The organism is Citrobacter sp. RHBSTW-01044, from assembly GCF_013781945.1.
In the GTDB taxonomy this organism is placed as follows: domain Bacteria; phylum Pseudomonadota; class Gammaproteobacteria; order Enterobacterales; family Enterobacteriaceae; genus Citrobacter; species Citrobacter braakii.
The window spans coordinates 4,133,780-4,191,450 of the sequence record NZ_CP056180.1; the positions used below are offsets into that span (position 1 = coordinate 4,133,780).

General features: G+C 53.2%; 53 protein-coding genes, 1 pseudogene and 1 other annotated feature (2 of these 55 running past the window's edge). Of the genes and pseudogenes, 14 read left to right on the plus strand and 40 right to left on the minus strand.

Features of this window, described 5'->3' with window-relative positions; translation table 11 throughout:
* Together HV352_RS19825 and HV352_RS19830 are read left to right on the plus strand one after the other, a co-directional pair.
* Positions 1–397: the end of a PTS sugar transporter subunit IIC gene (locus HV352_RS19825; RefSeq protein WP_016151644.1), read on the plus strand. 404 nt of this gene lie to the left of the window's left edge; 397 of the gene's 801 nt are visible here — the last part of the coding sequence; its start codon lies off the left edge, out of view; the stop codon is at positions 395–397.
* Positions 397–1,215, plus strand: coding sequence for a PTS system mannose/fructose/sorbose family transporter subunit IID (locus tag HV352_RS19830; protein WP_016151643.1), 819 nt, complete (start codon positions 397–399; stop codon positions 1,213–1,215). Before HV352_RS19825 ends, HV352_RS19830 begins: the two co-directional genes overlap by 1 nt.
* A 41-nt stretch (positions 1,216–1,256) precedes the next feature.
* Here HV352_RS19830 and HV352_RS19835 read toward each other — a convergent pair whose 3' ends face one another.
* The 9 genes and pseudogenes from HV352_RS19835 to HV352_RS23775 form a co-directional block, all read right to left on the minus strand.
* Complete coding sequence (locus HV352_RS19835; RefSeq protein ID WP_047414458.1) at positions 1,257–2,039, minus strand: glucose-6-phosphate isomerase family protein; 783 nt, start codon at positions 2,037–2,039, stop codon at positions 1,257–1,259.
* Positions 2,032–2,595, minus strand: coding sequence for a glucose-6-phosphate isomerase family protein (locus HV352_RS19840; protein WP_016151641.1), 564 nt, complete (start codon positions 2,593–2,595; stop codon positions 2,032–2,034). Before HV352_RS19840 ends, HV352_RS19835 begins: the two co-directional genes overlap by 8 nt.
* A gap of 97 nt (positions 2,596–2,692) precedes the next feature.
* A complete protein-coding gene (rihC, locus tag HV352_RS19845) occupies positions 2,693–3,607 on the minus strand; it encodes a ribonucleoside hydrolase RihC (protein WP_047358352.1) in 915 nt (304 codons plus the stop codon).
* 66 nt (positions 3,608–3,673) lie between these two features.
* Positions 3,674–4,624 (minus strand): 4-hydroxy-3-methylbut-2-enyl diphosphate reductase, encoded by a 951-nt coding sequence (gene ispH / locus HV352_RS19850; protein WP_016155658.1) that lies wholly within the window; start codon positions 4,622–4,624, stop codon positions 3,674–3,676.
* Position 4,625: 1 nt separating this feature from the next.
* Positions 4,626–5,075 (minus strand): FKBP-type peptidyl-prolyl cis-trans isomerase, encoded by a 450-nt coding sequence (gene fkpB, locus HV352_RS19855; RefSeq protein WP_003018929.1) that lies wholly within the window; start codon positions 5,073–5,075, stop codon positions 4,626–4,628.
* Positions 5,076–5,192: 117 nt separating this feature from the next.
* The gene (gene lspA, locus HV352_RS19860) at positions 5,193–5,690 is read right to left on the minus strand and encodes a signal peptidase II (RefSeq protein WP_003018932.1); all 498 of its coding nucleotides are present in this window, start codon (positions 5,688–5,690) and stop codon (positions 5,193–5,195) included.
* Positions 5,690–8,506, minus strand: coding sequence for an isoleucine--tRNA ligase (ileS, locus tag HV352_RS19865; RefSeq protein WP_016151638.1), 2,817 nt, complete (start codon positions 8,504–8,506; stop codon positions 5,690–5,692). The genes lspA and ileS overlap by 1 nt, the downstream gene beginning before the upstream one ends.
* A gap of 37 nt (positions 8,507–8,543) precedes the next feature.
* Positions 8,544–9,482 (minus strand): bifunctional riboflavin kinase/FAD synthetase, encoded by a 939-nt coding sequence (gene ribF, locus HV352_RS19870; protein WP_016155656.1) that lies wholly within the window; start codon positions 9,480–9,482, stop codon positions 8,544–8,546.
* A 7-nt stretch (positions 9,483–9,489) separates the two neighbouring features.
* Positions 9,490–9,705 (minus strand): annotated as a pseudogene (locus HV352_RS23775) (DUF2575 domain-containing protein).
* Positions 9,706–9,810: 105 nt separating this feature from the next.
* Between HV352_RS23775 and rpsT the strand changes: the two are divergent.
* Entirely contained in the window at positions 9,811–10,074 is a 264-nt protein-coding gene (gene rpsT, locus HV352_RS19875) for a 30S ribosomal protein S20 (RefSeq protein ID WP_003018940.1), read from the plus strand.
* A gap of 520 nt (positions 10,075–10,594) precedes the next feature.
* On the opposite strand, the gene HV352_RS19885 is transcribed toward rpsT, so the two are convergent.
* The 6 genes from HV352_RS19885 to dnaK form a co-directional block, all read right to left on the minus strand.
* Complete coding sequence (locus tag HV352_RS19885) at positions 10,595–11,320, minus strand: winged helix-turn-helix domain-containing protein (RefSeq protein WP_049268607.1); 726 nt, start codon at positions 11,318–11,320, stop codon at positions 10,595–10,597.
* Positions 11,321–11,558: 238 nt separating this feature from the next.
* A complete protein-coding gene (locus HV352_RS19890) occupies positions 11,559–13,055 on the minus strand; it encodes a glycosyl hydrolase family 18 protein (RefSeq protein WP_181635009.1) in 1,497 nt (498 codons plus the stop codon).
* A 352-nt stretch (positions 13,056–13,407) separates the two neighbouring features.
* On the minus strand, positions 13,408–14,307 hold the full coding sequence (nhaR, locus tag HV352_RS19895) for a transcriptional activator NhaR (RefSeq protein WP_016155652.1): 900 nt from the start codon (positions 14,305–14,307) through the stop codon (positions 13,408–13,410).
* A 38-nt stretch (positions 14,308–14,345) separates the two neighbouring features.
* Complete coding sequence (gene nhaA, locus HV352_RS19900) at positions 14,346–15,512, minus strand: Na+/H+ antiporter NhaA (RefSeq protein ID WP_016151635.1); 1,167 nt, start codon at positions 15,510–15,512, stop codon at positions 14,346–14,348.
* A gap of 209 nt (positions 15,513–15,721) precedes the next feature.
* Positions 15,722–16,855: a molecular chaperone DnaJ gene (dnaJ, locus tag HV352_RS19905; protein WP_008786151.1), complete on the minus strand. Its 1,134-nt coding sequence runs from the start codon at positions 16,853–16,855 to the stop codon at positions 15,722–15,724.
* Between the two features lie 85 nt (positions 16,856–16,940).
* A complete protein-coding gene (gene dnaK, locus HV352_RS19910; RefSeq protein ID WP_181635010.1) occupies positions 16,941–18,863 on the minus strand; it encodes a molecular chaperone DnaK in 1,923 nt (640 codons plus the stop codon).
* Positions 18,864–19,474: 611 nt separating this feature from the next.
* Here dnaK and satP point away from each other — a divergent pair.
* Positions 19,475–20,041 (plus strand): acetate uptake transporter, encoded by a 567-nt coding sequence (gene satP, locus HV352_RS19915; RefSeq protein WP_181635011.1) that lies wholly within the window; start codon positions 19,475–19,477, stop codon positions 20,039–20,041.
* 35 nt (positions 20,042–20,076) lie between these two features.
* Here the strand turns inward: satP and HV352_RS19920 are convergent, their stop codons facing one another.
* The 3 genes from HV352_RS19920 to tal all read right to left on the minus strand — a co-directional run bounded on the left by HV352_RS19920 (position 20,077) and on the right by tal (position 23,160).
* Positions 20,077–21,384 (minus strand): MFS transporter, encoded by a 1,308-nt coding sequence (locus HV352_RS19920; RefSeq protein WP_016151633.1) that lies wholly within the window; start codon positions 21,382–21,384, stop codon positions 20,077–20,079.
* Positions 21,385–21,508: 124 nt separating this feature from the next.
* The gene (gene mog / locus HV352_RS19925; RefSeq protein ID WP_181635012.1) at positions 21,509–22,096 is read right to left on the minus strand and encodes a molybdopterin adenylyltransferase; all 588 of its coding nucleotides are present in this window, start codon (positions 22,094–22,096) and stop codon (positions 21,509–21,511) included.
* Positions 22,097–22,206: 110 nt separating this feature from the next.
* Positions 22,207–23,160: a transaldolase gene (gene tal, locus HV352_RS19930; RefSeq protein ID WP_016151631.1), complete on the minus strand. Its 954-nt coding sequence runs from the start codon at positions 23,158–23,160 to the stop codon at positions 22,207–22,209.
* Between the two features lie 274 nt (positions 23,161–23,434).
* Here tal and HV352_RS19935 point away from each other — a divergent pair, with 274 nt between their 5' ends.
* Together HV352_RS19935 and yaaA are read left to right on the plus strand one after the other, a co-directional pair.
* A complete protein-coding gene (locus HV352_RS19935) occupies positions 23,435–24,865 on the plus strand; it encodes a sodium:alanine symporter family protein (RefSeq protein ID WP_181635013.1) in 1,431 nt (476 codons plus the stop codon).
* Between the two features lie 77 nt (positions 24,866–24,942).
* Positions 24,943–25,716, plus strand: coding sequence for a peroxide stress protein YaaA (gene yaaA / locus HV352_RS19940; RefSeq protein WP_075847930.1), 774 nt, complete (start codon positions 24,943–24,945; stop codon positions 25,714–25,716).
* A gap of 84 nt (positions 25,717–25,800) precedes the next feature.
* Here yaaA and thrC read toward each other — a convergent pair whose 3' ends face one another.
* The 6 genes from thrC to yjjY form a co-directional block, all read right to left on the minus strand.
* The gene (gene thrC, locus HV352_RS19945) at positions 25,801–27,087 is read right to left on the minus strand and encodes a threonine synthase (RefSeq protein WP_075847928.1); all 1,287 of its coding nucleotides are present in this window, start codon (positions 27,085–27,087) and stop codon (positions 25,801–25,803) included.
* Between the two features lie 3 nt (positions 27,088–27,090).
* Positions 27,091–28,020 carry a homoserine kinase gene (gene thrB, locus HV352_RS19950; protein ID WP_016155645.1) on the minus strand — a complete coding sequence of 310 codons (930 nt, stop codon included), beginning with the start codon at positions 28,018–28,020 and terminating at the stop codon, positions 27,091–27,093.
* A gap of 1 nt (position 28,021) precedes the next feature.
* Entirely contained in the window at positions 28,022–30,484 is a 2,463-nt protein-coding gene (thrA, locus tag HV352_RS19955) for a bifunctional aspartate kinase/homoserine dehydrogenase I (RefSeq protein WP_181635014.1), read from the minus strand.
* 23 nt (positions 30,485–30,507) lie between these two features.
* Positions 30,508–30,634 (minus strand) — a sequence feature (Thr leader region).
* Positions 30,564–30,629, minus strand: a complete 66-nt coding sequence (gene thrL / locus HV352_RS19960; RefSeq protein WP_032337689.1) for a thr operon leader peptide — start codon at positions 30,627–30,629, stop codon at positions 30,564–30,566. (Overlaps the previous feature by 66 nt.)
* A 206-nt stretch (positions 30,635–30,840) precedes the next feature.
* Positions 30,841–31,527, minus strand: a complete 687-nt coding sequence (locus HV352_RS19965) for a tRNA/rRNA methyltransferase (RefSeq protein WP_016155643.1) — start codon at positions 31,525–31,527, stop codon at positions 30,841–30,843.
* Positions 31,528–31,926: 399 nt separating this feature from the next.
* The gene (gene yjjY / locus HV352_RS19970; RefSeq protein ID WP_042998021.1) at positions 31,927–32,067 is read right to left on the minus strand and encodes a protein YjjY; all 141 of its coding nucleotides are present in this window, start codon (positions 32,065–32,067) and stop codon (positions 31,927–31,929) included.
* Positions 32,068–32,162: 95 nt separating this feature from the next.
* On the opposite strand from yjjY, the gene arcA reads away from it, so the two are divergent.
* Complete coding sequence (gene arcA / locus HV352_RS19975; protein ID WP_001194359.1) at positions 32,163–32,879, plus strand: two-component system response regulator ArcA; 717 nt, start codon at positions 32,163–32,165, stop codon at positions 32,877–32,879.
* 61 nt (positions 32,880–32,940) lie between these two features.
* On the opposite strand, the gene creD is transcribed toward arcA, so the two are convergent.
* Genes creD through creA form a run of 4 tightly spaced genes read right to left on the minus strand, consistent with a single transcriptional unit; the run spans position 32,941 to position 36,965 of the window.
* On the minus strand, positions 32,941–34,308 hold the full coding sequence (gene creD / locus HV352_RS19980; RefSeq protein ID WP_181635015.1) for a cell envelope integrity protein CreD: 1,368 nt from the start codon (positions 34,306–34,308) through the stop codon (positions 32,941–32,943).
* A gap of 57 nt (positions 34,309–34,365) precedes the next feature.
* Positions 34,366–35,790 (minus strand): two-component system sensor histidine kinase CreC, encoded by a 1,425-nt coding sequence (creC, locus tag HV352_RS19985; protein ID WP_181635016.1) that lies wholly within the window; start codon positions 35,788–35,790, stop codon positions 34,366–34,368.
* On the minus strand, positions 35,790–36,479 hold the full coding sequence (creB, locus tag HV352_RS19990; RefSeq protein WP_047500122.1) for a two-component system response regulator CreB: 690 nt from the start codon (positions 36,477–36,479) through the stop codon (positions 35,790–35,792). Before creB ends, creC begins: the two co-directional genes overlap by 1 nt.
* Positions 36,480–36,491: 12 nt before the next feature.
* Positions 36,492–36,965 (minus strand): protein CreA, encoded by a 474-nt coding sequence (creA, locus tag HV352_RS19995; RefSeq protein WP_016151621.1) that lies wholly within the window; start codon positions 36,963–36,965, stop codon positions 36,492–36,494.
* 211 nt (positions 36,966–37,176) lie between these two features.
* On the opposite strand from creA, the gene robA reads away from it, so the two are divergent.
* Positions 37,177–38,046, plus strand: coding sequence for an MDR efflux pump AcrAB transcriptional activator RobA (gene robA, locus HV352_RS20000; protein ID WP_003837295.1), 870 nt, complete (start codon positions 37,177–37,179; stop codon positions 38,044–38,046).
* Here robA and gpmB read toward each other — a convergent pair.
* A complete protein-coding gene (gene gpmB, locus HV352_RS20005) occupies positions 38,043–38,690 on the minus strand; it encodes a 2,3-diphosphoglycerate-dependent phosphoglycerate mutase GpmB (protein ID WP_181635017.1) in 648 nt (215 codons plus the stop codon). The genes robA and gpmB overlap by 4 nt on opposite strands.
* 52 nt (positions 38,691–38,742) lie before the next feature.
* On the opposite strand from gpmB, the gene yjjX reads away from it, so the two are divergent.
* Positions 38,743–39,258, plus strand: coding sequence for an inosine/xanthosine triphosphatase (yjjX, locus tag HV352_RS20010; protein WP_016151618.1), 516 nt, complete (start codon positions 38,743–38,745; stop codon positions 39,256–39,258).
* Positions 39,259–39,333: 75 nt separating this feature from the next.
* On the opposite strand, the gene trpR is transcribed toward yjjX, so the two are convergent.
* Together trpR and sltY are read right to left on the minus strand one after the other, a co-directional pair.
* Positions 39,334–39,660 carry a trp operon repressor gene (gene trpR, locus HV352_RS20015; RefSeq protein WP_019078321.1) on the minus strand — a complete coding sequence of 109 codons (327 nt, stop codon included), beginning with the start codon at positions 39,658–39,660 and terminating at the stop codon, positions 39,334–39,336.
* 89 nt (positions 39,661–39,749) lie between these two features.
* A complete protein-coding gene (gene sltY / locus HV352_RS20020; RefSeq protein WP_047358370.1) occupies positions 39,750–41,687 on the minus strand; it encodes a murein transglycosylase in 1,938 nt (645 codons plus the stop codon).
* A gap of 408 nt (positions 41,688–42,095) precedes the next feature.
* Between sltY and ettA the strand changes: the two genes are divergently transcribed.
* Entirely contained in the window at positions 42,096–43,763 is a 1,668-nt protein-coding gene (ettA, locus tag HV352_RS20025) for an energy-dependent translational throttle protein EttA (protein ID WP_003019019.1), read from the plus strand.
* A 99-nt stretch (positions 43,764–43,862) separates the two neighbouring features.
* On the opposite strand, the gene nadR is transcribed toward ettA, so the two are convergent.
* The 3 genes from nadR to serB all read right to left on the minus strand — a co-directional run bounded on the left by nadR (position 43,863) and on the right by serB (position 47,592).
* Entirely contained in the window at positions 43,863–45,092 is a 1,230-nt protein-coding gene (gene nadR, locus HV352_RS20030) for a multifunctional transcriptional regulator/nicotinamide-nucleotide adenylyltransferase/ribosylnicotinamide kinase NadR (RefSeq protein WP_016151614.1), read from the minus strand.
* A gap of 65 nt (positions 45,093–45,157) precedes the next feature.
* Positions 45,158–46,540 carry a DNA repair protein RadA gene (gene radA, locus HV352_RS20035; protein WP_181635018.1) on the minus strand — a complete coding sequence of 461 codons (1,383 nt, stop codon included), beginning with the start codon at positions 46,538–46,540 and terminating at the stop codon, positions 45,158–45,160.
* Between the two features lie 83 nt (positions 46,541–46,623).
* On the minus strand, positions 46,624–47,592 hold the full coding sequence (gene serB / locus HV352_RS20040) for a phosphoserine phosphatase (protein WP_047358373.1): 969 nt from the start codon (positions 47,590–47,592) through the stop codon (positions 46,624–46,626).
* Positions 47,593–47,707: 115 nt separating this feature from the next.
* Between serB and HV352_RS20045 the strand changes: the two genes are divergently transcribed.
* Positions 47,708–48,349: a YtjB family periplasmic protein gene (locus tag HV352_RS20045; protein ID WP_016155636.1), complete on the plus strand. Its 642-nt coding sequence runs from the start codon at positions 47,708–47,710 to the stop codon at positions 48,347–48,349.
* 20 nt (positions 48,350–48,369) lie between these two features.
* The gene (lplA, locus tag HV352_RS20050) at positions 48,370–49,386 is read left to right on the plus strand and encodes a lipoate--protein ligase LplA (protein ID WP_181635019.1); all 1,017 of its coding nucleotides are present in this window, start codon (positions 48,370–48,372) and stop codon (positions 49,384–49,386) included.
* 84 nt (positions 49,387–49,470) lie between these two features.
* Here the strand turns inward: lplA and deoD are convergent, their stop codons facing one another.
* From deoD to deoC, 4 genes are all read right to left on the minus strand, one after another.
* Positions 49,471–50,190, minus strand: a complete 720-nt coding sequence (gene deoD, locus HV352_RS20055) for a purine-nucleoside phosphorylase (protein WP_000224864.1) — start codon at positions 50,188–50,190, stop codon at positions 49,471–49,473.
* 199 nt (positions 50,191–50,389) lie between these two features.
* Positions 50,390–51,613: a phosphopentomutase gene (deoB, locus tag HV352_RS20060; protein ID WP_016151610.1), complete on the minus strand. Its 1,224-nt coding sequence runs from the start codon at positions 51,611–51,613 to the stop codon at positions 50,390–50,392.
* A gap of 50 nt (positions 51,614–51,663) precedes the next feature.
* Positions 51,664–52,986, minus strand: coding sequence for a thymidine phosphorylase (gene deoA / locus HV352_RS20065; RefSeq protein WP_016151609.1), 1,323 nt, complete (start codon positions 52,984–52,986; stop codon positions 51,664–51,666).
* Between the two features lie 179 nt (positions 52,987–53,165).
* Positions 53,166–53,945, minus strand: a complete 780-nt coding sequence (gene deoC, locus HV352_RS20070) for a deoxyribose-phosphate aldolase (RefSeq protein WP_016155634.1) — start codon at positions 53,943–53,945, stop codon at positions 53,166–53,168.
* A 261-nt stretch (positions 53,946–54,206) separates the two neighbouring features.
* On the opposite strand from deoC, the gene HV352_RS20075 reads away from it, so the two are divergent.
* Together HV352_RS20075 and HV352_RS20080 are read left to right on the plus strand one after the other, a co-directional pair.
* On the plus strand, positions 54,207–55,757 hold the full coding sequence (locus tag HV352_RS20075; RefSeq protein WP_019078317.1) for a YjjI family glycine radical enzyme: 1,551 nt from the start codon (positions 54,207–54,209) through the stop codon (positions 55,755–55,757).
* Positions 55,729–56,592: a YjjW family glycine radical enzyme activase gene (locus tag HV352_RS20080; protein ID WP_047358375.1), complete on the plus strand. Its 864-nt coding sequence runs from the start codon at positions 55,729–55,731 to the stop codon at positions 56,590–56,592. The genes HV352_RS20075 and HV352_RS20080 overlap by 29 nt, the downstream gene beginning before the upstream one ends.
* Positions 56,593–56,624: 32 nt before the next feature.
* On the opposite strand, the gene HV352_RS20085 is transcribed toward HV352_RS20080, so the two are convergent.
* Positions 56,625–57,401, minus strand: coding sequence for a metal-dependent hydrolase (locus HV352_RS20085; protein ID WP_016155630.1), 777 nt, complete (start codon positions 57,399–57,401; stop codon positions 56,625–56,627).
* A protein-coding gene (locus HV352_RS20090; protein WP_049040450.1) for a patatin family protein crosses the window boundary here: on the minus strand, positions 57,398–57,671 show its 3' portion. Its footprint extends 800 nt past the window's final position; only the last 274 of its 1,074 coding nucleotides appear in the window; its start codon lies beyond the right edge, outside the window; its stop codon occupies positions 57,398–57,400. Before HV352_RS20090 ends, HV352_RS20085 begins: the two co-directional genes overlap by 4 nt.

The window sequence follows — 57,671 nt, forward strand, 5'->3', positions numbered from 1 at the left end:
CGAACGCGGTATTTACCTGAATAGCGCCATCTGGCCACAGGTGACAAACTTTGTCCTGCGTTTTGTACCGACTTTTATTGCGGTTTACTTCGGCGCGCAATACATCAGCGGTTTTATGGACAGCTTGCCGAAAATAGTTCTGTCAACGATGAACGTACTGGGCGGCATTTTACCCGCCGTCGGGATCGCGATTTTGCTAAAGCAGATCATCAAAAACTACACCATGCTGATCTACTTCCTCGTCGGTTTTGTCTGCATCGTATTTTTAAAACTCAACATGGTCGCGCTAGTGATCGTCGGTTCGCTGTTGGCGTTGATCCATTACAACTATAAACCGGAACCGCCGCAGGCCGCGAATGCAAAGTCGGTAGCCGATGATGATGAGGATGAATTCTGATGGAAGAACGTACACTTACGCGTAAAGATCTTCGCCGCTGCTGGCGCGCATGGATGATGCACAACTTGTCATCGATGAGTTTTGAACGTCTGGAATCTTTTGGCTTTTGTCTGAGTATGCTTCCGGTGGCGAAAAAGCTCTATCCCGACGCAGCCCAACGTACTGAAATGCTGCGCCGTCATGCCTCATTCTATAATACGGAACCCCAGATAGGCGCGATCGTAAACGGCATGGTGCTGGGGCTGGAGGAGAAAAAAGCGAACGGTGAGCCGATCGATGGGGAGACAATCAATACCCTGAAGGTTGGCCTGATGGGCCCTATTGCCGGGATCGGCGATTCAATGATCCCTGGCATGCTGATCCCTATCCTGCTCAGCATCGGCATGGCCCTGGCGGCCGGCGGTAACATTCTCGGGCCGCTGTTTTATACCGTTGCCTGGCTGGCCATCATCATTCCCGGTTCGTGGTTCTTGTTCCTGAAAGGCTACAAAATGGGTTCTGGCTCGGTGGAAATGCTGGTGAGCAGCAAGTCTGCCCGTCTGCGTGAAGCGTTATCGCTGCTGGGTGTGTTTGTCATGGGGGGCGTGGCGGCCAGCTACGTTAAACTTGGCACCGGACTGGAGTTTATTACCAAAGATGGGGTGAATATCCATGTTCAACAGATGCTGGACGGTATCTTCCCGCAGTTACTGCCGCTGATTGTGGTGCTTGGTACCTGGTATCTGATGGCCAAGCGCGGTGTGTCACCAGTGAAAGCGATGATTTTACTGTTGATACTGGCCGCCCTCGGCGTCGCCACGGGCCTGTTTGCGGGATAACACAAAGAAAACGGTACAACCGGGGCTATGCCCCGGTTTTTTTATGGATGAAAGTTTTGCCATAGCTCGGGGTGCTTGTCCGGGCGTGAGATAAATTGGAAACGTGCCGGGTCCTCGATGAATTGCTGATAAACAGGTGCGGAGGTAATCGAGAATTCCGTATATTGTCTGGGCGTAACAGCCTGCAGTCGTCCAGGGATGTAACGCGGATTATGCTGCCAGATAACGTTGTTGCCCTGCAGCAGCGGATACCATGCCAGTCCTTTATGCGCACGCACGGCGTCGTACTCAAAACCATATTCACGATCGCACCACGCGCCAAAGGTTAACGGTACATCCGGGTCTGCGGATATAGTCGCATGCCCCCAACCGGGTGGTACCAACACTTTCTCACCGGGTCCGGCAATTACAGCAAAACAGCGGCCTGGGTCGTCCTCAACATATTCCTGCATATAAATGATCGCTTTTCCCTGCCAGATTTCATAAAGCTCCGGCGGAGACCAGCCGCTGTGCTGACTAATACGATGAATATGTCCCTGACTACGCACCGGCTCTTCTCCCAGCCGTCCCGCCGCATAGGTCACCACGCCAAACAACAGCATCCGCTTTTTCAACTCTTCGCGATCCTGCATTCGCGCCACATCCATCGCTATGGCATACACCTCTTGCGGCCCTTCACAGTGCGGATCGCGCAGCGAGGCGCGAATCTGGTCGAGTTGACGAATCTCCGGCATCGGCCCGGTAACCTCATCCCCATAGCTAAAACCAAGCGGGTGATGATGGACCGTCATATCCAGGCCGTAAGAATGCGCTAAGTCACCCATTCTGTACCTCCTTCGCCTGAACCGTCTTATTTTCCTCAAAGACCCTTATTCTGAAGCCGCTGGCGAGCGCTGCATAATCATGACCCGCAATCCCTGGCCATACGGCGAGCGCCGACAGAACCTCTTCCCCGGTGTTGATTAACCGATGCGCGGTAAAGCCGGGGATAATGTGGACAGATCCCGCGAATACTTTTTCCAGCCTCGCGTCGCCCTGCTCAGTTTGCAACAGCAGCAAACCGGTGCCACGCAGACCAAAATAGACTTCCCCCTGTTCGCGGCGCGCATGGAAATGCCCGCGAGTCATAAAATACTCACAGCCGACCCGGCCAGGGTAAAGATGGGTAACGCCGGTGTAGAGTTCACCTTCAGCGGGAGAGGTATCCAGCATCTCGACGTCATACACGACCTGCTCGCCAGCCAGCTGTTGACGGGCGTGTTCATCGGCAAAAACGTCTGGAAGATCCTCAATACGGGTGGATTTACGCAATAACAGGCCATCAGCTAAAGCGCCGCTTGCCCACGCCACCTGCGGTGGCTGGATAAAAGAAAGGTTCATATGTGTCTCCGGCCCGAGGAGAACAACAGGATCAGATTAGCAGATTAATCGATTAACCTGCTATCGCTATCTGCATATTGCGGGCCGGATCACAGCCTCAAGGTGCCAGCGTCAGTACCTCTGCCACCCACTGCTGGAACCCCTCAACGTCCAGCCCCAGCGCGACCAGGGCATTTGCCGGATGCCCTAAACGTCCTTCAATGTCCACCACCGTCGTACCCGAGGTATATTCACCCTGGGTTTCAACCGCCACGAAGCACGGCTGCAGGGTAAACAGTTCCGGGCGCACCAGCCAGGCAATAGCGCACAGGTCGTGCATTCGTAGCCCCGTATTCATACTGCCGCTACGGTAATGGCTAAACAGCGCGTGCAGCATTTTTCCCGTCTGGTTAAGCTGCGGCAACGTCGCCAGATAGTCAGGGGTGAGCATGGCCTGATTAGTGACATCCAGCCCGCACATCACAATCTCCAGCCCGCTCTGGAAGACTTTTGCGGCGGCCTCGGGATCAATAGCAATATTAAACTCGGCGTTTGGCGTGAAGTTCCCGCGCCCGGCAGAACCGCCCATAATCACCAGACGGTGAATGTTGAATATGCATTCAGGATAATGAGTCAGCAGCAGCGCAATGTTGGTCAGGGGGCCAATTGCCACCAGCGTCACAGGCTGCGGGGCATGCATCAACGCATCGCGAATGGCCTGGAAGGCAGGTTTTGCCATCACCTGGCGGTCATGTTCGACAAATTCATACCCTTCCATACCTGATTCACCGTGTACGGAAGCGGCATCTCGTAGCGGTCTCACCAGCGGCATCGATGCCCCCTGCGCCAGTGGAATATCCGCATTCCAGAAGTGCAGCAGTTGCAATGCATTACGGGTGGTTTTTTCCACCGACACATTACCTGCTACCGTGGTCATCAGTTGCAGATCCAGCTCAGGGGCAAACAGCGCGGCGGCAATAGCGGCAGCATCATCAATGCCGGGATCGGTATCAAGAATGATCGGTAAGCGCATGGTTTCTCCATAAAAAAATGCCAGACGTTAAGTCTGGCATCTTCTCATAATCGTAACCGGAAAGACTTACTCTACTTCACGAACATCCACACGCAGCTCTTTCGGTACTTCGAAAACGATGTTTTCTTCACGCCCTGCCAGCGGAATAGCTTCCCCACCGCCAAGCTCCTGCAGGCGAGCAATCACGTTTTGCACCAGGATATCAGGCGCCGAGGCACCGGCCGTCACGCCCACGCACCTGGCTTCTTTCACCCACGCTTCCTGGATATCGGTCGCATCGTCAATCAGATACGCCGCTTTCCCCATTCGTTGGGCCAGTTCAGCCAGACGGTTGGAGTTAGAAGAGTTTTTCGAGCCGACCACCAGCACAACATCGGCCTGCTCCGCCAGCGCACGGACCGCTTCCTGACGGTTGGTCGTGGCATAACAGATATCGTCTTTGCGCGGCCCGACAATTTTCGGGAAACGGCTTCGCAACGCGTCAATAACGTCAGAGGTGTCATCAACGGAGAGAGTAGTCTGCGTCATGAAGGACAATTTGCCTTCATTTTTTACATTCAGTTTCAGCACATCTTCAGGTGATTCGACCAGATACATTCCCCCCTGCGGGTTACTGTACTGGCCCATCGTGCCTTCAACTTCCGGATGCCCGGCGTGACCAATTAAAATTGACTCTTCACCGCGACGGCTAGCGCGGGCAACTTCCATATGCACTTTCGTTACCAGCGGGCAGGTCGCATCAAAAACCGTGAGGTCGCGGCCTTTGGCTTCGTTACGCACCGCCTGAGACACGCCATGAGCGGAGAAAATCAGGATCGCGCCATCCGGTACTTCGCTGATTTGCTCAATAAAAATAGCGCCGCGCTCGCGCAGGCTATCCACCACATAGCGGTTATGCACCACTTCATGACGGACATAAATCGGTGCGCCGTAAATAGCCAGCGCGTTTTCCACAATGCTGATAGCGCGGTCTACGCCAGCGCAAAAACCGCGCGGGTTGGCCAACAGGATCTGCATTTTACGCCTCCAGTGCCGGTTCGACTTCCAGCACTTCAATATCAAAATGAACGGTATGCCCGGCCAGCGGATGGTTGAAATCAACCGTGATCGAGTCACCGTTGATTTCGCGGATCACACCAGGCATCTCACTGCCGTCCATTGCGGTAAAGAGCATGATAGCGCCAATTTCTGGCTCGCCCGCGTCCATAAATTCCCGACGCGAGAAATACTGAATTAAGTCCGGGCTGGACACGCCGAAGGCGGCATCCGGCTCCAGAGCAAAAGTGGTTTTATCACCTTCTTTTAACCCCAGCAGGTGTTGTTCCAGTCCTTCAGACAGAGAACCGTCGCCCAGGCGAAACAGCGCAGGCTTGCCGTTATTGCGAGTTGACTCTGCGGTGGAGCCATCGTCGAGCTTAAGGGTGAAGTGCACCAGCACCGCACTGTTACTCTGTACTGATTTAGACATGCAGGTTGCTCTTTAAAATTGCTGCCGCCTGTTTGCCCGATAGCGCTACGCTTACCGGGCCCACAAGAATCGCAGTATATTGTAAGCCGGATTAGCATAGCGCCATCCGGCATTTTTTTATGCGGCTTTTTTCTCTTTCGACGGTAAGAAGCCTTCGAGGACAATCAATGCCGCACCGATACAGATCGCCGTATCGGCAAGATTGAATGTCGCGAAATGCCAGTCACCGACGTAAAAGTCAATCATATCAACCACGAAGCCGTGCCACAGGCGGTCGAACAGGTTGCCCAGCGCACCGCCAATGATTAACGCATACGCGATGTTGTTTAGCTTCTGCGTCGCCTTCGAGCGATACATCATCACCATCAGGATAACGCAGATACCAATGGCGATACCGGCAAAGAACCAACGTTGCCAGCCACCGCTGTCGGCTAAGAAGCTAAACGCCGCACCATAGTTACGCGCGTAGTGCAGATTAAGCGACGGGAACAGCGACACCGTATCCCCCAGAGCAAAGTTCTGGAGGATCAGGTATTTGCTGCCTAAATCGATAATCAGCACGACTACCACCAGCCACAGCCAGCGTAGTCCTGTTGAACATAGAGGCTTACTCATCAGGCAAACTTACGTTGTTCGCCATCACCGGCGATGTTGCTGACACAGCGTCCGCAGATATCTGCATGTTCCGCCACCTGGCCGACATCGGTAGTGTAATGCCAGCAGCGCGGACATTTCTCACCTTCGGCTTTGCTTAGTACGATTTTCAGACCTTTAAGCAGTTCGCTCTGCTGAGCGTCAGCAGGAGCCGCTGCATAATCCGCAACCGTCGCACCGGAGGTCAGCAGAACAAAGCGCAACTCTTCGCCCAGCGCGGTCAGTTTCGCCGCCAGTTCTGGTTCAGCGTACAGAGTAACCGCTGCTTCCAGCGAACCACCGACTTTCTTATCCGCACGCGCCTGCTCGATGACCTTGTTCACTTCGCCGCGCACTTTCAGCAACTCGTCCCAGTAGGCGTCATTCATCGCTTCGGTTTCGCCTAAGCCAAACAGACCTTCGTACCATTCACCGGTAAAGACGTACTTCTCACGCTCGCCCGGCAGGTAACCCCAGATTTCATCGGCGGTGAAGGACATGATCGGCGCCATCCAGCGAACCAGCGCTTCTGCAATATGGAACAGCGCAGTCTGGCAACTACGACGCGCCACACTGTCCGCTTTCGCGGTGTACTGACGGTCTTTGATGATGTCGAGGTAGAACGAACCCATTTCTACGGAGCAGAAACGCATCAGGCGCTGTACTACTTCGTGGAAGTCATAGGCTTCATAAGCTTTCAGGATCTCTTCCTGCGCCGCTTGTGCACAACCTACCGCCCAGCGATCCAGCACCACCATCTCTTCCGGTTTCACCATATCTTTTACCGGATCGAACCCGTTCAGGTTCGCCAGCAGGAAGCGTGCGGTGTTACGGATACGACGATAGCTGTCGGCAGCACGTTTCAGGATTTCGTCAGAAACGGCCATTTCGCCGGTATAGTCGGTAGAAGCGACCCACAGACGCAGAATATCCGCGCCCAGTTTGTTCATTACGTCCTGCGGGCTTACGGTGTTACCGATAGACTTGGACATTTTACGACCCTGACCATCAACGGTGAAACCGTGGGTCAGTACCTGACGGTATGGCGCTTTGCCCTTCATTGCAGTGGAGATCATCAGAGAAGACATGAACCAGCCGCGGTGCTGGTCAGAACCTTCCAGATACATATCTGCCGCATGGCCTGCAAACTCAGGACGCACGTCCACAACGGATGAGTGGGTTGAACCGGAGTCGAACCACACGTCCAGCGTATCCGGGACTTTGACATACTGGTCAGCTTCATCGCCGAGGATATCTTTCGGATCGAGATCCCACCACGCCTGGATGCCGTCAACTTCAACGCGTTTGGCCACTTCTTCCATCAGTTCGATAGCACGCGGATGCAGCTCTTCGGTGTCTTTGTGAACAAACAGAGACATCGGCACACCCCACGTACGCTGACGGGAGATACACCAGTCAGGACGGTTGGCAACCATCGATTCAATACGTGCCTGACCCCAATCCGGGATCCATTGCACGCCTTTGATCTCTTTTAGCGACTGCGCACGCAGACCTTTCTGATCCATGCTGACGAACCACTGCGGAGTCGCACGGAAGATGATCGGCGATTTGTGGCGCCAGCAGCACGGGTAGCTGTGCTGCATCTTCTCAACGTGCAGCAGAGCGCCTTTATCGCTCAGCAGCGCAACGATTTTGTCGTTGGCTTTAAAGACGTTCACACCGTCCAGATCCGGATAGGTACCCGCCAGATATGCGCCGTCCGGACCAACCGGGTTAGCGATTTCCAGACCGTATTTCTGGCTAATGACGTAGTCATCCGGACCGTGGCCGCCGGCGGTATGGACCGCACCAGTACCCGCATCCAGCGTAACGTGATCGCCAAGAATAGCCGGCACGTCAAAGCCCATAAACGGATGGGTAAAGCGCAGCAGTTCCAGCTCGGCGCCTTTTACGGTGCCCAGAATAGTGTATTCAGCCGCACCAATACGCTGCATGACGCTTTCAACCAGATCCTTCGCCAGAATCACAGCCTGCCCGTCAATCTGCACCAGCGCATAGTCAAAATCAGGCGCCAGAGAGATTGCGCGGTTCGCCGGTAACGTCCACGGGGTGGTAGTCCAGATAACCAGTGAGATCGGGCCATTGACGTCAGAAACGCCAAATTTCGCTTTTACCGCGTCCTGATCGGCGGCGTGGAACGCAACGTCGATGGACGGGGAGGTTTTGTCATAATACTCAACTTCCGCTTCCGCCAGCGCGGAACGGCAATCAACGCACCAGTGCACCGGCTTCGCACCTTTGTGCAGGTGACCGTTACCGATGATTTTACCCAGCGCACGAATGATGTTGGCTTCAGTTTTGAAGTCCATGGTCAGGTACGGATGCGACCAGTCGCCCAGCACGCCAAGACGGATAAAGTCTTTACGCTGACCGTCAACCTGCGTCGCTGCGTATTCACGGCATTTGGCGCGGAACTCAGCGGCGGTGAACTTCTCGCCCGGCTTGCCGTATTCCTGCTCTACTTTCAGCTCGATAGGCAGACCGTGGCAGTCCCAGCCCGGAACGTAAGGCGAGTCGAATCCCGTGAGTCCTTTGGACTTCACGATAATGTCTTTCAGAATCTTGTTAACCGAGTGACCAATATGAATGCTGCCATTCGCATAAGGAGGGCCATCATGCAGAATGAAGGTTTTTTTGCCTTTTTTGGCCGCACGAATGATGCCGTACAGGTCATCATCAGTCCAACGCGCCAGCATTCCCGGTTCACGCTTGGCGAGATCGCCGCGCATCGGGAACCCTGTTTCCGGCAAATTCAGGGTTGATTTATAGTCACTCATCAGATTCTCGGTTCCGTATTTAAAACTCGTATAGGCATTAAGCCGGTTTTGTTAGCCCAAAAAATTCACGGGCAGTCAACTCATCACGCGCAATCTGCGCTTTTAGTTCATCCAGCGAGGCAAATCGCTGTTCGCTGCGTATTTTTTTACGCAGTACTACATCTATATGGCGACCATACAGGTCCATTACAACGTCCAATAGATGCACTTCCAACTGTTGGCGTACGCCTGCTACCGTCGGGCGTGTGCCGATGTTGGCGACGCCGGGGAAAGGTTTGTCACCCAGCCCCATTACTTCAACCGCATAAACCCCTTTCACCGGAGAAACCTGGCGACGAAGCGGTAAGTTTGCCGTCGGAAAACCGATAGTGCGCCCTAACTCGTCACCGTGAACTACGCGTCCTGAGATAGTAAAAGGATGCCCAAGCAGGCTTTCGGCCAGTTGCAGGTTATCTTCCGCCAGCGCCTGACGTACCGCGGTGCTGCTGATGCGCACACCGCCTTCACAGAAGGTTTGGGTGCTGGTGATATCAAAACCATACTCAGCGCCCGCTTCCTGTAATAACAAGAAATCGCCCGCACGGCTAGCGCCAAAGCGGAAATCATCGCCAACGGCAAGAAATTGTACACCAAGGCGCTTCACCAGCAGATCGCTGATGAAGGTCTGCGCCGTTAATGCAGCGAAGCGCCTGTCAAAACGCACGCACAGCACGTAATCAACGCCGCACTCCGCCAGATAACGCAGTTTTTCCCGCAGGCGGGTGAGGCGCGCAGGTGACTTGTCCGTCGCAAACAGCTCCAGCGGCTGCGGCTCGAAAATCATCACCATCACCGGTAAATTGCGTTTGCGCCCTTCTTCCCGTAAGCCCTGCAGCAACGCACGATGGCCACGGTGCACGCCGTCGAAATTACCAATAGTCAGCACACACCCATGCGGGGCCTGACTGAGATTATGTATGCCTCGTATCAGCTTCATGTCTGGCTCAAAACAGTGAAAATCGTGAAAGTATACCCTGTACCGCGTTCAACGTTAACCGGCGATTGTTTCTACGAAACAGAAAGAGGATGGTTTTCATCGTTATGAAACAAATTGACGCCCTTCACGGGCACACCAATGCAATTTTTCTCGTGGAAAGGCTGTATTCACGCCCCGCAAGCTGGTAGAATCCTGCGCCATCACTACGCAACGAGTGCTGCAATTTAAACGGCGCTTATTTGCACAAATCCATTGACAAAAGAAGGCTAAAAGGGCATATTCCTCGGCCTTTGAATTGTCCATATAGAACACATTTGGGAGTTGGACCTTGGCTAATATCAAATCAGCTAAGAAGCGCGCCGTTCAGTCTGAAAAGGCCCGCAAGCACAACGCTAGCCGTCGCTCTATGATGCGTACTTTCATCAAGAAAGTATACGCAGCTATCGAAGCTGGCGACAAAGCTACTGCACTGAAAGCATTTAACGAAATGCAACCGATCGTGGACCGTCAGGCTGCTAAAGGTCTGATCCACAAAAACAAAGCTGCACGTCATAAAGCAAACCTGACTGCACAGATCAACAAACTGGCTTAATCGCCTGATTGTTGTTGCTTTGTGAAAAAACCGCGCAAGCGTAGCACAATAAGCCCCATCATTTTTGATGGGGCTTTTTCATACTTTCAACCTGTCGCTATGCGATACAATTTGGGCTGAACCCGAATCTCTTTCCTCTTTTCGGCACTCAATACCTCCTGAATGTCTCTCAGGTCCTTCGCCCCACAGATAAAGCCAGTATCAGAAAGCATAAACTCTCCACGGAACTTGTTATCTGGTTAATTATCGGAATGGGCTTCATTGTGATCTCTACATCACCGATGCGGTGACAAAACTCGAGCTTGTTCTGGGTGGATCTCTGGCTGTCAACTCTATTAATAAGACCTGCTGGAAATTCCGTGATGAACCGCTTGAGGCATTATTTCATCTAACCGACTCATCACTGGACGCATCATCTTGCCGAACGACGGTTAACCGAGCTTTTCGGTGGCAAGATGCCGCTCTCACCTTATCCACCAAACGCATAATAAACTTAAGTTGCATTACGTAACGAAAAATATCATGAAGTCACTTTTTTACATATATATTCATGATTTTTGCAATTTTCGCTTGTATCATATTTATTACACTGACACAGGATAAATCCTTTTTGTCCATGACCATCTTTTCCCGTTTCAGGATTTAAATACAAGTTTTTTCCGCCATTATGAAGACGTAACTCTTCCCTGTAGAAAAACACTGTCAGGAGTACTAATACTGTAGTCAATACAAATGTCAGGAACGCTAAAATAACCCTCGCCTTATGCAGGGAGAGATTAACGGCAACGTCTGTTTTTTTGCCTTCGGTTTTTTTCTGAATTTCATAATGGGCACTGAGAATATCAGTGTCAGAAGGACAGGAAAATACCTCAGTGGCAGCAGGTTCATTTTTTTCAGCGCCTAATTCAGCAACCGGTGTAACGCTATAGGCCGGATTGATCTGGTAGCCCAGTCGGGGATGGGTAACGATTAAATCCGTCATCTCTATATCCCGCAAATCCCGCCGCAAGGCATAAATCGTCTGCAATAACGTACTATCGCTGGCGAATAAACCAAATTGTCCCCATACCTCATCGCAAATTTGCTTTTTTGTCGTTATATCTTGTTGGGTATGTGAGATGAGACACTTCAAACAGCGACCTTTCACGCCGGATAAATGAATACTTTCCCCATCCTTAAGATGATGAAGAACCATTTCACTTGTATCAAACAATAAATCATTTCCAATCATGAATGATGTAACCATTTGAAAATCCATTAACTATTGAGATGCGTTATTTTAGTACCAAAAATAATCATCTAACTGAGAGAATTGTCAAACCTGATGTAAAAAACCATAAAAAAATCTAAAAATAAGAAGGCAATGTCATAAAATGTAATATAAATTTACTTATTCAATCCAAAATAATAATTCACCTGATACACAATATTTATTTACTTATCTATGTTTTTTACACGATTGAGACAGCCGAAAATGTCCCCCTTTACAGGGGGACATGAGCGCTTACAATACCTTTAAAATAGAACGGTCTCATATCAACAGTTTGCCGCGTCATTTCGCAGCCCAGCCCTTCGCGAGCCGCATTCACCAGCGGACCGCGATCCAAATCCGCCGTCCAGGTAAACAGGCCACCCAGGCCGCGGGATTTTACGTACTCGGCTTTGGCCTTCACGGTGCGCGGGGTATCCAGCGACATAAAGACTTTAGACTGTGGGTTATACAGGAAATCCGCATCCGCCACTTCATCGGTGTAAACAATAAAATTATTGCGACCGGTCTGGTTTTCCAGATCAAGATAATTTGCGATATGGTCGTACCATTCCGTTGAGCCGGATTCAAATGTTCCGACCGTCGTGCCGTATCCTGGCGTGTAAGTTCCTTTCAGCGGAGATACGCTCTGGATCGTCGCATCATGAGCATTACGGCTATAACCGGCATAACCGATAAAGACCTGTTTAAGCGGCACCCCAATCGACTCCAGATAATTAACGGCGGTCTCTACGCTCCAGTTATTCGCGCTGCCATTCGGGTAGAGATTGGTATGATGCGCCAGCTCGGTAGCCCACGGCGTACCAAAGAAGTCGTAGGTCATTAAATTAATGCCCCAGACCCCCGCATCAATGAGCGCTGGAATATTGGCTTTTTTCAGTTTCTCGATGTCACCAACCGCGGCAACGCTAATTTTCACATCACTGCGATTGATTTTATTCAGCGCGGCTTTCACATCCTTAATCAAGGCAGCAAAATTTGGTGCGTCAGTATCATCGTAGGTATTACCGGTATTTCCCGGTGCCCCCGGATATTCCCAATCCAGATCGATTTCGCTAAACATCGGGAATCGGGTGAACAGATCGGTCAGGCCGTCGCAGAATAGCGCGCGTTTATGTGGATCCTTAGCCATAAAGTGGAACGCCTGGCTCATGGTCCAGCCGCCGATACTCATTGAAAGATGGAGATTCGGGTTCTTTTTCTGTACATCGCGTAACCCCCCCAGAACGCCCTGTGCATCGTACTGATGGAAAAGCGCCATGTAATCATTGCTTACCCAGCCCGCAAAGCCGCAGTTGCGATAGGAGGCAACATCTCCCCACGCATCGACAAAAGTGGGTTGCCATTGCGTACGCTGGAAGTCGACTGCGGCATTGTTGATGGTCGTCGCTTTCTCGCCGGTATCGCCGACAATCCCGCAGAAACCCAGCGTAATTTTATCGTAAGCAAAGGGGTCTAATAACGCCAGGTCAACGCCGCGCCCACAGCTGGAAGGCGCGAAATCACCATCGAGACGGCCGTCATATTGCGACCAGTCAGTCCAGTAACCGGACACTTTAAACTCGTTGGGCTTGTACTCGTTATAGGCTACCTTCGCAACACGCGCCGATGTATAGCTAAACTCATTGGTTTCCGTGGCCGCCACAAATCCGTTCTGCTCGTACTCTTTTGTACTGAGCGAATCATTTTGTACCAGTTTGCTGTTAGTCATAATGCTTACCTCGTTAATGAGTCATAGAAGAAATAGTGTGTCCCATCCGTCCGGTGGGACACCTATGTAATGCTCCCATTATGCGAGGGGTGCTAATCACAAACGCTTTGAAACCATGAGATATCGATTTGATGAGATCTCATTTTCTGTATAAAACAGGTTATGAGATAGGGTAAGAAGCGAGCTGGAGGGTCTCAGAAAATCTCTTTCTGTTTGATTTGCTACATCTTTTGCGTCGGTGCATCCACTTTGCTCAGCACTCACCAGTGACCCTGCCACAAGGTGGCAGGGTGCAGTGTACCGACTGGCCGAGTACCCCCCCACAATATGAAGTATGACGAGTGCGCCTTGATTATTTACCCGCAGAAATAAATAGTGCCGAGTAATCAGTATTGCAAATACGCTGCACCGCTGGATGCTGGATCATTCTTTCCGCAAATATGGCGTGATACTCCTCCATCACATTCTCTACGCGTCCAATTTCAACAATTGAATCATCGGCATAGAAATTGTGGGAATAAAGCGTAGGCGCAACAAAAATAGCATTATGCGTTGCGCCGAACGCTTTCATCAGCGCGGCGTCATCAAACTCACCAAGGATTTCAACGTTCAGCCCTTGGGAGTTAATCCAGTTCAGCAGCTTACGCCCGAGCATCGAACGGCGCCCAGGGATCAGCAATCGACGCTCTTCGAGGCAGGCCGGAAATGGTTTCTCAGGCAATGGCTGGGTGCACCAAAAGCTCACGCTGCATTCGCCAATCCGCACTGAGAACAACCCTTCCTGCTGCGTAGAATCGATCGGGCAGTCGGAGATAATCATATCCAGTTTATGCTGGCTGAGCTGATCAAGCAGCATCTCGTGCGTTGATTCAAAACAACGCAGATGGATTTGTTCATCTTCAACGACTGCGGCATTCAGCACGCTGCTGACCAGCTGTTTGGACAACGCATCCGCCACGCCGACATCGAACAGTAAATTCGACTCTTTGCGGTAGTTCACGATATCCAGCATTTCCTGGCTTAGCGTGAACATCTTATCCGCATAACGAAAAACCAATTCGCCTAATTCGCTGGGCTCCAGTCCACGCCCCTTCCGCTTGAACAACTTTCCCTGTAAGCGTTCCTCAAGCGCTTTAATCTGCCCGGTAATGGTCTGCGGTGTCAGATAAAGCGCCTCGGCTGCACCAACCACCGATCCTTCTTTATATACATGCCAAAAGTAGTACAGGTGGTTGTAGTTTATATGAGACATACACTCTCCCTGAAAATTGTCACGAAAGGGTTATCCCGTCAGGCTGCTGCGTTCAACCGGGTGCGTAACCAGCAGTAACCTATTACCGCCGACAGCAAAGAACCGATCAGGATCCCCAGTTTCGCCCAGTTAATCAGCTCAGGATCGACGGTCCCAAACGCCAGGCTGGCGATGAAAATCGACATCGTAAAGCCAATGCCGCACAGAATGCCGACCGCCATAATTTGCTGGAAATTCGTTCCCTCCGGCAATTGCGCCATCCTGAAGCGTAACGCCAGCCAGCAAAAGAGGCTGATACCCAGTGGTTTCCCGATTAACAGGCCAGCAATGATCCCCAGCGGTAACACCGAGGTCAGTCCATCAATGGTGACGCCCTGCAGTGAGACACCCGCGTTAGCGAAGGCAAACAACGGTAGGATCAGGTATGCCACCCACGGGTGCAGAACATGCTCCAGACGCTTCGCCGGTGAACGCCCGTGTTTTTCCTTCAACGGAATGAAGAAACCGACGATCACGCCCGCCAGAGTTGCATGCACGCCAGACTTCAGTACGGCCGTCCACAGCACTACGCCAACCAGAATATAAATACCGGTACGTCTTACACCGCACAGATTCAATGCTGCCAAGACAAGGATCGCGCACGCGGCAACGCCCAGCGACAGCAGCGAGAGATCGCTGGTGTAGAACAACGCGATGATCACAATAGCGCCGAGGTCATCGATTATCGCCAGCGCCATCAGGAAGATTTTCAACGCCAGCGGGACACGGCTGCCCAACAGCGCCAGCACGCCTAATGCAAAAGCGATATCCGTTGCCGCCGGGATCGCCCACCCCTCACGGGTGATAGGGTCAGCATAGTTGAATGCCAGATACAGCAGCGCCGGGACAATCATGCCCCCGATAGCGGCAATGATCGGAAACGCCGCCTGGCGCAGACTGGCCAGCGAACCTTGCATTAACTCACGCTTCACTTCCAAACCGATCAACAGGAAGAACACCGCCATCAACGCGTCATTGATCCACAGCAGCATATTTTTGTTGATCTCAAGCGCGCCAACCCGCAGTTGAACGGGCGTTTCCAGAAAGGCGTGGTACCATCCACTGGTAACCCCGATATTTGCCATCAGCATAGCAACCACGGCAGCGATGATCAGAATGATGCCCCCCGAGGCGTCACTACTAAAAAAACGATGCAGATGTTTCACTTTTATTCTCTCTATTGGGTGAATACTTCGTAAATACTATCTTACACCTTCAGAAAGCTCGTTAAAATTAGATTATTCATGATGAATAGATCGATTTTAACGAGCTATTAAAATAAAGTCGTTCAGGATTTTCCGAACGGAAAACAGAAATAAAAAAGCCTGAAACTTTTCAGTCCCAGGCTTTTTATCAAAGATTATTGAGTCGAGAATTAGCGCGTCAAATCGTCAAAAAATTTCTTCACACCGTCGAAGAAGCTTTTAGAGCGCGGACTGTTCTGCTCGCCGGTCGGGCCGCCAAAGCTGTCCTGCAGATCTTTCAGCAACTGCTTCTGCTTGTCGTTGAGGCCTACCGGGGTTTCAACCACCACACGGCACAGCAGATCGCCCTGTGCGCCGCCGCGTACTGACTTAACGCCTTTACCACGCATGCGGAACAGTTTGCCGGTCTGCGTTTCGCCCGGGATTTTTAACTTCACGCGACCATCCAGCGTCGGCACTTCAATCTCGCCGCCCAGCGCTGCCATCGCAAAGTTAATCGGCACTTCGCAGTACAGGTTATTGCCTTCACGTTCGAAAATTGGGTGCTGTTTTACCTGCACCTGAACGTACAAATCGCCTGCTGGCGCGCCATGTTCACCGGCTTCACCTTCACCCGCTAAACGAATACGGTCGCCAGTATCAACCCCAGCCGGGATCTTAACGGACAGCGTTTTGCTCTTCTCAACGCGGCCATGACCATGGCATTTGTTGCACGGGTCTTTAATCAACGTACCGCGGCCCTGACAGTGTGGACAGGTCTGCTGTACGGCAAAAAAGCCCTGACGCATCTGCACCTGACCAGAACCGTGACAGGTTGGACAGGTCTGGGGTTGCGTGCCCGCCTTCGCACCGCTGCCGTGGCAAACATCACACTCTTCCAGCGTCGGAATACGGATCTCTTTGGTGACGCCACGCACGGCTTCTTCCAGAGTGAGATCCATGTTGTAACGTAAATCAGCACCACGTGAGGCGCGCTGACGACCGCGACCGCCGCCAAAGATATCGCCAAACACGTCACCAAAGATATCGCTGAAGTCGGCCCCGCCGCCAAAACCGCCGCCGCCGCCCATACCGCCTTGCTCAAACGCTGCATGGCCGTACTGATCATAAGCCGCACGTTTTTGCGCGTCGGTGAGGATCTCGTACGCTTCTTTGATCTCTTTAAACTTGGCTTCGGCCTCTTTATCACCCTGGTTGCGGTCCGGGTGATATTTCATGGCCAGGCGCTTGTAGGCCTTTTTGATTTCACGCTCTTCCGCTGATTTGGAAACGCCTAAAATCTCGTAATAGTCTTGCTTAGCCATCTCTTTTTATCTGCCCCTAACATGCGTGCACGGGCGGAGAGGAAACCTCTTCGCCCGTGCCAGTAATTACCCGTTCAAAGGGCGATTATTTTTTGTCTTTCACTTCTTCAAACTCAGCGTCGACAACGTCGTCATCTTTCGCGTTGTTTGCAGAAGCATCAGCACCTGCTGCGCCAGCCTGCTGCTGTGCGTGCTGCTGCTGAGCGATTTCCATCAGTTTCTGGGAAACCTGTGCCAGCGCCTGCATTTTCGCTTCGATATCCGCTTTGTCTTCGCCTTTCAGAGAAGTTTCCAGCGCGGTCAGTGCAGACTCGATGGCAGTTTTGTCATCAGCCGGCAGTTTGTCGCCTGCTTCTTCAACCTGCTTGCGAGTGCTGTGCAGCAGGTGGTCACCCTGGTTACGGGTCTGAACCAGCTCTTCAAACTTACGGTCAGATTCTGCGTTCGCTTCTGCTTCACGAACCATTTTCTGAATTTCTTCTTCGTTCAGACCAGAAGAAGCCTTGATGGTGATCTTCTGCTCTTTACCGCTATTTTTGTCTTTCGCGGAAACGTGCAGGATACCGTCGGCATCGATGTCAAAAGTAACTTCGATCTGCGGCATACCGCGCGGAGCCGGGCTGATGCCATCCAGGTTAAATTGACCCAGATCTTTGTTATCAGCGGCACGTTTACGTTCACCCTGCAGCACATGGATGGTTACCGCAGACTGGTTGTCTTCAGCAGTAGAGAACACCTGGCTGTGCTTGGTCGGGATAGTGGTGTTTTTCGCGATCAGTGCAGTCATCACGCCACCCATGGTTTCGATACCCAGAGACAGCGGGGTAACGTCCAGCAGCAGCACGTCTTTCACATCACCGGTCAATACACCACCCTGAACGGCAGCACCGATTGCCACAGCTTCGTCCGGGTTAACGTCTTTACGCGGCTCTTTACCGAAGAACTCAGCAACTTTCTTCTGTACCATCGGCATACGAGTCTGACCACCGACCAGGATAACGTCCTGAACGTCGGAAACAGACAGACCAGCATCCTGCAGAGCAACTTTCAGCGGCTCGATAGAACGGTTAACCAGGTCTTCAACCAGGCTTTCCAGTTTCGCACGGGTCACCTTGATGTTCATATGTTTCGGACCAGTCGCGTCTGCAGTGATATACGGCAGGTTCACGTCGGTCTGCTGAGCGGAAGACAGTTCGATCTTCGCTTTCTCAGCGGCTTCTTTCAGACGCTGCATCGCCAGCGGGTCGTTACGCAGGTCGATACCCTGATCTTTCTTAAATTCGTCAACCAGGTAGTTGATCATACGGCTATCGAAGTCTTCACCACCCAGGTGGGTATCACCGTTGGTTGCCAGAACTTCGAAGGTTTTTTCACCGTCAACTTCGTCGATTTCGATAATAGAGATATCGAAAGTACCACCACCCAGGTCATAAACCGCGATAGTACGGTTGCCGACTTCTTTATCCAGACCGTAAGCCAGTGCAGCTGCGGTTGGTTCGTTGATGATACGTTTTACTTCCAGACCTGCGATACGGCCGGCGTCTTTGGTTGCCTGACGCTGAGCATCGTTAAAATATGCAGGTACGGTGATAACTGCTTCAGTTACCGGTTCACCCAGGTAATCTTCAGCCGTTTTCTTCATTTTTTTCAGCACTTCAGCAGAAATCTGCGGCGGTGCCATTTTCTGACCTTTTACGTCAATCCATGCATCACCGTTGTCAGCACCGATGATTTTGTACGGCATGATGGCTTCATCACGCTGCACTTCTTCGTCCTGGAAGCGGCGGCCAATCAGGCGTTTAATCGCAAACAGGGTGTTTTGCGGGTTTGTCACTGCCTGACGTTTAGCCGGCTGACCAACCAGAGTTTCACCATCCTGGGTATAAGCAATGACAGAAGGCGTGGTGCGATCGCCCTCGGCGTTCTCCAGCACACGTGCAGTAGTGCCATCCATAATCGCTACACAAGAGTTGGTAGTACCCAGGTCGATACCAATAATTTTACCCATCTAAACGTCTCCACTAAAAATTCGGTCATCATGTGGTTGTGAATCTGTAATAAGGGCGAAACGTGCGGTTTCAACTACCCTGAATCGTTTTTTTTCAGACTCACCACTGCGGTTGTCTACAAGATGGGGTCGTAACCCACGTCATCAAGGGGGGCATGAAAAATTTTTTTAGCCTTGGGGCAATAAATTCGCAGAAAAAAGGCAAAAAGAGAGAAAAATGAATAGTCGCCAACCAGAATTAATTCATACAGACAATTAAACCAGGAAAGTTATTCACATAAAAATTGTAATAAAAATAAAATATTACGAGCATGAATCGTTTTTATGACGACGGTAATATGGTCTGAAGTCACACACTTTTGCAGCCGTCAAAGAGAAACTCCATGAAATCTGTGTTAACCCTTCCCGCCAGCCTGCTTATGGGCCTTCTGCTGAGCAGCACCGCCGTAACTGGCAAGCGTGATGCCCATCACAGGGAAAATAATTCATTTTCCCTTCGTTAGATCATAGACAGTGCCCTCTCCCCTGATTATCATGCCGCGCCCCGAAGACAGCGATCGTTATTCGGGGAAACTATTTCACCATTCAATCAATGATGATTTTGAGGAATTATGGGCAACACTAAGTTGGCTAATCCGGCACCGCTGGGCCTGATGGGCTTTGGCATGACCACCATTCTGCTTAACCTGCACAACGCGGGTTTCTTCGCTCTGGACGTTATTATTCTGGCGATGGGCATTTTCTACGGCGGTATCGCGCAAATTTTTGCCGGACTGCTGGAATATAAAAAAGGCAACACCTTCGGTTTAACCGCCTTTACCTCCTACGGTTCGTTCTGGCTGACGCTGGTTGCGGTCCTGCTGATGCCGAAAATGGGCCTGGCGGATGCAACCAATAGTCAGTTCCTGGGCGCTTACCTCGGTCTGTGGGGCGTGTTCACTCTGTTCATGTTCTTCGGTACGCTGAAAGCGGCGCGCATGCTGCAGTTCGTGTTCCTGAGCCTGACTGTGCTGTTCGCCCTGCTGGCCGTTGGCAACATTGCGGGTAACGAAGCGATCATTCACGTTGCTGGCTGGGTAGGCTTAGTGTGTGGCGCAAGCGCCATTTACCTGGCGATGGGTGAAGTGCTGAACGAACAGTTTGGCCGTACCATCCTGCCGATTGGTGAAGCGCACTAATCTGATGCTATCCCCCCCTGGCGGGGGGATATTCCTTACAAGCGCTGTAACTCTGCCTGTACGCTTGAATCGCGATGATAAAGATCCTGTCGCAGCCAAATCCCCAAACCTAGCCCTACCAGCGATAACGCCAGCACATACCAGGCCGGAGCCATTGGCGACACGCTCATTAACATCGTGACGGCGATTGGCGTCAGACCACCAAAAATGGCGTACGACACGTTGTAAGAAAAGGATATTCCGGTAAAGCGGACTTCCGCCGGAAACGCCCGCACCATCACATAAGGCACAGCCCCCACCACGCCAACGCATAACCCCACCAGCCCGTATAACAGGAACAAATGCTGGGGATGGCTGCCGGTCAGGTGATAGAAAAACCAGCTTGAACAGGCCAGCAGCAGGCTGCCGACAATAAAGGTTTTGCTGGCGCCGACCCGGTCAACAATAAACCCGGCCAGCAGGCAACCGACGCACAGCATAATGGTAGCGACACTGTTGGCTTGTAACGTTAGCGCCGGCGCAAAGCCATACTGCTTCTGCAACCAGACTGGTGACATCAGGATCACCACCACAATCCCCGCTGATAGCAGCCAGGTCAGCAGCATTGAAATAACCACCGCTTTTTTATGTTTGCTCACCACTGACTTCACCGGTAGCTCTTGCGCCAACGCTTTACGCTGCTGCATTTCGAGAAATATGGGCGTCTCCTGCAGCCAGCGACGCAGGTACATCGCCACCAGCCCAAACACGCCCCCCAGCAGGAAAGGAATACGCCAGCCGTAATCATGCACCGCCTGCTGCGTCAGGCTGGTGTTCACCAGCGTCGCAACCACCGACCCCAGCAGAATTCCCACCGTCAGGCCGGCAGTCAGCGTTCCGCAGGCAATGCCGATGCGACGCTCCGGTACATGCTCCGCCACGAACACCCACGCGCCCGGAACTTCTCCGCCGATGGCTGCGCCTTGCAAAATACGCATCAGAAGTAACAGCAGCGGCGCGAGGATCCCCATTGAGGCGTAAGTAGGCAACAGACCAATCGCCAGCGTCGGTATCGCCATCAGCAAAATGCTCAGGGTGAACATTTTCTTGCGCCCGACCAGATCGCCAAAGTGCGCCATGATGATGCCCCCCAGCGGACGCGCCAGATATCCGGCGGCAAAAATGCCGAAGGTTTGCACCTGACGTAGCCATTCAGGGATGTCTGCGGGGAAGAAGAGCTCGCCAACAACAGCGGCAAAGAAGACAAAGATAATGAAATCATAAAACTCAAGCGCACCACCAAGGGCAGCAAGCGTAAGGGTTTTATAATCCTGGCGATTCAGCGGTCGAGTGTGTTGTGACATAGCAAACCATGAGTCAGTGAAGTAATTGAATCTGTTCGTTGATATATGTAAAGCAAAAATTACTATATCGTAAACAATTCAATACTCCACTGTCATTGGCACTTATGTCACGATCGGGCTACTTTCAGGCATTTGTATCGCGTATTGCATTTTTAGGACGAAAAGATGCTACAACAGTCGGTGCGGTTTCCACATACGGCCCATCCAATAGCTGTATACAATACGGTACACTTGCAAAAATACCCGGCACGATAACCTTACCGTCGGCATCTTTCACGCCTTCCAGCGTCTCTTTGATCGATTTTGGCTGCCCAGGCAGATTCAGGATCAACGCCTGCTTGCGAATCACGCCAACCTGACGGGAAAGAATCGCCGTTGGCACAAAGTGCAGGCTTATCTGGCGCATCTGTTCACCAAAGCCCGGCATCTGACGGTCGGCTACGGCAAGCGTCGCATCAGGCGTTACGTCACGACGGGCCGGACCCGTTCCGCCGGTAGTCAGCACCAGATGACAACTCATTTCGTCTACCAGCTCGCATAAGGTCTGTTCGATGATCGCCTGTTCATCCGGGATCAACCGCGTTTGCAGCTCAAAAGGGGTGGTAAGGGCAGACGCCAGCCACTCTTCAAGGGCCGGGATACCTTTATCCTGGTAAACGCCGCTGGAAGCACGGTCAGAAATGGAAACCAGGCCAATGCGTAAAGTATTCATGATTATTCCGTTTAAACAGTCTCGTTAAACAGAATGATACACTGCGAAGGGAAGGACAGACAGGTTTCAGAAGAGGTAGCGTGACCCATATCAGGGCCACGCACTAATGATTACAGCAGATCGCCGATCATTTTTTCCAGTTTACCCTGGTCTACAGCAAACTTACGGATACCGTCCGCCAGTTTGTCTACAGCCATCGGATCCTGGTTATGCTGCCACAGGAACTCAGCTTCGGTGATGCGTGCAGGGCGCGCTTTCACTTCGCCGGAGAAAGACAGTTTACGTTCGATAGCACCTTCGCTTTCCGCCAGTTCTTTCAGCAGTGCCGGAGCAATCGTCAGACGATCGCAGCCTGCCAGCTCAATGATTTCGCCGATGTTACGGAAGCTCGCACCCATAACTACGGTTTCGTAACCGTGCTGTTTGTAATACTCGTAAATTTCCGTTACGGAAACCACACCCGGATCTTCTGCCGGTGCATACTCTTTCTTGTCGGTATTGGCTTTGTACCAGTCAAGAATACGGCCAACGAACGGAGAAATCAGATATACGCCAGCTTCTGCACATGCACGTGCCTGCGCGAAGGAGAACAGCAGAGTCAGGTTACAGTTGATGCCTTCTTTTTCCAACTGCTCAGCGGCACGGATGCCCTGCCAGGTTGAAGCCAGTTTAATCAGGATGCGATCGTTGCTGATGCCAGCATCGTTGTACATTTTGATCAGGCGTTTTGCTTTAGCGATGGACGCGTCGGTGTCGTAGGACAGACGAGCGTCAACTTCAGTGGAGATACGACCTGGGACCAGTTTCAGGATCTCCAGACCGATATTTACTGCCAGCTTGTCGGTCGCGTCGACGACCTGCTGCGCACGGTCGTTGCTCTGCTGCTTAGCCCAGGCTACAGCGTCATCAATCAGCTTGCGGTATTCCGGGATCTGCGCTGCGTTAAGAATGAGAGAAGGGTTAGTTGTGGCATCCTGAGGCTGATACAGCTTCATTGCCGCGATGTCTCCGGTGTCGGCCACTACTGTGGTGAACTGACGAAGGGAGGTCAATTTGTCCGTCATGATAGCGATTCTCTTTAAACAGCTTGTTAGGGGGATGTAACCGATCTTCCCTGATGATAGCACGACGCACTCTCAGCGCAACCGCCTGGATTGTCCGACCAGCCGCTCAGCCCTGATTACGCATCGCTAAGCCTGTGATGCGCAATTAAGGGATATAACGATTGTTATGATAAACTCCCGCAATCAATCACCCTATAAGGTATATACTGGTCGATTATTGGTAGCGCTTACACGGGAATATTCGCGCTTACCGGCATCAACAAGAGGGATGTTAATGCCTGATTTTTTCTCATTTATTAATGAAATACTCTGGGGATCGGTGATGATCTACCTCCTGCTTGGCGCAGGATGTTGGTTCACCTGGCGTACAGGGTTTATTCAGTTTCGCTATATTCGCCAGTTTGGCAAAAGTCTTAAAAACAGCATCAGCCCGCAGCCGGGCGGTTTAACTTCCTTTCAGGCTTTATGCACCAGTCTTGCCGCACGTATCGGTAGCGGAAATCTGGCGGGCGTGGCGTTGGCGATTGCCGCTGGCGGCGCGGGAGCCGTGTTCTGGATGTGGGTCTCGGCGATCATTGGTATGGCGACGTCATTTGCCGAGAGCTCTCTTGCCCAACTGTATAAAGAGCGCGACAGCAAGGGACAGTTTCGCGGCGGTCCTGCGTGGTATATGGAGCGTGGGCTGGGCATGCGCTGGATGGGCGTTCTTTTTGCCATCTTTTTACTCATTGCTTATGGTCTGATTTTTAACAGCGTTCAGGCAAATTCGGTCTCTCATGCGCTGACCTTTGCTTTTGATATCCCTCCCCTCTTTACCGGTATCGCACTGGCAATAGTGTCATTATTGGCAATCATTGGCGGCATTAAAGGCGTTGCCCGCCTGATGCAATGGTTCGTTCCGATGATGGCGCTGTTGTGGGTCGGTTGCAGCATCGTCATCTGTCTGTGGCATTTCGGACAGCTCCCCGGCATTATCATGACCATTATAAAAAGTGCCTTTGGCTGGCAGGAAGCCGCAGCCGGTGCCGCCGGGTATACACTAAGCCAGGCCATTGCCAGCGGCTTTCAACGCGGTATGTTTTCTAATGAGGCCGGAATGGGATCAACTCCGAACGCGGCCGCGTCAGCAGCATCCTGGCCTCCGCATCCTGCGGCACAAGGCATTGTGCAAATGATCGGAGTATTAGTTGATACGCTGATTCTCTGTACGGCCAGCGCGATGATTGTTCTGTTGGCGGGTAATGACGCCAGCTATGTACCGATGGAAGGCATCCAGTTACTCCAGAAAGCGATGGTTTCAGTGACGGGAGAATGGGGTGCCGGATTCGTGGCGTTAATTGTGATTCTGTTTGCCTTTAGCTCTATCGTGGCCAACTATATCTATGCGGAAAACAACCTCGTTTTCCTGAAGCTGGACAATATCCGCGTCGTCTGGCTATTACGGATCGCCACCGTTAGCACCGTTATCGGCGGAACGTTAGTCAGCGTTCCGCTGATCTGGCAGTTGGCGGACATCATTATGGCGTGTATGGCCATCACTAACCTGACGGCGATTCTGCTGCTTTCACCGGTTGTGCAGACGATCGCCTGCGACTATCTACGCCAACGCAAACTCGGGGTGCGCCCAGAATTCGATCCGCGCCGTTATCCTGATATCAGACAACAACTTGCGCCCGAAAGCTGGGATGAGACGCCGCGCGGATAGCGCGGCAATCGCAACCATCGATCAATTCTGTCGTTTTTTTTGCTAAAGTCGCAGTAAATTTCCTGCAAGGACTGGATATGCTGATTCTGATTTCACCTGCAAAAACGCTCGACTACCAAAGTCCGCTGGCAACGACACGTCATACATTGCCCGAACTGCTGGATCACTCTCAGCAGCTTATTCACGTGGCGCGCCAACTCTCTGCTCCGCAAATTGGCAAGCTGATGGGAATTAGCGACAAGCTGGCGGATCTGAACGCCACGCGTTTCCATGACTGGCAGCCTGACTTCACGCCGGAAAACGCGCGCCAGGCCATTCTGGCATTTAAAGGCGACGTGTATACCGGACTGCAGGCTGAAACCTTCAGCGAAGCGGATTTCGACTTCGCTCAGCAACACTTACGGATGTTGTCCGGGCTGTACGGCGTTTTGCGTCCGCTGGATTTGATGCAGCCTTACCGTCTGGAGATGGGTATTCGTCTGGCCAATTCGAAAGGTAAAGATCTCTACCAGTTCTGGGGAGATACCATCACCGATAAACTTAACGAAGCGCTGGAAGCGCAAGGCGACAGCGTAGTGATTAACCTCGCCTCGGATGAGTATTTTAAATCCGTGAAGCCGAAAAAGCTCAATGCGGAGCTTATCAAACCGGTCTTCCTCGACGAGAAGAACGGTAAGTTCAAAGTCATCAGCTTCTATGCCAAAAAAGCGCGCGGCCTGATGAGTCGCTACATTATTGAGAACCGCTTAACGCAGCCAGAACAGCTGACCGCCTTTAACAGCGAAGGCTATTTCTTTGATGAAGAAGCGTCAGGAAATGGCGAACTGGTGTTTAAGCGCCAGGAGCAGTAGTAAAAAGGCCGGATGGCGGCGAACGCCCGATCCGGCCGACAGGTTTTGTAGGCCCGCTAAGCAAAGCGCCAGCGGGCACAACCGTTAACCGCGGGCCATCATCAGCTTGCGCAGTTCAGCAAAATCAGCAGGCAGGTGATGAGAAAGCAGCGGCAGGTCCGCGCGTTCCGCCAGCGCTTTTGGCAGAGCCAGCGTCAGGTCAAGAATCTCTTCAACGCTTTCTTTAAACTTGGCCGGATGCGCAGTACCGAGGAACAGGCCGTACTCGCCAGGGTTCAGTTGGTCACGCAGCGCACGGTAAGCCACCGCCGCATGCGGTTCTGAGGTGTACCCCATCTCATGCAGCTCACGCATCGTGTCCTGAGTAGTGGCATCGTCAACAGCGGCATAACCCAGCTCATTCAGACGCCAGATTTTACGGCGGAACAGTTCTTCCACCCGCGGCCAGTTATTTGGCTGGCTGACATCCATCGCATTCGACAACGTCGCCTGTGTCGCTTTCGGCGCCCACTCACCTTGTGCAAGAAAGCGTGGAACCGTATCGTTGACGTTGGTCGCCGCGATAAAACGCTTCACCGGCAAGCCCAGTGATTTTGCCAGCAGCCCGGCAGTCAGATCGCCAAAGTTGCCGCTGGGAACGGAAATAACCAGTTGATTACGCGCCTCTTGCGGCAGTTGAGCCACGGCCTCAAAGTAGTAACAGATTTGCGCCAGCAGACGGCTAATGTTGATTGAGTTAGCCGAATTCAGCCCCAAAGCCACCTTCAACTCTTCGTCATCAAACGCCTGTTTCACCAGCGCCTGACAGGCATCAAAATCGCCATCAATCGCCACGGTTTCAATATTGCCACCCAGTGTACAGAACAGTTTTTCCTGTAATGGGCTAATCTTGCCGTTCGGATAAAGGATCACCACGCGCACATTTTTCAGACCATAAAAGGCATGTGCGACTGCCGCACCAGTGTCTCCAGAGGTCGCCGTCAGAATGGTGACCGGTTTGTCGCCGCTGATATGCGTCAGCATCTGCGCCATAAAGCGCCCGCCAAAGTCTTTAAATGCAAGCGTTGGGCCGTGGAACAGCTCCAGACAGCCGATATCCGCGGCAACCTGAGCAACCGGTGCCGGGAAGGCAAACGCCGCACGCACGCGCTGTTCCAGAATCTCCTGTGGGATTTCATCACCGATAAATGCGGAAAGGATCTTCGCGCTGCGGCTAACGAAATCCTGGTTCAACATCTCATCGACTTCTGACAGATTGAATTCCGGCAAATCGTGCGGAAAAAACAATCCCTGATTCTTGCCAAGCCCTTGCGTGACGGCCTGTGCAAAGCTGACCTGTTCGTTATGATCTTTCAGATTATACAGTTTCATTGATTATCCCAGTACCCGTGCGCCCGCCGTGTCCAACCGGCAAATATGAACAAAGCCTTCCTGATTTTGCAGATAATTTTTACCCAGCCAGTCTGCTACACGCTGCGCCGTATCCGGCTTGTCGCACAAAGCGAACAGCGTCGGCCCCGAACCGGAGATACCGCTGGCCAGCGCCCCGATTTCCGCTACCGCCTGACGCGCCTGGCTAAAGCCTGGCAGCAGGCGGGTACGGTACGGCTCAGCAATGACATCTTTCATCAGCTTCGCGGCAAGCCCTGGCTGACGGGAATAGCAGGCATGGATAAACCCAGCCAGATGCCGCCCGTGGGCGATACAGTCCTGGCGGCGATACTGCGCAGGTAAAATCGCCCGCGCTTCTGCCGTCGACACTTTAATCCCCGGATACGCGAGGACCCACAGCCACTCATCAAAGCCTGGCACCTGCTGGCTGATAATGCCGTTTTCTTCGATCATTAACTGCATGCCGCCCAAAAAGCACGGGGCGACGTTATCGTAATGAATACTGCCGGAGATACGCCCTTCCAGCTCACCCATTATCGCCAACAGGCGCGTATCGTTGAGCGGTTTACCGCAATGCTCGTTCATCGCGACCAGCGCCGCCACAACGGAACAAGCGCTGGAGCCTAACCCGGAGCCAATCGGCATATTTTTTTCCAGCGTCATCGCCACCGGAACGCTTTTACCCAGCTCCTGACAGAATCGCTCCCAGCACTGGTAGACAATATTTTCTCGCGGCTCAGGCGGCAGCTTATTGGCAAAGCGACCGAGGTTGTTGAGGCTGAAATGGTCAGCCGCCTCAACGGATACCACATCGCCTAACAGCGAACCGTCCACCGGGGTTACCGCTGCTCCGAGCACATCAAACCCGACGCTCATATTGGCGCTGGAAGCCGGGGCATAAACTCTCACCATGTCAGACTCCTAACTTCCATGAAAGGGTACGTAGCAGGTCGGCAAATACGCCCGCCGCCGTCACGTCGTTACCCGCGCCGTATCCGCGCAGAACCAACGGTAGCGGCTGATAATAGTGGCTGTAAAACGCCAACGCGTTTTCACCGTTTTTCACTTTGAACAGCGGATCGTTGCCGTCTACTGCTTCTATTTTCACGCGACAGACGCCATCCTCTTCAATATTGCCAACATAGCGTAATACTTTCCCCTCATCACGGGCTTTCGCCACACGCGCGGCAAAGGCGTCATCCAGCTGCGACAATTTCGCCATAAACGCGGAAACATCACCGGAATCATCAAACTCTTTTGGCAGGACCGGCTCAATAACAATGTCAGAAAGCTCCAGCTCACGACCGGTTTCACGGGCCAGGATCAACAGCTTACGCGCCACGTCCGTACCGGATAGATCGTCACGCGGATCGGGTTCGGTATAGCCCAGCTCACGCGCCATGGTGGTGGCCGCGGAGAAGCTCATTCCTTCATCCAGCTTGCCGAAAATAAACGACAGCGAACCAGAAAGAATACCGGAGAAACGTTGCAGTTCATCGCCCGCGCTGAGCAGATTTTGCAGGTTCTCAATTACCGGCAAGCCCGCGCCTACGTTGGTGTCGTACAGGAATTTACGACGAGACTTCGCCGCAGCAAAACGCAGCTGATGGTAGTAATCCATCGACGACGTGTTGGCCTTTTTGTTCGGCGTGACCACATGGAAGCCTTCGCGCAGGAAATCCGCATACTGATCCGCGACCGCCTGACTTGACGTACAGTCGACAATCACCGGATTGAGCAGATGATATTCTTTCACCAGACGAATTAAGCGCCCCAGGTTGAAAGGCTCTTTCGCGCTTTCCAACTCCGACTGCCAGTTTTCGAGATTCAGACCATGGACGTTGGTCAGCAGGGCCTTCGAATTCGCCACGCCGCACACGCGCAGATCGATATGCTTCTTTTTAAGCCAGGTTTGCTGACGTTTAAGCTGCTCCAGCAGCGCACCGCCCACGCCGCCAACGCCAATGACAAATACTTCAATCACCTGATCGGTGTTGAACAGCATCTGATGGGTCACTCGCACGCCAGTGGTCGCGTCATCGTTGTTCACCACAACCGAAATGGAACGCTCAGACGAGCCCTGGGCGATTGCCACGATATTGATGTTCGCGCGAGCCAGCGCGGCAAAAAATTTCGCCGAGATGCCACGCAACGTGCGCATACCATCGCCAACGACCGAGATGATCGCCAGACGCTCAGTCACCGCCAGCGGCTCCAGCAAGCCTTCTTTCAATTCGAGATAGAATTCATCCTGCATGGCGCGTTGCGCACGCGCGCAGTCGCCCTGCGGGACGCAGAAGCTGATGCTATATTCAGAAGAGGATTGGGTGATCAGCACCACCGAGATTCCCGCGCGCGACATCACGGCAAAAACTCGCGCCGCCATCCCCACCATGCCTTTCATCCCAGGGCCGGAGACGCTAAACATCGCCATGTTATTGAGGTTAGAAATCCCTTTTACCGGCAAATCGTCATCATCACTGCTGGCACCGATAAGCGTGCCGGGCGCTTGTGGATTGCCGGTATTTTTAATCAGGCACGGGATCTGGAACTGGGCAATAGGGGTAATGGTGCGCGGGTGCAGCACTTTAGCGCCGAAGTAAGAAAGCTCCATCGCTTCCTGATAAGACATCGACTTCAGCAGTCGGGCGTCGGGTACCTGGCGCGGATCGCAGGTATATACGCCATCGACATCGGTCCAGATCTCACAACAATCGGCGCGCAAACAGGCGGCCAGTACGGCGGCAGAGTAGTCAGAGCCATTACGCCCCAGCACCACTAACTCACCTTTCTCATTCCCGGCGGTAAATCCTGCCATCAGAATCATATGGTCCGCAGGAATACGGCTGGCGGCAATGCGGCGCGTAGATTCGGCGATATCAACGGTAGATTCGAGGTAATGGCCTACCGCCAGCAATTTCTCTACCGGGTCGATGACCGTCACGTTGTGCCCGCGCGCTTCCAGCAGGCCAGCCATGATGGCGATCGACATTTTTTCACCACGGCAAATAAGCGCGGCATTGATGCTGTCCGGGCACTGACCCAGCAGGCTGATACCGTGCAGGACGTGCCTAATCTGTGCAAACTCTTGTTCAACAAAGGCTTTGAGCGGAGCCTGCGGGAAACCCGGTTGCGCGGCGGCAAGACCCACCAACAGCTCAGAGAAAATGCGTTCGGCGTCGCTGATATTGGCTAAAGCATCCTGACCACCGATGGTCTTCTCAATCATCGCCACCAGATGGTTGGTAATTTTTGCGGGGGCAGAAAGAACGGTCGCGACCTGCCCCTGTCTGGCATTGCTTTCCAGAATATCGGCAACCCGCAGAAAGCGCTCTGCATTTGCCACTGATGTACCGCCGAACTTCAACACTCGCATGGTTTACCTCATTGCCTTTGGTCGAAAAAAAAGCCCGCACTGTTTAGGTGCGGGCTTTTTCTTGTGTTTCCTGTACGCGTCAGCCCGCACCGTTACCTGTGGTAATGGTGATGGTTGTGGTAATGGTGATGCTGATGCGTTTCATGATGTTGTGTGCTCTGTAATTATTTATTATCTGTCCTGTATTCTTTTAGGGTTAAAGTATCTGCTGACCTAAGTCAATAAATTTTTAAATTGGTCACATTCCGAAACTTGTTCACGAGCGACTGCTTGCCCTTTTAGTTTCGACCAATACAGTATGTTACCCCTACTTGAATCCAGAGCAAAACACCACAAAACAAATGCAGTTCGATATTTTATTTTGTGATGCTTTTTTCTATATCATGTAAAAAACGGTGCAACATTGCCGTATCTCGCTGCCCTAACAGACCCATTCGCTGTTGCAGCCAGTCCGTCAACTTGATGTCGTCAGAAACATTCAGCGTGGCTAATAAACGCAAAACGCGCGCGCGCAATGCCTGTAGCTGAAGCTCATCCGTCACCTCAATGTTTTTGACGGGTTGTTGTATTAAACCTGCTAATTGATAGCAATACACCATCACCGCCTGCCCCAAATTGAGTGAAGGATAGTCAGCCACCATAGGTACACCGGTGAGTACATCCGCCAGGGCCAATTCTTCGTTGGTCAGCCCTGAATCTTCACGACCAAAAACCAGCGCGGCATGATCCATCCACGTTGATTTTTCCTGCAGCAGAGGAACCAGTTCGACCGGCGTAGCGTAGTAATGGAACTTCGCCCGACTACGCGCAGTGGTCGCGACGGTAAAATCTACGTCGTGCAGCGCCTCCGCTAACGTTGAAAAAACGCTAATATTATCAATAATATCGCCAGAACCATGCGCGACCCATCGCGTGGCGGGTTCCAGGTGGGCTTCGCTGTCAACGATGCGTAATTGGGTGAACCCCATGGTCTTCATAGCGCGGGCAGCCGCACCAATATTTTCCGCTCTGGCGGGGGCAACCAGAATAATTGTTAAACGCATTTCGATACTCTTTTTGGCCAGTCTGCAAGGAATAATGTGACGTGCTTCAACATATTACGCAGTGCGAATTTACATATTTTTAACAGAAATCACTGAAAAAGCATTTCGCATCCATTAAAAAATGCTAAACTATTTCCCGGGTGTACTATTGCTTTTTATGTTAACAAAAGTTGCATATCCCTCTGTTTATCCATGATAATTTAATTTAAAATGGATCGCACTGGTTGGATTCATTACATTTATTAATTTGCTCGTGCAACTAGTTGTAATATTGCAATTTTGTGATGAAAGCAAACATTTGGATACGTTGATTTCATCAAACTGTTAACGTGCTACAATTGAACTTGATATATGTCAACGAAGCGTAGTTTTATTGGGTGTCCGGCATGTCTTAGCCTGTTATGTTGCTGTTAAAATGGTTAGGATGACAGCCGTTTTTGACACTGTCGGGTCCAGAGGGAAACTACCCACGACCAAGCTAATGATGTTGTTGACGTTGATGGAAAGTGCATCAAGAACGCAATTACGTACTTTAGTCATGTTACGCCGATCATGTTAATTTACGGCATGCATCAGGCAGGTCAGGGACTTTTGTACTTCCTGTTTCGATTTAGTTGGCAATTTAGGTAGCAAACATGCAGACCCCGCACATTCTTATCGTTGAAGACGAGTTAGTAACACGCAACACGTTGAAAAGCATTTTCGAAGCAGAAGGCTATGATGTATTCGAAGCGACAGATGGCGCGGAAATGCATCAGATTCTCTCTGAATATGATATCAACCTTGTGATTATGGATATCAATCTGCCTGGGAAAAATGGCCTGCTGTTAGCGCGCGAACTTCGCGAACAAGCTAACGTTGCGCTGATGTTCCTGACGGGCCGTGATAACGAAGTCGATAAAATTCTCGGCCTCGAAATCGGCGCAGACGATTACATCACCAAGCCGTTTAACCCGCGCGAACTGACTATCCGTGCTCGTAACCTGCTGTCCCGTACCATGAACCTGGGTACTGTCAGCGAAGAACGCCGTAGCGTCGAAAGCTACAAGTTCAATGGCTGGGAGCTGGACATCAACAGCCGCTCTCTGATTGGTCCTGACGGTGAGCAGTATAAACTGCCACGCAGCGAATTCCGCGCCATGCTTCACTTCTGTGAGAATCCGGGCAAAATCCAATCTCGCGCAGAACTGTTGAAAAAAATGACCGGTCGCGAACTGAAGCCGCATGACCGTACCGTTGACGTGACGATCCGCCGCATTCGTAAACATTTCGAATCAACGCCGGATACGCCAGAAATCATCGCCACCATTCACGGTGAAGGCTACCGTTTCTGCGGCGACCTGCAGGATTAATTCAATCCTCACTGGTATAAAAACGGCGCTTTATGCGCCGTTTTTCATTTCCCCTACTGCCCTATTTCCACAAGCGAAATTCGTCGCTCTGCGCAGGCTGAAGCTCTGGAAGTTCTGGAGATTTTGGCTTTGCTTTTGGCTGTGCCAGCGAGTGCCAGTCAAGATGACGCGTCAGGAACATTACCCCACACAGCGCGAACAACAGCACACCGGTTCCCAGCAGTAAAGAGCTATCCTGTGAACGTAGCAGCACCCACATCACACCATCCAGCCCCAGCAGCGCCACGGTGAACAAAATACTGTTCCGCCAGCCCTGCAATATCGCCTGCAGATACACACCGTTCATCAACGCCCCCACCAGACTTGCCGTTATCCACGCCGCCGTAAAACCAATGTGTTCCGACAGTGCCAGCAGCAGCAGATAAAACATTACCAGCGATAGCCCCACCAGCAGATACTGCATCGGGTGCAGGCGCAGATTGGTCATACTTTCAAGTACGAAGAAAGACATAAAGGTCAGCACAATCAGCAGGATGGCATACTTTGTTGCCCTGTCCGTTAACTGATACTGATCTGCAGGCGTGGCGACGGCGACGCTAAACGCTGGCATGCCCTGCCAACCAATCTTTTCGTCGTTAAAGCGCTCGCCGAGGTTGTTCGCAAACCAGCTGCTTTGCCACTGAGCCTTGAATCCTGATTCGCTAATTTCACGCTTAGCCGGGAGGAAGTCCCCAAGAAAGTTGGGATGCGGCCAGTTGCTGGTTAAGGTCATTTCACTGTTACGCCCAACCGGAACGACGGAGAAATCGCCGGTTCCGCTCAAATTAAGCGACAACGCCATGCTCAGATTTTGCTCAGCCCAGCTCGCATCGGGTAGCGGAATGTGGATCCCCTGCGCACGTCCATCCAGCCCCGTCCCAGGCTCAACGGCCAGCGACGTTCCATTGACCTGCGGCGCTTTTACCACGCCAATCCCACGCGCGTCCCCCACGCCAACCACAATAAACGGTTTGCCGATGCTGATATTTGGATGATTTAAATCACTTAACCGTTCGGCGTTAAACTCAGCCTTCACCGAAACATCATTGTGCCAGACCTGGCCCTCATAAATACCGATTTTACGTGCTTCAACGTTCTGATTCCCCTCAACTACCAACGACTCCGGCAGCCAGAAATGGATATAGCTACGCTTACGCTGGATTTCTTTACCATCCTCCAGTGAGGTGTAAAGCTCCGTTAGCGGAATGGCTATCAACGGTCCTACCATCTTTTGCGGCCCGCTGGTGCTCTGTCGGATGGCATCTTCGACTTCATCGCGGTAATCCGATCGCTCCACGATGATCTGCCTGACCATCGTCAGCGGAATTAACAGCAGCAGTATTGCGCCACCTAAGGTGACTATTTTCCAAAACAGGGGTGATTTAAACATAGCGTTCTCCTTTGCAATATCAGCAAGGTAGAACAGCTATGTGCGGAGAATTTGAAGTTATGTGAAGTGAGCGTGAAGCGTAAACGAGGCCTGTGTGCCGCCTTGTGGTCGGTTGCACAATGTCACCGTCCCCTCGTGCAGTCGCGCAACCTCACTGACAAACGCCAGCCCTAAACCGCTGCTCTTATGCCCATTTTCACGGGGCAGCGAATAGAAACGCTCAAAAATACGCGGCAACGCGAAGTCGGGGATCCCGCTGCCGCTGTCGATTATCTGCAACGTGACCAGTTCATCCTGCTGATGCGCGCTCAGCGTAATCGTCCCGTCCTGTGGCGTGAAGTCGATAGCGTTGTCGAGCAAATTCCCCAATGCCTGCTCCAGTAACGCAGGATCGGCGGCGACGCTAAGCGATGAAGGCATAATGGTAAGCGTGATGTTTTTTTCCGCCAGTTGCACGCTGCGTGCCTCTTTGAGCTGAGCAAACAGCGCATCTACCGCCACTGGCATCAACGTAATGTCCTGTCGATTCTCCAGCCGCGCCTGGCGTAACAGGGTTTCGACCAGCGCCTGCATGCGCGCATTTTGCGTCAGGATATTATCGGTAAAGCGCGCAACCACGTTCGGCGGCGGACCTTCGCGCAAAATCTCAGCCGCGCCGCGAATGGCCGCCAGCGGACTTTTCAGTTCATGCGTTAACGCATAAACATACTGCTCAATGTAGTTTTTGCCCTCCAGCTTCAGTCGCATACTTTCCAGCGCCTGCGCCAGTTTACGTAGCTCGCTGCTGCCTAAATCAGGCAGTGGGACGGGGCGATTCTCGGTAACGGAGTCGGCATAGCGCGCCAGCCGGGCGATGGAGCGGTTTATCCACCATACCATCCCGATGCCAATCACTAAGGCAATGCCCAGCAATACGGCGCTGGCCCACAGCATCCGCCGTTCACTGCGTTTAATCACCGGCGCCATCGCCGCGTTCGGTTTACCGACACTAAGCACTCCGATAATACGTCCGCCGTCTACGATCGGCGCGGCCACGTACATCACTGAACTTTCCGGATCGTTCGGGTTTTGCGGCGTACTGCGGGCGCCATATTGCCCACGCAGGGTTAACCACACGTCGTTCCAGCGAGAATAGTCATGACCGACAGCCTGGTTTGCGGAATCAAATAACACTTTACCCTGCGCGTCCGTCATGTAGACATGGTATTCATTACGGACTTTGTTAATGCCGCTGATATTGGCGCTGAATGGGCGGTTATGCAGTTGCGAAAATGCCTGCGCCAGCTTGCCGTTGGCGGGAGAGTCAGAGAGCAAGTCATCGCGCGCCAGCGCAGCCAGCAGCGTGGCGGTATCAATCAAAGTGCCTTCGGTCGCCCGGCGGACGCCTGGTTTAATTTCCTGCACAAAGATCGACAAAACGAACCAGGCGGCGACGGCAACAATCAGAAAATAGCCGAGCAACAAACGCATGCCAATGCGCATCAGACGCTCCTCAGGCTATATCCCATACCGCGATGCGTGTTGATGGGGGAAAGCTCAGGGTTGATCGCCCGCAGCTTGGCGCGCAGCGTTTTGATGTGAGTATCGACCGTTCTGTCAAAGGTGTCCTGTGCATCGGCCCAGACTAAATCCATCAACTGCTGGCGTGAGTAAATGCGCCCCGGCGACAACAGCAACGTTTTCAGCAACAGAAATTCATAGCGCGTCAGGTTTAACGGCTTGCCGAACCAGGTAATCTGCGCGGCCAGCTCATTAAGCTCAAAATCGCCGCAGCGCGTCGTCGATGAAGGAGCAGAGAATTTCTGCACCCGCCGCAGCAGCGTACGCACGCGGGCGCACACCTCGCGCGGTGAGAAAGGCTTGGCAACATAGTCATCCGCGCCAATTTCCAGCCCCAGCAGGCGATCCACCTCATCGCTACGCGCGGTCAGAAACAGGATCGGCAACGCCGGATGCCGCTCCAGCAGGCGTCGACACAGTTCAAAACCGCTGATATCCGGTAGTCCGACATCCAGAACGATCGCATCAGGACAACGCTGGCGAGATTTCTCCAGCGCAGGTAACCCGCGCTCAAACGCTTCCACGCTAAAACCTTCCTGCTGCAGCATGTAGATGAGCGTATCGGCAATGCCCTGCTCATCCTCAACCAACCAGATCAACGGTTGTTGCATTTTGCTTCCTTGTTATTCCCGCCACGGCATGATGGGCACCGCGCTGATGGCATTTTTGGGCGATCCATCGACCACTTTATCTGAATAGGCCAGATAGGCCAGGGCATTACGTTTCGCGTCGTAAAAACGCACGACCTGTAAGGATTTAAACACCAGCGAGGTACGTTTTTTAAATACCACTTCGCCCTGCGCTTTGCCGTTCTTGATTCTGTCGCTCAGTTCTACCGGCCCCACCTGCTGACAGGAAATGGCGGCATCGGAGGTATCTTCCGCCAGCCCCAGCCCACCTTTGATGCCGCCGGTCTTCGCCCGGCTCACGTAGCAGGTCACGTTGGTAACATCTGGATCGTCAAACGCTTCGACCACAATTTTATGATCCGGCCCAAACATTTTGAACACCGTATCGACAGATCCAATCTGCTCCGCATGGGCGACCTGCGCCAACATCAGCAGAATTGAGGAAATGATTAAGCTCTTATATTTCATATTGTTACCATTTTTAAAAGTTACTCTGTGTAATTATTCGACATTCTAAGATAAAACGTATACAGATCACAGGATTACAATAATCACGCTTTCGAATGATCGAAAAAAGCATTTATGAGCAAAAAAAACACTGAATGCTAAAACAGCAAAAAATGCTATTATCCTCATACCTGACGTCAGGTACTCGTTGTTGAAAGGATGAGGATATTTTATGGATCAGGCTGGCATTATTCGCGACCTATTAATCTGGCTGGAAGGTCATCTGGATCAGCCTTTGTCGCTTGACAATGTGGCGGCAAAAGCAGGCTATTCCAAGTGGCACCTGCAGAGAATGTTTAAGGACGTGACGGGCCATGCTATTGGCGCCTATATCCGCGCCCGTCGTTTATCGAAATCCGCAGTGGCGCTGCGCCTGACTGCACGCCCAATTCTGGATATTGCGCTGCAATATCGCTTTGACTCTCAACAAACCTTTACCCGCGCGTTCAAGAAACAGTTTTCCCAGACGCCTGCGCTGTATCGCCGTTCACCGGAATGGAGCGCGTTTGGTATTCGCCCGCCTATGCGACTGGGTGAATTTGCCATGCCTGCGCACGAGTTTGTCACGCTGGAAGATACGCAACTGCTTGGCACCACGCAAAGCTATTCCTGCTCGCTGGAGCAGATTTCAGATTTCCGTCATGAAATGCGAATTCAGTTCTGGCGCGACTTCCTTAGCCAGGCTCCTGCGATCCCACCGGTGCTGTACGGGCTGAACGAAACGCGTCCGAGCATTGAAAAAGATGACGAGCAGGAAGTGTTTTACACCACAGCACTGACGCCGGAACAGGCCAATGGTTATGTGCCGTCGGCACAGCCTATCCTGCTACAGGGCGGCGAGTATGTGATGTTTACCTATGAAGGGCTGGGGACCGGTGTACAGGAGTTTATCCTGACGGTTTACGGCACATGCATGCCAATGCTGAACCTGACCCGCCGTAAAGGGCAGGATATCGAGCGATACTACCCGGCAGAAGATGCCAAAGCGGGAGATCGCCCGATCAACCTGCGCTGCGAATTCCTGATTCCGATTCGCCGCTAGCGCTGCAGTTCGTCTAACGCAGGGGCGTCCAGATGTGAGATGTCCCCTGCCGTTTCAACTACCCATCCCGGCGCAAGCCACAAACTTTCCTGGTAATCGACGCGAGAAATAGAACAGTTGCGCAGACGCAGGCGACGTTCAGCCCATGCCGGTAACCCCAGAATCGTACTCACCAGGCAACCCAGTGCAATACCGTGACTGACCAGCAGCGGACGACTCCCCGGCGGCAACTCCAGACAGGATGCCAGCGCCGCGTGGACGCGATCGCTCAGTTCCTGCATCGATTCCCCTTCAGGAATACGCCCCTCCACCGTACCGTTCACCAACTGGCGACGCCAGCCCTCTTCTTCCGACGTCAGCGTATCGATATGACGTTGCTCCAGCACGCCCATATTCAGTTCGCGCAAACGTGAGTCATAGGTGGTATCACAGCCACAGGCCTGGGCGATGATTTCTGCGGTGCGTCGTGTACGACCTAAATCGCTACTGATGACATGCGTAATACCAAACGTGCGGGCGCGTTCGCCCACCTGCATGGCTTGCTGTTCACCTTTAGCGGTCAGTGGGCTGTCTGACTGGCCTTGAATACGTCGCTCGGCGTTCCACTGCGTTTCGCCATGGCGAACAAGGTATACCTGTAACATGCTTTTTTTCCGTTATACTGCGATGCGATGAATTTTCAAACTGAGCTTAATTATGCACAAGGTTATCTCTGCGACCACCAATCCTGCCAAAATTCAGGCAATTCTGCGGGCATTTGAAGAGATTTTCGGGGAAGGATCCTGCCATATTGAACCCGTCGCCGTCGAGAGTGGCGTGCCGGAACAACCTTTCGGAAACCAGGAAACGCGCACTGGCGCACGAAATCGCGTTGATAATGCGCGCCGTCTGCACCCGCAGGCTGATTTCTGGGTCGCTATTGAAGCGGGAATTGACGACGATGCGACCTTCAGTTGGGTGGTGATTGATAATGGCGTCCAGCGCGGCGAAGCCCGTTCAGCCACGCTGCCATTGCCAGCTGTCATTCTCGACAGAGTCCGTCAGGGCGAAGCGCTCGGTCCGGTGATGTCGGACTACACGGGTATTGATGAGATTGGCCGTAAAGAGGGCGCAATCGGCGTCTTTACCGCGGGCAAGCTGACGCGCTCAAGCGTATACCACCAGGCGGTGATTCTGGCGCTCAGCCCGTTTCATAACGCAGTGTATTTATAGCGTTGTGCCGGATGGCGGCTTCGCCTTATCCGGCCACAACCGCGCCACATAATTAGGCCTGAAAGCGAAGCGCCATCAGGCATTTTTTAGCAGCACCTGCTCCAGCCAATGACGCAGATCCACCGGGGCGGATTTGAGGCTGTTCGACCCCCGTGTAATGGTGGCGATCCCCGCCCCGAGCTCGTTTTTAAGCTCGCGCTGACTCATCTCGCCGCGCAGCAGCTCTTCAATGATACGCACGCGCGTGCCCAGCGCTTCGCGCTCATCCGGCGTTAACATCAAATTGAGCAGGGGCAGGTGTAAGTCTTGTTCATAGGCGTGTTTAAGCAGATCGACAAAACGTAACCACTCCTGGTGACGCTGTTCTGCCATCTCTGCCGAATAGGGTGATTGCTGAGTCATAAGTTATCGCCATCGTTGCGGGGGAAGCGTGCTTGCTTCCCCCTTTTGTACTCTTTAACGAGTACGATAGCATAACACAACCGACACGATCAGTAACGACGTTGCCATTCTGCGTCGCTCATCAACTCCGGTTTGTCACCGAGGAAATAGCGATAGTACGCATCGTAAGCCAGCACGTTCTTCACGTAGCCACGCGTCTCAGAGAATGGAATGCTTTCGACAAACGCGACAGCATCGATACGACCCGCGCTATTGCCAAGCCAGGTGCGAACGCGCCCCGGTCCGGCGTTATAGGCCGCCGACGCGAAAATGCGGTTATTACCGAATTGCTGATAGACATACTGTAAATAGCTGGTACCAATGTTGATGTTGGTATCAGGATCCAGTAGTTGGCTCGGGCTGCTGTAACCTGGAATCGAGAACATTTTCACCGTATGCGTCGCCGTACCCGGCATAATCTGCATCAGCCCGCTGGCGCCAACCGGCGATTTTACTTTCGGGTTCCAGGCGCTTTCCTGACGCGCTATCGCCATCGCATAGCTTGGCGGAATATCCTTGCCGCTGGTGTAGCGTGTAAACAGATCCTTGTAGGCCAGTGGGAAACGCTCTTCCAGATGATCCCACAGCTTACCGGCGATCGTCGCTTGTACGCTCAGATCCCACCAGTGATTGTTGAACGCGTAACGCGCCAGCTGAGCCTGCTCAGACTTCGTGCGACTGGTGACCAGATTCGCCCATTCACTGCGCGCGGTATTGTCCAGGTTCCAGTACATTAGCTCGCGCACACGTGCCATTTCCGGTCCCTGAGTCAGCGCAGAGTCAACGTTTGCCGGGGCTTTATCCACTTTCAGCTCGTACTCTTCACCCAGACGCTGTGCCGCCACCATCGGATAGAAACCGCGCTGCTGCATGAGCTGGTGCAGGATCTCTTTGGCTTCCGCCTCACGCCCGCGCTCAAGCAGCAGATCCGCCTGCCAGTAACGCCACTCATCTTTCTCTTTTGCTTCCATTGGCAGACGCGCCAGCCAGGTATTCAGACCACGACGATCGCCGGTTCCCAGCGCCATGCGCACACGTCGCTCCACAAGCGAGGTGGAATTCGAGCGCATAATGGCGTCATCGCGCCATTTGGCCTGCTCATCGGTAACGTCATTACCCATCAGACGCCAGGCGACGATGTCGCGCAGCTCCTGGGTTTGCTCGTCATTCAGCTGTTGCGCCTGCGCCAGAGACGGGATCATCAGGCGGGCGTTTTCCGCATCCTGACGCGCCACGCTGGAAAAAGCCACCGCCGCCATCTGTCGGGTGAAATCCGTCGCGCCAGTGGTGCGTGCAAAGGTCATCACCGAATTCGGATCGTTGGCCAGCGCGATGATCGCCGAAGCGATAGTTTGGTATTGCGCGGGCATTTGCCCAGCTAACGCCGTGACCAGACCGGTATTCCCTGCTTTCATCGCCAGACGAATACGCTCCAGATACGCCAGCGGATCCTGAGTTCCTGAGGCGCGCCATACGCCGAATAATTTGTCACAGGCGTTCGGCTGGCTTTTCCCGCTCAACCACAGTTCTTTCGCGCCCTGCCAGGCCTCTTCGGTTTGCCCGGTGCTCCATTTCGCAAAGTAATAGTTGCATTGCGCTTCCGTGGTACCCGGTTTTTCTGGGCTGAACGCCAGTAGTCCACGCCAGTCCTCCCGTCGCGCCAGTTCATTCACGAAACGTGATTGCAGAGTACGCGCGGGGGGCAGCGTCGGGTTGGCGCGCACAAAATTGGTAACGGTAATGGTAGGCTGATTCATCAGATCGTCAGTAATCTGACGATATTCCAGATAAGGATACAGAGGATAATTCTTCAGGCCGGGCATCATCTGCTCTACGACATCCATCTGTCGGTTATCCCAGGCCTGTTTAATTTGCGCATAGCGACTGCGCTGCTCATCCAGGGAATCGGCTCGCGCCACTTGACTGACCGTCAGCAGACATACGCTGGCCGCCAGCAGGCGCCAGGTAAATTGATTGGCTTTGTCCACAAGCTCTTCCTCTTCTCATGTTACGTCTGTGCAGCATCATGCCGCTTAATTAGTTCATGCTAACCAGACATTGCAGAATGCGCCACGTCACGGACACTTTTTTACTTTTGTTGCGAGTGAGATCTGCTGGCTGGGATTGGGCAATGAAAAAGGCTACACTTCGCCTTTGATAACTATTTACCAATAATTAGCCCTAAATAATTCAAGTTGCAGCAAGGCGGCGAGGGAGTAAATCCCCTGAGCGTACATAGTGCGTGACTGGGGGGAACGACAAATCTGTCAGGAACAGATTTGAACGCTGCGGAGCAGCGGCCCGCAAGGGCGAGGCTCATGGATGAGCCGAGTAACTCACAGCCAACGCATCTGCAGCTTGAAGTATGACGGGATAAATAAAGAGGCGAGTCCAACGTGGCCCAATTTGTTTATACCATGCATCGTGTCGGCAAAGTCGTTCCGCCGAAACGTCATATTCTTAAAAACATCTCACTGAGCTTCTTCCCTGGCGCCAAAATCGGTGTACTTGGTCTGAACGGCGCGGGTAAATCGACCCTGCTGCGCATCATGGCCGGCATTGATACCGATATCGAAGGTGAAGCTCGCCCACAGCCTGGAATTAAAATCGGTTACCTGCCGCAGGAACCAAAACTGAACCCGGAACATACCGTTCGTGAATCCGTGGAAGAAGCGGTTGCCGAAGTGGTTAACGCGCTGAAAGGTCTGGATGAAGTGTACGCAAAGTACGCCGAGCCGGACGCCGACTTCGATAAACTCGCTGCGCAACAGGGCAAGTTTGAAGAGATCATTCAGGCGCACGACGGTCATAACCTGAACGTGCAGCTTGAGCGTGCCGCTGACGCCCTGCGTCTGCCGGACTGGGACGCTAAAATTGAGAATCTCTCCGGTGGTGAACGCCGCCGCGTCGCGCTGTGCCGCCTGCTGCTGGAAAAACCAGACATGCTGCTGCTCGACGAACCGACTAACCACCTGGACGCCGAATCCGTTGCGTGGCTGGAACGCTTCCTGCACGACTTCGAAGGCACCGTGGTGGCGATTACCCACGACCGTTACTTCCTCGACAACGTTGCGGGCTGGATTCTGGAGCTTGACCGCGGCGAAGGTATTCCATGGGAAGGCAACTACTCCTCCTGGCTGGAGCAGAAAGATCAGCGTCTGGCGCAGGAAGCGTCTCAGGAAGCGGCTCGCCGTAAATCCATTGAGAAAGAGCTGGAGTGGGTGCGTCAGGGCGCTAAAGGCCGTCAGTCTAAGGGTAAAGCCCGTCTGGCACGCTTTGAAGAGCTGAACAACACCGAATACCAGAAGCGTAACGAAACCAACGAACTGTTTATCCCACCAGGAGCACGTCTGGGTGATAAAGTCGTTGAAGTCACCAATCTGCGTAAATCCTACGGCGATCGCGTTCTGATTGACGACCTGAGCTTCTCCGTACCGAAAGGCGCCATCGTCGGCATCATCGGTCCGAACGGCGCGGGTAAATCTACCCTGTTCCGTATGATGTCCGGTCAGGAACAGCCAGACAGCGGCACCATCACGCTGGGTGAAACCGTCAAGCTAGCTTCCGTTGACCAGTTCCGTGACGCCATGGACAACAGCAAAACCGTGTGGGAAGAAGTTTCCGGCGGGCTGGATATCATGAAGATCGGCAACACCGAGATGCCAAGCCGCGCCTACGTAGGCCGCTTCAACTTTAAAGGTGTTGATCAGGGTAAACGCGTAGGCGAACTCTCCGGCGGTGAGCGCGGTCGTCTGCACCTGGCGAAGCTGCTGCAGGTTGGCGGCAACATGCTGCTGCTTGATGAACCAACCAACGACCTGGATATCGAAACCCTGCGCGCGCTGGAAAACGCCCTGCTGGAGTTCCCGGGCTGCGCGATGGTCATCTCGCACGACCGTTGGTTCCTCGACCGTATCGCGACCCACATCCTAGATTACCAGGATGAAGGTAAGGTTGAGTTCTTCGAAGGTAACTTTACCGAATACGAAGAGTACAAGAAACGCACGCTGGGCGCAGATGCGCTGGAGCCGAAGCGTATTAAGTACAAGCGTATTTCTAAGTAATTACCGTTAAGCGCCGGATGGCGGCGTTACGCCTCATCCGGCCTACGAGGTTAGTGCGACTTGTAGGCCGGATAAGCGCAACGCCATCCGGCATTTACGCTATCTCTGCTCGCCCATCAACTCTTTCACCAACTCCACGCAGCGCAAAAATCGACCGTCATAGTCGGGCTCCTGAACGTGCACAAAATTGATATTGTTTTCCTGCAGCATCTCGACCAGCAGCGACTGAAACGCTTTTCTGTCAACCGAACTGCCGAGACTGCGTAAGCCATCCGCCACCCATGGAGTGTTATTCTCCAGCAGGATCACCAGGTCAAAGCGATACTCGTCAATCAGGGCCTGCACAAACGGGTGTTCACGCCCTTCATACTTTTTGCAGAAGGCCTGAGTGGTAACGAAATCGGTGTCGATAAACGCCACTTTATTGGCATACTTGACAGCAAAATCAATGTATTGGGCTTGTCCCAGGGCGATTTTATCGTAGTCGGAATACTGCAACGCCATCTCATCACCGCCCAAATGGGAGAAGACGTAATCACGCCCATATTCCCACGCACTGGTAGTGTTAAAGATATTGGCGAGCTTGTTCACCAGCGTCGATTTTCCGCTCGACTCTCCGCCGAGGATCGCCACGGTGCGCACGAAAAACGGCTTCACTTCTGTAGGAATATACTCCCAGTAGCGAAACGGGTTCTCACGGATTTGCCCGCCGCTGATGTTCATAAACGTCCGTTTGGGATCCACCAGCACGGTTTCGATCCCCAGATGTTCCAGATACTGCGGGGCATCTGACTCTTCAGAGGTGTAAATCCAGTTAGGCTGGATCCCTTTCTCCTGCATAAACGTTTTGATCCCGTTGCTCCACACATCCCAACCGTGTGGATACGGCTCCATACCCTCTTCGTTGAAGGCGTGAATACGGATATTTTTCTGATACTTAAAGGTTTGCAGCAGCCAGCGTAGACGATCGGGCACCGTGGGCTGTTGCGACATAGCGCTGTCTTCAAACAGGCTGCGATCGCGCGTGTCGTCATACCCCATGATGATATGCAGTTCATCAACCTGACTACACGCGCGCTGGATAAGATAGATATGGCCGGTATGCAGCGGATAAAACTTACCGAATACCACACCGATATTCTTCTGCTGGCGCGGAAACTCCAGCCCGAGAAACCGGTGCAACGCCTCCAGCTTTTGCGCGCTGGGGCTTTTAATTTTGGCATTCAGCAGTTGGCTTAAATATCCCTTGGTCATGCCACTGGCATCTGCCACCTGTTGCAGGGTACAGCCCTTTTGCTTAATGGCGGTTTTCAGATAATCAAATGACACAAGAGCCTCCTGCTGTAAAAATAAACGTAATACCCAATACCGCCGGAAAGACGACGGGTATTTTATTATAGGTCGTCAAACACGCTTAAAGCATCCGTAAGCTTCTTAACGCCAAAGACCTGCATCCCTTCCGGCACTTTTTTCGGCACGTTGGCGGCAGGAACAATCGCCCGACGAAAGCCGTGCTTCGCCGCTTCGGAAATACGCTCCTGGCCGCTGGGTACCGGACGGATTTCGCCCGCCAGTCCCACTTCGCCAAAGACCACTAAGTCCTGCGGCAGCGGTCGGTCGCGCAGGCTGGAAACCATTGCCAGTAGCAGTGCCAGATCGGCGCTGGTTTCGGTAACCTTCACACCGCCGACCACGTTGACGAACACGTCCTGATCCGCCATCTGCAAGCCGCCGTGACGATGCAGCACGGCCAGCAGAATCGCCAGACGGTTCTGCTCCAGACCGACCGCCACACGACGCGGATTCGCCATCATCGAATGGTCGACCAGCGCCTGAATCTCCACCAGCAACGGGCGCGTGCCTTCCCAGACCACCATCACCGAACTGCCGGAGGTGACTTCATCGCCACGGCTTAAGAAGATAGCGGAAGGGTTGCTAACTTCACGCAGCCCCTGTTCGGTCATGGCAAAGACGCCCAACTCATTCACCGCGCCAAAGCGATTTTTATGGCTACGCAGAGTACGAAAACGAGAATCGGCGTCGCCGTCGAGCAGAACCGAGCAGTCAATACAGTGCTCCAGCACCTTTGGACCGGCCAGCGAGCCGTCTTTGGTGACGTGGCCGACCATGACAATCGCCACGCCGCGCGTTTTGGCAAAGCGGGTCAGGTAAGCCGCGGTTTCGCGTACCTGTGCCACGCTGCCCGGCGAAGACTGAATGTCCGCCATGTGCATCACCTGAATGGAGTCGATAACCATCAGCCTCGGCTGTTCTTCTTCGGCAATCAGGCAAATTTGTTCGATACTGGTTTCCGACAGCATGTTCAGATTCGCCGTCGGCAGACCGAGTCGATGCGCGCGCATCGCCACCTGTTGCAAAGACTCTTCGCCGGTGACGTACAGGGTTTTCATCTGCTCAGCGAGCTTGCACAGCGTTTGCAGCAGCAGCGTTGATTTCCCTGCGCCGGGGTTGCCGCCAATCAGGATGGCGCTGCCGGGCACCACACCGCCGCCCAGCACGCGGTCAAACTCTTTAAATCCGGTGGAAAAACGCGGCAACTCTTCAAGGCTGATATCAGACAGCTTCTGCACTTTTGCGATGTCCGCATTTCCGGCATAGCCGCTGAGCCGCTCGTTACGCGCCACCGTTGGTGACGCTGCAAGGCGTACCTCGGTAATGGTGTTCCAGGCCTGACAGGCGCTGCATTGTCCTTGCCAGCGCGGGTAATCGGCCCCGCATTCGTTACAAACAAAGGCGCGTTTTGGAGCTTTGGCCACGTTTTACCTCTTTCGTTAGCGCGTTTACCGGACAGCGTGGGCGCTTATCCGGCCTACGGTCACTTTGCCATCAGGCAATTAAATCATTTCTGGTTCATGCTGCCAGAGAGAATGCAGAACACGCCCATCAGGTCAGCGTGACGGATCGTAATCTCCGTCTTTTCATTCACTTTGGGTTTGGCATGATACGCTATACCCAGTCCAGCCGTTTTGATCATCGGCAGATCGTTGGCGCCATCGCCGATCGCCACCGTCTGCGCCATCGGGATCTCATACTCCTGCGCCAGGCGAGTCAGGGTGTTGGCTTTGTACTGGGCATCGACGATATCGCCGATCACGTTGCCGGTGAATTTACCGTCTATGATCTCCAGCTCGTTTGCCACAGCCGCCGTCAGACGTAGTTTGTTACGCAGATAATCGGCAAAGAAGGTAAAACCGCCGGAGGCAATTGCCACTTTCCAGCCGAGCGTTTCCAGTTTTAACACCAGCTGAGTCAGGCCAGGCATCAGTGGTAGCGTTTCGCGCACCTGGTGCAAAATATTGGCATCAGCGCCCTTCAACGTCGCCACGCGGCTGCGCAAGCTGGCGGTAAAGTCCAGCTCGCCGCGCATCGCGCGTTCGGTAACTTCGGCTACCATTTCGCCGGTTCCCGCCAGTTTGGCAATTTCATCGATACACTCGATCTGGATAGCCGTTGAATCCATGTCCATCACCAGCAAACCCGGCGTGCGCAAATGCGGAATTTTACCCAGTGGCGCAACATCCAGTTTGGCATCATGCGCCAGTTTTGCCGCACGCGGCGTTAACGAGCCCGCCAGACGAATCACCTGATAATCCTCAACGCACCACGCCGCCACGATCACCATCGCCGCACCCAGTTTGCTCTGGTATTGCGTTAACCGTTGTTTATCCAGCCCACGACCGTACAGCAGCCAGCCACTGCGGCCCGCGTGGTAATCCAGCGGCATGACTTCATCACCGCTTAAAGAGAGAGGCAGACCTGGCCACAGAGAAACATCTTCAGGTAGATCGCACCAGGTAATGTTAGGCATTAAAGCTCCTGTAAAATCGTTCGGGTCGGAATCATCAGGGGAAAATAACGCATGAGGCTACCCTGTAACCAGCGCTTCTGGCAACATTAAGTCTCAAATTTTCAGCAGGTGGAATATGGCTCGCACAAAACTGAAATTCCGACTTCATCGTGCAGTGATTGTATTGTCCTGCCTTGCGCTGCTCGTTGCCCTGATGCAGGGCGCGTCCTGGTTTAGTCAAAGCCACCAACAGCAGCGTAATCCGCAGCTCGAAGAGCTGGCGCGCACGCTGGCTCGCCAGGTCTCCTTGAACGTCGCCCCGCTGATGCGTACCGAAACGCCGGATGAAAAGCGCATTAAAGCGGTACTCTCGCAGCTCACGGAAAGTAGCCGTATTCTGGATGCGGGCGTCTACGATGAAAAGGGAGACCTGATTACACGCACCGGTGAGAGCGTCAACGTTCGAGACCGACTGGCGTTGGACGGCAAAAAAGCCGGGGGCTATTTTAACCAGCAGATTGTCGAGCCCATTCAGGGAAGAAATGGTCCGCTGGGCTATCTACGCCTGACGCTGGATACCCACACGCTCGCCACCGAAGCCAAGCAGGTGGATAACACCACCAACATCTTACGCCTAATGCTGCTTCTGTCACTGGCAATTGGCGTGGTGCTCACCCGTACCTTATTGCAAGGCAAGCGCACCCGCTGGCAGCAATCCCCTTTCCTGCTGACCGCCAACAAACCGGTACAGGAAGAAGACAACGAGAAGAAAGAGTAATAACAGAAAGGAAATCGACCATGACGACACTACGCCTGCTTATCTCAGACTCTTACGATCCGTGGTTTAACCTCGCGGTCGAAGAGTGCATTTTTCGCCAGATGCCCGCCACGCAGCGCGTCCTGTTCTTGTGGCGTAACGCCGATACGGTGGTGATTGGCCGGGCGCAAAACCCGTGGAAAGAGTGTAATACCCGCCGTATGGAAGAAGACAACGTGCGGCTCGCCCGTCGCAGCAGCGGCGGCGGCGCGGTGTTCCATGACTTAGGCAATACCTGCTTTACCTTTATGGCCGGTAAACCGGAGTACGACAAAACCATCTCTACCGCTATTGTCCTCCATGCCCTGAACGCGCTGGGCGTAGACGCCGACGCCTCCGGGCGTAACGATCTGGTCGTGAAAACGCCAGACGGCGATCGCAAAATTTCCGGCTCTGCTTATCGGGAAACGAAAGACCGCGGATTCCACCACGGCACGCTGTTGTTGAACGCCGATCTCAGCCGCCTGGCAAACTATCTCAATCCGGATAAAAAGAAACTCGCCGCCAAAGGCATCACCTCGGTTCGCTCACGCGTAGCGAATCTAACGGAGCTGTTGCCGGGCATCACCCATCAACAGGTCTGTCAGGCCATCACGGAAGCCTTTTTTGCCCACTACGGCGAACGTGTCGAAGCGGAAATTATCTCGCCGGACAAAACCCCGGATCTGCCGAACTTTGCCGAAACCTTTGCCCGTCAGAGCAGTTGGGAGTGGAATTTTGGTCAGGCGCCTGCGTTCTCGCACCTTCTGGACGAGCGTTTCACCTGGGGCGGCGTTGAGCTGCATTTCGACGTGGAAAAAGGTCATATCACCCGTACGCAGGTCTTTACCGACAGCCTCAATCCCGCGCCGTTAGAAGCGCTGGCGGGTCGTCTGCAGGGGTGTTTGTACCGTGCGGATATGCTGCAACAGGAGTGCGAAGCGCTGCTGGTTGATTTCCCAGGGCAGGAAAAAGAGTTACGCGAGCTGTCAGCGTGGATTGCCAGTGCAGTGAGCTAAACGCTGGCCTGAAAATGCCGGATGGCGGTCCGGCATACATCGATTGTAGCCCGGTAAGCGCAGCGCTACCGGGCATCACAACACTTACTCTTTATCGCCCAGCAGAACGGATTCCAGTGCGATTTTGATCATGTCGTTGAAGGTCGTCTGACGTTCAGCGGCAGTGGTCTGCTCGTGAGTACGAATATGGTCGGACACGGTGCAGATGGTCAGCGCTTTCGCACCAAACTCAGCCGCAACGCCGTAGATACCCGCCGCTTCCATTTCCACGCCCAGCACGCCGTATTTTTCCATTACGTCGAACATTTCGCCGTCCGGAGAGTAGAACAGGTCAGCGGAGAACAGGTTGCCCACGCGCGCGTCTACGCCCAGTGCTTTTGCCGCATCAACTGCATTACGCACCATGTCGAAGTCAGCGATAGCTGCGAAGTCATGATCTTTAAAACGGATACGGTTTACTTTGGAGTCGGTGCAGGCGCCCATACCGATAACCACGTCACGCAGTTTAACGTCCATACGCACAGCGCCGCAGGAGCCTACGCGAATGATTTTCTTCACGCCAAAATCGGTGATCAGCTCTTTGGTGTAGATAGAGCAGGACGGGATACCCATCCCGTGACCCATAACGGAGATCTTACGGCCTTTGTAAGTACCGGTGAAACCTAACATGCCGCGAACGTTGTTCACTTCACGAACATCTTCGAGGAAAGTTTCAGCAATATGCTTTGCGCGCAGCGGGTCGCCCGGCATCAATACGACGTCAGCGAAATCACCCATTTCTGCATTAATATGTGGAGTTGCCATCTTCAGTTCCCTTTTGATTTATTGTTTTTGTCGGGGGGGTAGCAATGCCTTACCCAACCGACAAAACGAATTCAAATACCCTAAGGATTTCGCGTTGTAGGAAGGCGACGAATTCGGAACCCCCGGGAGCATAGATTACCTATGTGACCGGGGTGAGCGAATGAAGTCAACGCATCTACAGCGCGAAAGACAACGGGTATCACAGCATGTTTTTACCGTAGTCCATCGGCGATGTACCAAAGTAGCTCGCCAGCGTCTGGCCAATATCCGCGAAAGTTTCACGGTGACCTAAAGAGCCTGGTTTCACTTTCGGGCCGTAAACCAGCACCGGAATGTGCTCACGGGTGTGGTCAGTGCCGGTCCAGCTCGGGTCACAGCCGTGGTCAGCGGTCAGGATCAGAATGTCATCTTCACCCACCAGTTCCATCAGTTCAGGCAAACGGCGGTCGAACAGTTCCAGACCTGCAGCGTAACCAGCGATATCGCGACGATGTCCCCAGGAAGAGTCGAAATCAACGAAGTTAGTGAAGACGATGGTCTTATCACCCGCTTCTTTCATCTCTTTGATGGTGGCGTCGAACAGCGCGTCCAGGCCGGTAGCTTTCACTTTTTTGGTGATGCCGCAGTTAGCGTAGATATCCGCGATTTTACCGACGGAAACCACGTGACCGTCTTTCTCGTCGACCAGTTTCTGCAGCACTGTCGGTGCTGGCGGCTCAACGGCCAGATCGTGACGGTTACCGGTACGCTGGAAATTACCCGCTTTATCACCGATAAACGGACGCGCGATAACACGACCGATGTTGTAACCACCTTCGGTCAGTTCTTCACGAGCGATTTCACACAGTTCGTAGAGTTTATCCAGGCCAAAAGTCTCTTCGTGACAGGCAATCTGGAACACGGAGTCTGCGGAAGTATAGAAAATCGGCTTGCCGGTTTTCATATGCTCTTCACCCAGTTGATCCAGGATCACGGTACCGGAAGAGTGACAGTTGCCGAGGTAGCCCGGCAGGTTGGCACGTTTGACCAGTTTATCCAGCAGTTCCTGCGGGAAGCTGTTGTCATGATCGGAGAAATAACCCCAGTCAAACAGAACCGGAACACCCGCGATTTCCCAGTGGCCAGACGGCGTGTCTTTCCCGGAAGAGAGTTCATGCGCCCAGGCGTAGGCACCAATCACTTCCGCGTTACCGTCCATACCAGCAGCAATTTTACCGGTAGAACCTTCGTGAGCTTTCACCAGGCCCAGACGGGTCAGGTTAGGCAGATTCAGTGGACCTTTGCGACCCTTGTCAGCTTCGCCTTTCGCACAGGCTTCTGCAATGTGTCCCATAGTGTCTGAGCCTACGTCGCCAAAGCGATCCGCATCTTCAGTCGCACCAATACCAAAGGAGTCCAGCACCATAATAAATGCACGTTTCATCTTGTTCTCCAACATCTGCGCCGCAAAAAAGCGATCAGATCAGTATACAGTTATTCGGTAATACGACGATAGACTGTCGGTGTAATTTCTGGCGCTTTATCGTCAAGGCTAATTGCCGCTTTGACCGCTTTCGCCGCTTCCTGCCAGCTGGCTTCATCTTTAGCGTGGATCACCGCCAGCGGACGCTGTCCGTCTACGCTGTCGCCCAGACGCGCCATGTCGCTAAAGCCAACGCTGTAATCAATGGTGTCCGAAGCCTGACGACGACCGCCGCCCATGGAAACAACCGCCATTCCCAGCGCACGGGTATCCATAGCGCTGACAAAACCTTCGGTATCAGCATATACCGCTTTGCTGAGCATTGCCGTCGGCAGGTACTTCGCATAATTTTCGACGAAATCGGTCGGGCCTTTCTGCGCCGCAACCATGCGACCAAAAATCTCTGCCGCTTTGCCGTTATCCAGCACCGCCTGCAATTTCGCACGGGCTTCGGCATCGTCTTTCGCCAGATTGCCGGAGATCAGCATTTCCACGCACAGCGCCATCGTGACGTCTAACAGACGTGGATTGCGGTATTCACCTGTCAGGAACTGCACCGCTTCGCGGACTTCAACCGCGTTACCTGCGCTGGATGCCAGTACCTGGTTCATATCGGTTAACAGCGCGGTGGTACGTACACCCGCTCCGTTCGCCACGCCGACAATCGCTTCGGCAAGCGCTTCAGAAAGCTCATAGGTCGGCATAAAGGCGCCGCTGCCTACTTTCACATCCATCACCAGCGCATCCAGCCCTTCCGCCAGCTTTTTCGCCAGGATAGAGCCGGTAATCAGCGGGATGGAATCCACCGTCGCGGTAATATCGCGGGTGGCATAAAAACGTTTGTCCGCCGGTGCGAGCGAGCTGGTTTGCCCAATAATCGCCACACCCACGTCTTTAATAATTTCACGGAAACGCGCATCGTCCGGGAAGATGTCAAACCCTGGGATGGCTTCCAGTTTATCGAGCGTACCGCCGGTATGCCCCAGACCACGTCCGGAGATCATCGGAATATAGCCGCCGCATGCAGCGACCATCGGGCCTAACATCAGTGACGTTACGTCACCCACGCCGCCGGTAGAGTGTTTATCCACAATCGGGCCGTTCAGCTGCAGGCTTTTCCAGTCCAGCACGGTTCCTGAATCACGCATTGCCATGGTCAGCGAAACACGCTCAGGCATTGTCATATCGTGGAAGAAAATGGTCATCGCCAGGGCGGCGATTTGCCCTTCAGAGATGGTGTTGTCGCGAATCCCATTGATAAAGAAACGAATCTCTTCATCGCTCAGCGCATGACCATCACGTTTTTTACGAATAATTTCTTGTGCGAGAAACATGGTAACCCCCGATAAATCAGGTTAAATGCAGCGGAAAACCCACTGCAATGAATGATTACTCTAAACAATTCGAGTCGCAGGAAGCGGCAAGGAAGCTCATCCCCAGGCGCTTACTACAGTAAGTGACTGGGGTGAGGGAGTGCAGCTAACGCACCTGCGGCTTGCAGTATGACGAGTAATTAGTAGCTGCTTGCGCTCTTACCATCGCCGTGACCCAGCGCTTTCAGCAGGCTCGCCAGCAGGCTGGATGCGCCAAAACGATAGTGACGGGAATCGGCCCAGTCAGCGCCAAACAGTTCGTCGGCAATCGCCAGGAACTGCTGTGCATCTTCTGCGGTACGCACGCCGCCTGCCGGTTTGAAACCTACAGTTTTAGAAACGCCCATGTCGCGGATCACTTCCATCATGATGCGTGCGCTTTCCGGCGTCGCATTTACCGGCACTTTACCGGTAGAGGTTTTGATGAAATCAGCACCCGCTTTGATGGAGATTTCAGACGCTTTACGGATAAGACTCTCTTCTTTCAGCTCACCGGTTTCGATGATCACTTTCAGCAGCACGTTTGCCGCCGCACACGCATCTTTACATGCTTTAACCAGATCAAAACCAACCTGCTCGTTACCGGCGATCAGGGCACGGTAAGGGAACACCACGTCAACTTCATCCGCGCCGTAGGCAATCGCCGCGCGGGTTTCAGCCAGCGCAATCTCGATGTCGTCGTTGCCGTGCGGGAAGTTGGTCACGGTTGCAATACGGATGTCCGGAGTGCCTTGCTCTTTCAGCGTTTTACGCGCGATAGGGATGAAACGCGGATAGATGCAAATAGCGGCAGTGTTGCCTACCGGGGTCTTCGCCTGATGACACAGCGCGATCACTTTTTCATTGGTGTCGTCGTCATTCAGGGTGGTCAGGTCCATCAGTTTCAGTGCACGCAGGCTGCTTGCTGTTAAATCGGTCATAACATTCTCCAACGGCATCGCCGTATAAAATTTCACCTTGCGAGTTTGTTAGTATTCTAACATCCGCTCGCTATTACACTTCGATATACATCACAGTTAATGAAAACCACATACAGATTTGCATTACTCTAATGAGATCCACTTCAAATAAATCACCTTTCAAGAAGGGATGCGGTGGCATCAGGCGCATCCGGATCAAAGGTTGTGGCGGCGTTGCTTTCTACAATGGCGTTACACCTTCGGGATAAAAAGGAATCAACGATGCCCACTTCAAGCGAACTCGCGCTGCAACAGCGTTGCCAACAAATCGTGACCAGTCCGGTGCTCAGCCCTGAGCAGAAACGCCACTTCCTGGCGCTGGAGGCTGAAAACGCGCTGCCTTACCCGCAACTACCTGCTGAGGCTCGCCAGGCGCTGGATGACGGGGTGATCTGCGATATGTATGAAGGTCATGCCCCGTTCAAACCGCGCTATGTTTTACCCGACTACGCGCGTTTTCTGGCCAACGGTTCCTCATGGCTGGAACTGGAAGGAGCCAGGGACCTTGATGACGCGTTATCCTTACTCACCATCCTGTATCACCACGTTCCGTCAGTCACCTCGATGCCGGTCTATCTCGGCCAGCTCGACGTTCTGTTGCAACCGTATGTTAGAATTCTAACACAAGATGAGATCGATATTCGAATAAAACGTTTCTGGCGTTATCTCGACAGAACCCTGCCAGACGCATTTATGCATGCCAATATCGGCCCCGCAGATACGCCTGTCACCCGTGCAATTTTACGCGCAGACGCAGAGCTAAAGCAGGTTTCGCCTAATCTGACGTTCATTTATGATCCGCAAATTACACCTGACGACCTGCTGCTCAACGTGGCGCAAAATATCTGCGAGTGCAGTAAGCCGCACATTTCCAACGGCCCCGAAAATGATAAAATTTTCACAAAAGGTCAGTATGGCGTCGTCAGCTGTTACAACTCATTGCCGCTCGCCGGGGGTGGAAGCACGCTGGTCAGGCTCAATCTGAAAGCCATCGCAGAGCGCAGCACCTCTGTCGATGACTTCTTTACGCGCACCCTACCGCACTATTGCCAGCAGCAAATCGCCATCATTGATTCACGATGTGAATTCCTCTATGAAAAATCACATTTCTTTGAGAATAGCTTCCTGGTGCAGGAAGGGTTGATTGATCCCGAACGTTTTGTCCCTATGTTCGGCATGTATGGCCTGGCGGAGGCGGTGAATCTGCTGTGCGACAAGGCGGGGCAGAATGCTCGCTACGGAAAAGACGAGGTCGCCAATCAGCTCGGCTATCGCATCAGCGCCCAACTGGCGGAGTTTGTAGAAAGTACCCCGGTGAAATTTGGCTGGAAGCAGCGCGCAATGCTGCACGCACAGTCAGGGATCAGTTCTGACATCGGCACCACGCCGGGCGCGCGTCTGCCCTACGGCGATGAGCCGGATCCGATCACTCACCTGCAAACCGTCGCGCCGCATCATGCGTATTATCACGCTGGGATCAGCGACATTCTCACGCTGGATGAAACCATCAAGCGCAATCCTCAGGCGTTGGTGCAATTGTGCCTCGGGGCGTTTAAAGCTGGGATGCGTGAGTTTACCGCCAACGTGAGTGGTAACGATCTGGTCCGCGTCACCGGCTATATGGTACGCCTGTCGGATCTGGAAAAATATCGCGCCGAAGGTTCACGCACCAACACCACCTGGCTGGGCGAAGAAGCCGCGCGCAATACCCGCATTCTGGAACGACAACCTCGCGTGATTAGCCATGAACAGCAGATGCGCTTCAGTAAGTAAGATCATTCCTTTCTCCTGCGTCGACGGGCCGGGCAGTCGCCTGGCTCTGTTTCTGCAAGGATGTAACCTGCGCTGTAAAAATTGCCACAATCCGTGGACGATGGGACGCTGCAACGACTGCGGGGAATGTGTCCTGCATTGCCCGCATGAGGCGCTGAGCCTGAGTGCGGGGAAAGTGAGATGGCAATCCGACGTATGTCAGCAGTGCGATACCTGCCTGCACATGTGCCCACAGCAGGCCACGCCGATGGCGCAAACCCTGAGCGTTGATGAAGTGCTGCAGCATATTCGCAAGGCGGTGCTGTTTATTGAAGGAATTACGGTCAGCGGCGGCGAAGCGACCACCCAGTTGCCGTTTATCGTGGCGCTGTTTAACGCGATCAAAACCGATCCGCAGCTGCAACACCTGACCTGCATGGTAGACAGCAACGGCATGCTGAGCGAAACCGGCTGGCAAAAACTACTGCCGGTATGCGACGGCGTAATGCTCGATTTAAAAGCCTGGGATAGCGCGTGTCATCGACAGTTGACAGGCCGCGATAACACGCTGATTAAACAAAGCATTACCTTTTTGTCCGGGCAGGGAAAACTTGCGGAACTGCGCCTGCTGGTTATTCCTGGCCACGTGGATTATCTACAGCATATCGATGCACTGGCGGCGTTTATCAAACGTTCAGGTGATGTACCGGTGCGGCTAAATGCCTTTCATGCGCACGGGGTGTACGGCGAAGCGAAGGACTGGCCGAGCGCCACGCCTGAGGATGTGGAGCAACTGGCGCAAGGATTGCGCGAGCGCGGAGTGGATAATTTGATCTTCCCGGCGCTGTACCTGTAATTGCCGGATGCGACGTATCCATCGTCCGGCAATTAAAAATCAAATAACGCCGTCGTATTGCGATACAGCGCATCAGCGATAACATCCGCAGGTTCCGGGCGCAGCTCGCAGAGGACATCAAAGACTCTGACCACCTGCTCCGGGCGATTCGGCTGTCCCTGAAAGCCGTTGAGCGGCATATCCGGCGCGTCAGTTTCCAGCAGCAGTGAGTCCAGCGGCAGTTGCGCCATTACCTCGCGGGTTTTACTGGCGCGCGGATAGGTAATGGTGCCGCCCACGCCAATTTTGTAGCCCAGTTGCACAAAACGTTCGGCCTGCTGCACGCTCCCGGAAAATCCATGCACCACGCCGGTTCGCGGTAAAGCATGGCGTTTCAGGTGCATCGCCAGCTTGTCATGAGTGCGCCGCGAATGCAGGATCACCGGCAGCTCGTAACGCTTCGCCAGCTTAAGCTGCGCTTCCAGCAGCCGCTCTTGCTTGTCGAATTGCGGATCGTCCCGATAAAGATCCAGCCCAATCTCACCTACCGCCACCAGCTTTTGCGGACGCTTATCCAGCGCCTGCTGCAACTGCTCCAGGCAGTCATCGCTATGTTGCTCAATAACAATGGGATGCAGCCCCAGGGCGGCAAACAATGGAGGGTAATTTTCCGCTAACGCCAGTACACGGGAAAAATTTGCCGCCTGGGTGGCCGGAACGATAATGCTTTGCACGCCGACGTCAGCCGCGCCCTGAATACTGGCAGATTCATCGCCCGTAAACGGCGGAAAATCAAAGTGACAATGCGTATCAATAAAACGATAACTCACGCCAAATCCTCGTTATTAAACGTCGTGTCGTTAGCCTGAGGCGCATTGGTCACCACGGGGGCGTGAGCGTCGTTAGCCACCGGCGCGGGAGGAACCACGACCGGTCCCGGCACCACAATCTTCGGCGTCTGACGAGGCAACGGCGTATTTTTCGCCAGCAGCTTGCCGACGGTTGCCAGGAAGTAACGACCACACAGGCGTCCGGTCTTGTAATCTTCCCGCAGCGCCGGAATACGGCTTCCTAATGCCATGCTATGGAGCGGTTTGGGC

Bases quoted from the DNA above. Each gene is read 5' to 3' on its own strand.
- creD (WP_181635015.1), bottom strand. From the start codon at position 34,308: ATGTTTAAATCACCCCTGTTTTGGAAAATAGTCACCTTAGGTGGCGCA.
- ileS (WP_016151638.1), bottom strand. From the start codon at position 8,506: ATGAGTGACTATAAATCAACCCTGAATTTGCCGGAAACAGGGTTCCCG.
- HV352_RS19830 (WP_016151643.1), top strand. From the start codon at position 397: ATGGAAGAACGTACACTTACGCGTAAAGATCTTCGCCGCTGCTGGCGC.
- HV352_RS19965 (WP_016155643.1), bottom strand. From the start codon at position 31,527: ATGCGTTTAACAATTATTCTGGTTGCCCCCGCCAGAGCGGAAAATATT.
- satP (WP_181635011.1), top strand. From the start codon at position 19,475: ATGGGCAACACTAAGTTGGCTAATCCGGCACCGCTGGGCCTGATGGGC.
- yjjY (WP_042998021.1), bottom strand. From the start codon at position 32,067: ATGACTAAAGTACGTAATTGCGTTCTTGATGCACTTTCCATCAACGTC.
- robA (WP_003837295.1), top strand. From the start codon at position 37,177: ATGGATCAGGCTGGCATTATTCGCGACCTATTAATCTGGCTGGAAGGT.
- HV352_RS20045 (WP_016155636.1), top strand. From the start codon at position 47,708: ATGGCTCGCACAAAACTGAAATTCCGACTTCATCGTGCAGTGATTGTA.
- HV352_RS19920 (WP_016151633.1), bottom strand. From the start codon at position 21,384: ATGTCACAACACACTCGACCGCTGAATCGCCAGGATTATAAAACCCTT.
- ispH (WP_016155658.1), bottom strand. From the start codon at position 4,624: ATGCAGATCCTGTTGGCCAACCCGCGCGGTTTTTGCGCTGGCGTAGAC.
- dnaJ (WP_008786151.1), bottom strand. From the start codon at position 16,855: ATGGCTAAGCAAGACTATTACGAGATTTTAGGCGTTTCCAAATCAGCG.
- gpmB (WP_181635017.1), bottom strand. From the start codon at position 38,690: ATGTTACAGGTATACCTTGTTCGCCATGGCGAAACGCAGTGGAACGCC.
- tal (WP_016151631.1), bottom strand. From the start codon at position 23,160: ATGACGGACAAATTGACCTCCCTTCGTCAGTTCACCACAGTAGTGGCC.
- thrA (WP_181635014.1), bottom strand. From the start codon at position 30,484: ATGCGAGTGTTGAAGTTCGGCGGTACATCAGTGGCAAATGCAGAGCGC.
- yaaA (WP_075847930.1), top strand. From the start codon at position 24,943: ATGCTGATTCTGATTTCACCTGCAAAAACGCTCGACTACCAAAGTCCG.
- HV352_RS20080 (WP_047358375.1), top strand. From the start codon at position 55,729: ATGAACAGCAGATGCGCTTCAGTAAGTAAGATCATTCCTTTCTCCTGC.
- HV352_RS20075 (WP_019078317.1), top strand. From the start codon at position 54,207: ATGCCCACTTCAAGCGAACTCGCGCTGCAACAGCGTTGCCAACAAATC.
- deoC (WP_016155634.1), bottom strand. From the start codon at position 53,945: ATGACCGATTTAACAGCAAGCAGCCTGCGTGCACTGAAACTGATGGAC.
- thrC (WP_075847928.1), bottom strand. From the start codon at position 27,087: ATGAAACTGTATAATCTGAAAGATCATAACGAACAGGTCAGCTTTGCA.
- HV352_RS19935 (WP_181635013.1), top strand. From the start codon at position 23,435: ATGCCTGATTTTTTCTCATTTATTAATGAAATACTCTGGGGATCGGTG.
- ribF (WP_016155656.1), bottom strand. From the start codon at position 9,482: ATGAAGCTGATACGAGGCATACATAATCTCAGTCAGGCCCCGCATGGG.
- arcA (WP_001194359.1), top strand. From the start codon at position 32,163: ATGCAGACCCCGCACATTCTTATCGTTGAAGACGAGTTAGTAACACGC.
- deoB (WP_016151610.1), bottom strand. From the start codon at position 51,613: ATGAAACGTGCATTTATTATGGTGCTGGACTCCTTTGGTATTGGTGCG.
- HV352_RS19835 (WP_047414458.1), bottom strand. From the start codon at position 2,039: ATGGGTGACTTAGCGCATTCTTACGGCCTGGATATGACGGTCCATCAT.
- deoA (WP_016151609.1), bottom strand. From the start codon at position 52,986: ATGTTTCTCGCACAAGAAATTATTCGTAAAAAACGTGATGGTCATGCG.
- creA (WP_016151621.1), bottom strand. From the start codon at position 36,965: ATGAAATATAAGAGCTTAATCATTTCCTCAATTCTGCTGATGTTGGCG.
- lplA (WP_181635019.1), top strand. From the start codon at position 48,370: ATGACGACACTACGCCTGCTTATCTCAGACTCTTACGATCCGTGGTTT.
- lspA (WP_003018932.1), bottom strand. From the start codon at position 5,690: ATGAGTAAGCCTCTATGTTCAACAGGACTACGCTGGCTGTGGCTGGTG.
- serB (WP_047358373.1), bottom strand. From the start codon at position 47,592: ATGCCTAACATTACCTGGTGCGATCTACCTGAAGATGTTTCTCTGTGG.
- dnaK (WP_181635010.1), bottom strand. From the start codon at position 18,863: ATGGGTAAAATTATTGGTATCGACCTGGGTACTACCAACTCTTGTGTA.
- thrB (WP_016155645.1), bottom strand. From the start codon at position 28,020: ATGGTGAGAGTTTATGCCCCGGCTTCCAGCGCCAATATGAGCGTCGGG.
- mog (WP_181635012.1), bottom strand. From the start codon at position 22,096: ATGAATACTTTACGCATTGGCCTGGTTTCCATTTCTGACCGTGCTTCC.
- deoD (WP_000224864.1), bottom strand. From the start codon at position 50,190: ATGGCAACTCCACATATTAATGCAGAAATGGGTGATTTCGCTGACGTC.
- creB (WP_047500122.1), bottom strand. From the start codon at position 36,479: ATGCAACAACCGTTGATCTGGTTGGTTGAGGATGAGCAGGGCATTGCC.
- trpR (WP_019078321.1), bottom strand. From the start codon at position 39,660: ATGACTCAGCAATCACCCTATTCGGCAGAGATGGCAGAACAGCGTCAC.
- creC (WP_181635016.1), bottom strand. From the start codon at position 35,790: ATGCGCATTGGCATGCGTTTGTTGCTCGGCTATTTTCTGATTGTTGCC.
- fkpB (WP_003018929.1), bottom strand. From the start codon at position 5,075: ATGTCTAAATCAGTACAGAGTAACAGTGCGGTGCTGGTGCACTTCACC.
- nhaR (WP_016155652.1), bottom strand. From the start codon at position 14,307: ATGTCTCATATAAACTACAACCACCTGTACTACTTTTGGCATGTATAT.
- HV352_RS19885 (WP_049268607.1), bottom strand. From the start codon at position 11,320: ATGGTTACATCATTCATGATTGGAAATGATTTATTGTTTGATACAAGT.
- yjjX (WP_016151618.1), top strand. From the start codon at position 38,743: ATGCACAAGGTTATCTCTGCGACCACCAATCCTGCCAAAATTCAGGCA.
- HV352_RS19890 (WP_181635009.1), bottom strand. From the start codon at position 13,055: ATGACTAACAGCAAACTGGTACAAAATGATTCGCTCAGTACAAAAGAG.
- rihC (WP_047358352.1), bottom strand. From the start codon at position 3,607: ATGCGCTTACCGATCATTCTTGATACCGATCCCGGCATTGATGATGCT.
- HV352_RS19840 (WP_016151641.1), bottom strand. From the start codon at position 2,595: ATGAACCTTTCTTTTATCCAGCCACCGCAGGTGGCGTGGGCAAGCGGC.